This is a genomic window from Polynucleobacter sphagniphilus (genome assembly GCF_029892205.1).
Lineage (GTDB): Bacteria > Pseudomonadota > Gammaproteobacteria > Burkholderiales > Burkholderiaceae > Polynucleobacter > Polynucleobacter sphagniphilus.
Window position 1 is genome coordinate 743098 of the sequence record NZ_JARXVX010000001.1, and the last position, 56845, is coordinate 799942.

At 44.5% G+C, this 56845-nt stretch carries 64 protein-coding genes (2 of these 64 running past the window's edge); 47 read left to right on the top strand and 17 right to left on the bottom strand.

Annotated elements, in window-relative coordinates; genetic code table 11:
* Positions 1–539: the 3' portion of a peroxide stress protein YaaA gene (gene yaaA, locus M2125_RS03915; RefSeq protein WP_280742500.1), read on the top strand. It extends 238 nt beyond the left edge of the window; only the last 539 of its 777 coding nucleotides appear in the window; the start codon falls outside the window, past its left edge; it ends in the stop codon at positions 537–539.
* Between the two features lie 2 nt (positions 540–541).
* Positions 542–1753, top strand: coding sequence for a DUF2863 family protein (locus M2125_RS03920; RefSeq protein ID WP_076023362.1), 1212 nt, complete (start codon positions 542–544; stop codon positions 1751–1753).
* Between the two features lie 67 nt (positions 1754–1820).
* Here M2125_RS03920 and M2125_RS03925 read toward each other — a convergent pair whose 3' ends face one another.
* Complete coding sequence (locus tag M2125_RS03925) at positions 1821–2189, bottom strand: hypothetical protein (protein ID WP_076023363.1); 369 nt, start codon at positions 2187–2189, stop codon at positions 1821–1823.
* Between the two features lie 12 nt (positions 2190–2201).
* On the bottom strand, positions 2202–3191 hold the full coding sequence (locus M2125_RS03930) for a malate dehydrogenase (RefSeq protein WP_076023364.1): 990 nt from the start codon (positions 3189–3191) through the stop codon (positions 2202–2204).
* Between the two features lie 150 nt (positions 3192–3341).
* On the opposite strand from M2125_RS03930, the gene M2125_RS03935 reads away from it, so the two are divergent.
* From M2125_RS03935 to M2125_RS04050, 24 genes are all read left to right on the top strand, one after another.
* A complete protein-coding gene (locus tag M2125_RS03935) occupies positions 3342–4079 on the top strand; it encodes a GntR family transcriptional regulator (RefSeq protein ID WP_076023365.1) in 738 nt (245 codons plus the stop codon).
* 124 nt (positions 4080–4203) lie between these two features.
* Positions 4204–4623, top strand: coding sequence for a succinate dehydrogenase, cytochrome b556 subunit (gene sdhC, locus M2125_RS03940; RefSeq protein ID WP_076023366.1), 420 nt, complete (start codon positions 4204–4206; stop codon positions 4621–4623).
* A 24-nt stretch (positions 4624–4647) separates the two neighbouring features.
* A complete protein-coding gene (gene sdhD, locus M2125_RS03945) occupies positions 4648–5013 on the top strand; it encodes a succinate dehydrogenase, hydrophobic membrane anchor protein (RefSeq protein WP_076023367.1) in 366 nt (121 codons plus the stop codon).
* A gap of 4 nt (positions 5014–5017) precedes the next feature.
* The gene (sdhA, locus tag M2125_RS03950) at positions 5018–6796 is read left to right on the top strand and encodes a succinate dehydrogenase flavoprotein subunit (protein ID WP_280742501.1); all 1779 of its coding nucleotides are present in this window, start codon (positions 5018–5020) and stop codon (positions 6794–6796) included.
* A gap of 16 nt (positions 6797–6812) precedes the next feature.
* Positions 6813–7517 carry a succinate dehydrogenase iron-sulfur subunit gene (locus tag M2125_RS03955; protein ID WP_076023369.1) on the top strand — a complete coding sequence of 235 codons (705 nt, stop codon included), beginning with the start codon at positions 6813–6815 and terminating at the stop codon, positions 7515–7517.
* Positions 7514–7783, top strand: coding sequence for a succinate dehydrogenase assembly factor 2 (locus tag M2125_RS03960; RefSeq protein WP_076023370.1), 270 nt, complete (start codon positions 7514–7516; stop codon positions 7781–7783). Before M2125_RS03955 ends, M2125_RS03960 begins: the two co-directional genes overlap by 4 nt.
* An 82-nt stretch (positions 7784–7865) precedes the next feature.
* Positions 7866–9179, top strand: a complete 1314-nt coding sequence (gltA, locus tag M2125_RS03965) for a citrate synthase (protein WP_076023371.1) — start codon at positions 7866–7868, stop codon at positions 9177–9179.
* 15 nt (positions 9180–9194) lie between these two features.
* The gene (gene leuC, locus M2125_RS03970; protein WP_076023372.1) at positions 9195–10604 is read left to right on the top strand and encodes a 3-isopropylmalate dehydratase large subunit; all 1410 of its coding nucleotides are present in this window, start codon (positions 9195–9197) and stop codon (positions 10602–10604) included.
* A 10-nt stretch (positions 10605–10614) separates the two neighbouring features.
* On the top strand, positions 10615–10824 hold the full coding sequence (locus tag M2125_RS03975) for a hypothetical protein (protein WP_280742502.1): 210 nt from the start codon (positions 10615–10617) through the stop codon (positions 10822–10824).
* A 9-nt stretch (positions 10825–10833) separates the two neighbouring features.
* Positions 10834–11481, top strand: a complete 648-nt coding sequence (gene leuD, locus M2125_RS03980) for a 3-isopropylmalate dehydratase small subunit (RefSeq protein ID WP_076023374.1) — start codon at positions 10834–10836, stop codon at positions 11479–11481.
* A gap of 20 nt (positions 11482–11501) precedes the next feature.
* Positions 11502–12572 (top strand): 3-isopropylmalate dehydrogenase, encoded by a 1071-nt coding sequence (leuB, locus tag M2125_RS03985; protein WP_280742503.1) that lies wholly within the window; start codon positions 11502–11504, stop codon positions 12570–12572.
* Between the two features lie 36 nt (positions 12573–12608).
* The gene (asd, locus tag M2125_RS03990) at positions 12609–13766 is read left to right on the top strand and encodes an aspartate-semialdehyde dehydrogenase (RefSeq protein WP_280741522.1); all 1158 of its coding nucleotides are present in this window, start codon (positions 12609–12611) and stop codon (positions 13764–13766) included.
* Positions 13767–13768: 2 nt separating this feature from the next.
* Positions 13769–15124 (top strand): FimV/HubP family polar landmark protein, encoded by a 1356-nt coding sequence (locus tag M2125_RS03995; RefSeq protein WP_280742504.1) that lies wholly within the window; start codon positions 13769–13771, stop codon positions 15122–15124.
* Between the two features lie 5 nt (positions 15125–15129).
* Positions 15130–15963 carry a tRNA pseudouridine(38-40) synthase TruA gene (truA, locus tag M2125_RS04000; RefSeq protein ID WP_076023378.1) on the top strand — a complete coding sequence of 278 codons (834 nt, stop codon included), beginning with the start codon at positions 15130–15132 and terminating at the stop codon, positions 15961–15963.
* 27 nt (positions 15964–15990) lie between these two features.
* On the top strand, positions 15991–16665 hold the full coding sequence (locus M2125_RS04005; RefSeq protein WP_280742505.1) for a phosphoribosylanthranilate isomerase: 675 nt from the start codon (positions 15991–15993) through the stop codon (positions 16663–16665).
* 33 nt (positions 16666–16698) lie between these two features.
* On the top strand, positions 16699–17892 hold the full coding sequence (gene trpB / locus M2125_RS04010) for a tryptophan synthase subunit beta (RefSeq protein ID WP_076023380.1): 1194 nt from the start codon (positions 16699–16701) through the stop codon (positions 17890–17892).
* Positions 17893–17904: 12 nt separating this feature from the next.
* Positions 17905–18702 (top strand): tryptophan synthase subunit alpha, encoded by a 798-nt coding sequence (gene trpA, locus M2125_RS04015; protein WP_277541047.1) that lies wholly within the window; start codon positions 17905–17907, stop codon positions 18700–18702.
* A 21-nt stretch (positions 18703–18723) separates the two neighbouring features.
* A complete protein-coding gene (accD, locus tag M2125_RS04020; protein WP_076023382.1) occupies positions 18724–19611 on the top strand; it encodes an acetyl-CoA carboxylase, carboxyltransferase subunit beta in 888 nt (295 codons plus the stop codon).
* 6 nt (positions 19612–19617) lie between these two features.
* On the top strand, positions 19618–20943 hold the full coding sequence (folC, locus tag M2125_RS04025; RefSeq protein WP_277541053.1) for a bifunctional tetrahydrofolate synthase/dihydrofolate synthase: 1326 nt from the start codon (positions 19618–19620) through the stop codon (positions 20941–20943).
* A 3-nt stretch (positions 20944–20946) separates the two neighbouring features.
* Positions 20947–21768, top strand: a complete 822-nt coding sequence (locus tag M2125_RS04030; RefSeq protein WP_277541055.1) for an SPOR domain-containing protein — start codon at positions 20947–20949, stop codon at positions 21766–21768.
* The gene (locus tag M2125_RS04035) at positions 21768–22334 is read left to right on the top strand and encodes a CvpA family protein (RefSeq protein ID WP_280742506.1); all 567 of its coding nucleotides are present in this window, start codon (positions 21768–21770) and stop codon (positions 22332–22334) included. The genes M2125_RS04030 and M2125_RS04035 overlap by 1 nt, the downstream gene beginning before the upstream one ends.
* A 4-nt stretch (positions 22335–22338) precedes the next feature.
* Positions 22339–23877: an amidophosphoribosyltransferase gene (purF, locus tag M2125_RS04040; protein ID WP_280742507.1), complete on the top strand. Its 1539-nt coding sequence runs from the start codon at positions 22339–22341 to the stop codon at positions 23875–23877.
* Positions 23878–23936: 59 nt separating this feature from the next.
* Positions 23937–25145: an O-succinylhomoserine sulfhydrylase gene (locus tag M2125_RS04045; RefSeq protein WP_076023386.1), complete on the top strand. Its 1209-nt coding sequence runs from the start codon at positions 23937–23939 to the stop codon at positions 25143–25145.
* Between the two features lie 25 nt (positions 25146–25170).
* Complete coding sequence (locus tag M2125_RS04050) at positions 25171–25794, top strand: class I SAM-dependent methyltransferase (protein ID WP_076023435.1); 624 nt, start codon at positions 25171–25173, stop codon at positions 25792–25794.
* Between the two features lie 14 nt (positions 25795–25808).
* On the opposite strand, the gene M2125_RS04055 is transcribed toward M2125_RS04050, so the two are convergent.
* Positions 25809–26918, bottom strand: a complete 1110-nt coding sequence (locus tag M2125_RS04055; protein ID WP_076023387.1) for an ABC transporter ATP-binding protein — start codon at positions 26916–26918, stop codon at positions 25809–25811.
* Positions 26918–27574, bottom strand: a complete 657-nt coding sequence (gene modB / locus M2125_RS04060; protein WP_280741527.1) for a molybdate ABC transporter permease subunit — start codon at positions 27572–27574, stop codon at positions 26918–26920. The genes M2125_RS04055 and modB overlap by 1 nt, the downstream gene beginning before the upstream one ends.
* A 163-nt stretch (positions 27575–27737) precedes the next feature.
* Here modB and soxY point away from each other — a divergent pair, with 163 nt between their 5' ends.
* From soxY to M2125_RS04130, 14 genes are all read left to right on the top strand, one after another.
* Positions 27738–28193, top strand: coding sequence for a thiosulfate oxidation carrier protein SoxY (gene soxY, locus M2125_RS04065; protein WP_280742508.1), 456 nt, complete (start codon positions 27738–27740; stop codon positions 28191–28193).
* Between the two features lie 44 nt (positions 28194–28237).
* Positions 28238–28546, top strand: a complete 309-nt coding sequence (gene soxZ / locus M2125_RS04070) for a thiosulfate oxidation carrier complex protein SoxZ (protein ID WP_076023389.1) — start codon at positions 28238–28240, stop codon at positions 28544–28546.
* A gap of 63 nt (positions 28547–28609) precedes the next feature.
* Positions 28610–29365 (top strand): sulfur oxidation c-type cytochrome SoxA, encoded by a 756-nt coding sequence (soxA, locus tag M2125_RS04075; RefSeq protein ID WP_233126623.1) that lies wholly within the window; start codon positions 28610–28612, stop codon positions 29363–29365.
* Between the two features lie 10 nt (positions 29366–29375).
* Positions 29376–30008, top strand: coding sequence for a sulfur oxidation c-type cytochrome SoxX (gene soxX / locus M2125_RS04080; RefSeq protein ID WP_280742509.1), 633 nt, complete (start codon positions 29376–29378; stop codon positions 30006–30008).
* Between the two features lie 5 nt (positions 30009–30013).
* Positions 30014–31747: a thiosulfohydrolase SoxB gene (gene soxB, locus M2125_RS04085; RefSeq protein ID WP_277541077.1), complete on the top strand. Its 1734-nt coding sequence runs from the start codon at positions 30014–30016 to the stop codon at positions 31745–31747.
* A gap of 10 nt (positions 31748–31757) precedes the next feature.
* Positions 31758–32195, top strand: coding sequence for a DsrE family protein (locus M2125_RS04090; protein ID WP_420875826.1), 438 nt, complete (start codon positions 31758–31760; stop codon positions 32193–32195).
* 17 nt (positions 32196–32212) lie between these two features.
* Entirely contained in the window at positions 32213–33334 is a 1122-nt protein-coding gene (locus M2125_RS04095; RefSeq protein WP_280742510.1) for a YeeE/YedE family protein, read from the top strand.
* Between the two features lie 25 nt (positions 33335–33359).
* Positions 33360–33797: a YeeE/YedE family protein gene (locus tag M2125_RS04100; RefSeq protein WP_280741533.1), complete on the top strand. Its 438-nt coding sequence runs from the start codon at positions 33360–33362 to the stop codon at positions 33795–33797.
* 1 nt (position 33798) lies between these two features.
* Positions 33799–34230 (top strand): DUF6691 family protein, encoded by a 432-nt coding sequence (locus tag M2125_RS04105; protein ID WP_076023396.1) that lies wholly within the window; start codon positions 33799–33801, stop codon positions 34228–34230.
* A 49-nt stretch (positions 34231–34279) separates the two neighbouring features.
* A complete protein-coding gene (locus M2125_RS04110) occupies positions 34280–34624 on the top strand; it encodes a protein tyrosine phosphatase family protein (RefSeq protein ID WP_076023397.1) in 345 nt (114 codons plus the stop codon).
* Between the two features lie 9 nt (positions 34625–34633).
* Positions 34634–35053: an acyl-CoA thioesterase gene (locus tag M2125_RS04115; RefSeq protein WP_280742511.1), complete on the top strand. Its 420-nt coding sequence runs from the start codon at positions 34634–34636 to the stop codon at positions 35051–35053.
* Between the two features lie 9 nt (positions 35054–35062).
* Entirely contained in the window at positions 35063–36142 is a 1080-nt protein-coding gene (mnmH, locus tag M2125_RS04120) for a tRNA 2-selenouridine(34) synthase MnmH (RefSeq protein WP_280742512.1), read from the top strand.
* Positions 36139–36849: a queuosine precursor transporter gene (locus tag M2125_RS04125; protein ID WP_076023400.1), complete on the top strand. Its 711-nt coding sequence runs from the start codon at positions 36139–36141 to the stop codon at positions 36847–36849. Before mnmH ends, M2125_RS04125 begins: the two co-directional genes overlap by 4 nt.
* A gap of 100 nt (positions 36850–36949) precedes the next feature.
* On the top strand, positions 36950–38557 hold the full coding sequence (locus tag M2125_RS04130) for an ABC-F family ATPase (RefSeq protein ID WP_076023401.1): 1608 nt from the start codon (positions 36950–36952) through the stop codon (positions 38555–38557).
* A gap of 12 nt (positions 38558–38569) precedes the next feature.
* On the opposite strand, the gene M2125_RS04135 is transcribed toward M2125_RS04130, so the two are convergent.
* From M2125_RS04135 to M2125_RS04170, 8 genes are all read right to left on the bottom strand, one after another.
* Positions 38570–38809: a DUF1289 domain-containing protein gene (locus M2125_RS04135; protein ID WP_076023402.1), complete on the bottom strand. Its 240-nt coding sequence runs from the start codon at positions 38807–38809 to the stop codon at positions 38570–38572.
* Positions 38806–39978 carry a GNAT family N-acetyltransferase gene (locus M2125_RS04140; protein WP_280742513.1) on the bottom strand — a complete coding sequence of 391 codons (1173 nt, stop codon included), beginning with the start codon at positions 39976–39978 and terminating at the stop codon, positions 38806–38808. Before M2125_RS04140 ends, M2125_RS04135 begins: the two co-directional genes overlap by 4 nt.
* On the bottom strand, positions 39975–40370 hold the full coding sequence (gene gloA, locus M2125_RS04145) for a lactoylglutathione lyase (protein WP_277541102.1): 396 nt from the start codon (positions 40368–40370) through the stop codon (positions 39975–39977). The genes M2125_RS04140 and gloA overlap by 4 nt, the downstream gene beginning before the upstream one ends.
* Before the next feature lie 89 nt (positions 40371–40459).
* The gene (locus M2125_RS04150) at positions 40460–41254 is read right to left on the bottom strand and encodes a peptidylprolyl isomerase (RefSeq protein WP_083657502.1); all 795 of its coding nucleotides are present in this window, start codon (positions 41252–41254) and stop codon (positions 40460–40462) included.
* 60 nt (positions 41255–41314) lie between these two features.
* Positions 41315–41596 carry a BolA family protein gene (locus tag M2125_RS04155; protein WP_076023405.1) on the bottom strand — a complete coding sequence of 94 codons (282 nt, stop codon included), beginning with the start codon at positions 41594–41596 and terminating at the stop codon, positions 41315–41317.
* On the bottom strand, positions 41586–42140 hold the full coding sequence (locus M2125_RS04160) for a septation protein A (protein ID WP_076023406.1): 555 nt from the start codon (positions 42138–42140) through the stop codon (positions 41586–41588). Before M2125_RS04160 ends, M2125_RS04155 begins: the two co-directional genes overlap by 11 nt.
* Before the next feature lie 25 nt (positions 42141–42165).
* Positions 42166–42579, bottom strand: coding sequence for a peptide-methionine (R)-S-oxide reductase MsrB (msrB, locus tag M2125_RS04165; protein WP_280742514.1), 414 nt, complete (start codon positions 42577–42579; stop codon positions 42166–42168).
* A gap of 31 nt (positions 42580–42610) precedes the next feature.
* Positions 42611–44077, bottom strand: a complete 1467-nt coding sequence (locus tag M2125_RS04170; protein WP_280742515.1) for a protein adenylyltransferase SelO — start codon at positions 44075–44077, stop codon at positions 42611–42613.
* Positions 44078–44131: 54 nt separating this feature from the next.
* Here M2125_RS04170 and M2125_RS04175 point away from each other — a divergent pair, with 54 nt between their 5' ends.
* Positions 44132–44608 (top strand): PaaI family thioesterase, encoded by a 477-nt coding sequence (locus tag M2125_RS04175; RefSeq protein ID WP_076023409.1) that lies wholly within the window; start codon positions 44132–44134, stop codon positions 44606–44608.
* A 12-nt stretch (positions 44609–44620) separates the two neighbouring features.
* On the opposite strand, the gene M2125_RS04180 is transcribed toward M2125_RS04175, so the two are convergent.
* Together M2125_RS04180 and ygfZ are read right to left on the bottom strand one after the other, a co-directional pair.
* Positions 44621–45478 (bottom strand): NRDE family protein, encoded by an 858-nt coding sequence (locus M2125_RS04180; RefSeq protein ID WP_280742516.1) that lies wholly within the window; start codon positions 45476–45478, stop codon positions 44621–44623.
* Positions 45479–45485: 7 nt separating this feature from the next.
* Positions 45486–46496: a CAF17-like 4Fe-4S cluster assembly/insertion protein YgfZ gene (gene ygfZ, locus M2125_RS04185; RefSeq protein WP_280742517.1), complete on the bottom strand. Its 1011-nt coding sequence runs from the start codon at positions 46494–46496 to the stop codon at positions 45486–45488.
* Between the two features lie 20 nt (positions 46497–46516).
* Here ygfZ and mltG point away from each other — a divergent pair, with 20 nt between their 5' ends.
* The 6 genes from mltG (at position 46517) to M2125_RS04215 (ending at position 51474) form a co-directional block, all read left to right on the top strand.
* Complete coding sequence (gene mltG / locus M2125_RS04190) at positions 46517–47590, top strand: endolytic transglycosylase MltG (RefSeq protein ID WP_280742518.1); 1074 nt, start codon at positions 46517–46519, stop codon at positions 47588–47590.
* 11 nt (positions 47591–47601) lie between these two features.
* The gene (tmk, locus tag M2125_RS04195) at positions 47602–48243 is read left to right on the top strand and encodes a dTMP kinase (RefSeq protein WP_277541126.1); all 642 of its coding nucleotides are present in this window, start codon (positions 47602–47604) and stop codon (positions 48241–48243) included.
* Complete coding sequence (locus M2125_RS04200; protein ID WP_280742519.1) at positions 48204–49361, top strand: DNA polymerase III subunit delta'; 1158 nt, start codon at positions 48204–48206, stop codon at positions 49359–49361. Before tmk ends, M2125_RS04200 begins: the two co-directional genes overlap by 40 nt.
* Before the next feature lie 11 nt (positions 49362–49372).
* Entirely contained in the window at positions 49373–50161 is a 789-nt protein-coding gene (locus tag M2125_RS04205) for a TatD family hydrolase (RefSeq protein ID WP_280742520.1), read from the top strand.
* Between the two features lie 20 nt (positions 50162–50181).
* A complete protein-coding gene (locus tag M2125_RS04210; protein ID WP_277541135.1) occupies positions 50182–50856 on the top strand; it encodes an ankyrin repeat domain-containing protein in 675 nt (224 codons plus the stop codon).
* 96 nt (positions 50857–50952) lie between these two features.
* The gene (locus tag M2125_RS04215; RefSeq protein WP_280742521.1) at positions 50953–51474 is read left to right on the top strand and encodes an ion channel; all 522 of its coding nucleotides are present in this window, start codon (positions 50953–50955) and stop codon (positions 51472–51474) included.
* Between the two features lie 48 nt (positions 51475–51522).
* On the opposite strand, the gene lpdA is transcribed toward M2125_RS04215, so the two are convergent.
* The 3 genes in view from lpdA to aceE are tightly spaced (at most 15 nt apart) and all read right to left on the bottom strand, a layout consistent with a single transcriptional unit that may run on beyond the window.
* Positions 51523–53310, bottom strand: coding sequence for a dihydrolipoyl dehydrogenase (gene lpdA, locus M2125_RS04220; protein ID WP_280742522.1), 1788 nt, complete (start codon positions 53308–53310; stop codon positions 51523–51525).
* A 9-nt stretch (positions 53311–53319) separates the two neighbouring features.
* Entirely contained in the window at positions 53320–54633 is a 1314-nt protein-coding gene (aceF, locus tag M2125_RS04225) for a dihydrolipoyllysine-residue acetyltransferase (protein ID WP_280742523.1), read from the bottom strand.
* Between the two features lie 15 nt (positions 54634–54648).
* Positions 54649–56845, bottom strand: the 3' portion of a protein-coding gene (gene aceE, locus M2125_RS04230) for a pyruvate dehydrogenase (acetyl-transferring), homodimeric type (protein WP_280742524.1). It continues 500 nt past the right edge of the window; 2197 of the gene's 2697 nt are visible here — the last part of the coding sequence; the start codon falls outside the window, past its right edge; the stop codon is at positions 54649–54651.

Genomic DNA, 56845 nt, shown 5'->3' on the forward strand with positions numbered 1-56845 from the left:
TCTATGCTTTCAATGGCGATGTTTATGATGGCTTTGACGTGCAATCTTTAATGACAAAGGATCTTGAATTTGCTCAAGAGCACATTCGAATTCTCTCTGGGCTTTATGGTGTTCTGCGTCCACTGGATTTAATGCAGCCTTACAGGCTCGAAATGGGCACTAGCTTTAAAAATATCCGAGGTAAAGATCTATATGCGTTTTGGAGTGATAGCGTAACCAAATCTCTCAATACGATTTTGGCTGCACAAAAAAAACCAGCATTATTGAATTTGGCATCCGAGGAATACTTTAAGGTTGTTAATCTCAAGGGTATAGCCTGTCCTGTAATTTCACCCATTTTTCAAGATGAAAAGGCGGGTAAGTACAAAATTATCTCTTTTTATGCAAAGAAGGCCCGGGGATTAATGGCACGTTTTGTAGTTGAAAATCGTTTGAAGGATGTGGCCGATATCACCCAATTTAATTTAGATGGCTATCGCTATTGCGCAGCGGAATCTAAGGACGGCAAACCGGTCTTTCGCCGCTCTGAGAGAAAATAATCATGGCAGTTCATCGCACTAAATCATCGCAACGTAGCTCGCCAGAGGTCGATAAGATTGTGTCTGACGCAATCTCTTTGGCTGCATCTGGCAGCCAGATTGAAGATCGATTTTGGGAGGCACGCTTGAACACGCGCTTGATGCGCTTACTAAAAAGCCAAAATCAAAATGTGATTGATGCTGCTCTAGATCAAACCTTTCGGATTAATACCGAAGCATTTGAGGTTCTTGCCGATATCGCTGAAACTCTGGCTGAATCATTAACCATGGAGAAGGATGGGCAATCTTGGGATGTTCTTTTGCTTGCTTTACCGGTGGTAGCGCATACTCGCTATCAAATTCCGTCAGGACCCTTACCAGTAAAGGCGGTTGAGGCTATCGCGATGGCTCTCCAAACTTCAATTGCTTCAATCGATACTCGGCTCGCTATCATTCCTTGGTTGTATAGCATTGATCAAATGCCTCATTCTCATTGTCAAACCCGCCTATTGACTGAGTCATTGGCTGCTGCTGCAATATCTGGTGAAGATATTAAGCTTGATTTAAAAGAGATGTCTGAAACAATTGCAGTTTTAGCTGATCCACGTTTCGTCATTGCAGCAATTTCGGCACCCAGTGGATCCCCAATATTTCGCTGGCAATCAGAGCCACCAATTAAGCAAGAGCGTGGAGTGAGCTTAATTAGCTGGCAAACAGCGCTAGCTGAAACGATGTCTTCATTGTTGCCTGGATGTGAGTTCGAATTAATTTTGCCGGAAGCCTATTTCACAAACTGTCGATTAGCTGATAAATATGTTCGTCCTTTAAGTATTCGTGCTGCCGCGAATTTTCTTGAGAGTACTTTGGGCGTTTTACCAGCGGGACTATCTTGTGTCGTTGCGGCTTTCGGTGAGGAGCAGGTAGATGAATATCGCATCTCCTTTAGTCTTAAAGGTTCGCCAGAGATTGTCTACGGCGTTATCTGGCCTTTATATGATCGTGAAAGCGTTGCGAATGATGCATTAAATGACATGTCAGATGATGAGAGTCCAATCAAGCGTATTTGTGATGCCTTGCATGATGCTGGCATTGAAGATGTGTTTCGCCACGCAATGTTATTTGATCCTGAGTTATGTGACGATTGTGGAGCGCCGTTATTTCCAGATCGATTGGGAGAGGCTGTTCATGCTGAATTGCCTGAGGATGCGCCTACACAGCAACCTTTATTTCATTAAATGGGTCTCTTTAGATTGAAAAAAAAGCCGAGGATCCCTCGGCTTTTTTAATTTCAATCAGCTTAACTTACTTAAAAGGTTCTGCATCTGCAAATAAATGCGGTAACTTGCCCGCTTTCATTTCTGCTGTTTGACAGAAATCAGCGAGGCGGGTGCCAGTTTTGATATTGAAGAGCATTGCTTTATTGCCTAAAACTACCAAATCATGTCCTGTACTTGAGTTCTTATAACGCAAACTTCCTGGCAGGGAGGTTTGACGGTCTAAGTCATAGGTACGTGACTCCCAAGTTAACTTAATTGACTCAGCACTTCCTGAGGTTTTAAATTGACGCCCTTCACTACATGTCCAGGTAAAAACTTCATCGCTAGCATTGGCATTGGAAATACCCACAATATTGACTAAGGACAAACCTACGATCAGAAGAATTTTCTTCATAAAATAATTTTCTTAAGCAAGAAGGTGTTTAACACCAGCTTGCTCTTCAAGTAATTCATTCAAAGTATGGTTCATGCGATCGCGTGAGAACTCGTCAATCTCAAGTCCTTCAACCATTTTGTATTCACCGTTTTCACATATCACGGGAAAGCCATAAATCACTTCTGCTGGAATACCGTATTCGCCTTTAGATGGGATGCCCATCGTGACCCATTTACCATTTGTGCCTAGGACCCAGTCATGAATGTGATCAATAGCAGCATTTGCAGCTGATGCTGCAGATGAAAGGCCGCGAGCTTCAATGATCGCTGCGCCACGCTTACCAACAGTAGGAATAAATACATCTTTATTCCATGCGGCATCGTTGATGCTATCTTTTACTGATTTGCCATCGATTGTTGCAAAGCGATAATCTGGATACATAGTGGGGCTATGGTTTCCCCAAACAACTAACTTTTCAATATCAGCAACGGGTTTGTTCAATTTGCCTGCCAACTGAGAGAGTGCGCGATTGTGATCTAAGCGTAACATCGCAGTAAAGTTTTTCGCAGGAATGTCTGGTGCTGATTTCATCGCAATGTACGCATTGGTGTTCGCAGGATTGCCAACTACCAACACTTTTACAGTACGTTTGGCAACCGCATTCAGGGCTTTGCCTTGAGCGGTAAAGATTTGCGCATTGGCAGACAATAAATCTTTGCGCTCCATGCCTGGGCCGCGTGGACGTGCACCAACTAAGAGTGCCACATCGATATCCTTAAACGCGGTCATTGGGTCGGAATGAGCGGTCATACCGGCAAGCAATGGGAATGCACAGTCTTCCAGCTCCATCATCACGCCTGCGAGGGCTTTTTGGGCTTTTTCATCTGGAATTTCTAGTAACTGAAGGATGACGGGCTGATCTTTGCCGAGCAAATCACCGTTGGCGATGCGAAAAAGGAGGGAATAACCGATTTGACCGGCTGCACCGGTTACAGCGACGCGCATTGGGGCTTTTGCCATTACTAAGAACTCCAGAGTGAGGTTAATCAATGAAAACTTTTCTATTATCCATTTATGTGAATGGATTTTCGAATTACACTGTCAATATGTCTTATATAAGACAACTGATCACAGTGAATTTTATCCAATAAAAAGCCCCTTGGAGTGAATTTGTCAAACATAGCGCTACCAGTTGCCTCATTTAGCCCGCTTTATCAGCAAATTAAGTCCATGATATTGGCCAGCCTTCAGGCATCAGAATGGCTTCCTGGGGAAGCCATACCGAGCGAAATTGAGCTGGCGACGCGTTATGCGGTTAGCCAAGGCACCGTTCGCAAGGCAATTGATGAGTTGGCGGCTGAAAATTTATTGGTAAGGCGCCAGGGTAAGGGCACTTTCGTGGCAACCCATCAAGAGGATGATTGGCAATATCGTTTTTTGAGATTGGAGCCTGATTCAGGAGAGAAAATCCACCTCAAAAATCAATTTTTGTCCTGTAAGAGCATCGATGCCTCAGATTTCGTTGCGCGCTTATTAAAGTTAAAGCAGGGTGAATCAGTTTTACAAATCGATCGCATCCAAACTTTTGCAGGTAAACCAGTTGTATTCGAGGAGATTTGGTTGCCGGAATCACGCTTTGCCGGCCTGAACCTAGAAGCCTTAAATACCTGGCCCGGCCCCATGTACGCGTTTTATGAGAGTCAATATGCGACCCATATGGTGCGAGCTGAGGAGAAAATTAAAGCCATTGCTGCCGACTCGATATTGGGCTCGCACCTCCATGTAGCCCAGGGCGCTCCCTTACTTTCTGTTGAGAGGGTGGCTTTTACCTACGGGAATAAACCAGTAGAAATTCGTTATGCTCGGTATGACACTATCGACCAGCACTATGTAAATAAATTGAATTGATCGGCCATTAGTAAAAACCATTAAAGACCCTAAAAAACCCCTGCGAGCTTAATGTTTCCCCAGTAGAATATGTTGCAATACAACAAAGTAACACTGAACCTCCACCTAAATATAGAGATTGCCCATGGTTGATGCACAGAACGAAGTAAAAAACACCAAACCGGTCTACCGGAACATTGGTTTAGCCCAATTAATTCATTACCGCCTGCCTTGGGCTGGAAAAGTGTCGATCCTACACCGCATCAGCGGCGCCGTTTTGTTCCTAATGCTTCCTTTTATCCTGTATCTCTTGGATCAGAGTCTGGCTTCCGAATTGAGTTATCAGAAGTTCCAAGCGATCACTAACCATATTTTGGTAAAGATCATTTGTCTTGGCTTGATCTGGTGTTTCTTACACCATTTCTGCGCTGGTATTCGCTACTTGCTGCTCGACCTAGAAATTGGCGTGGAAAAATCAGAATCAAACCGCTCAGCGATAGTTGTATTCGTATTAGGTGTAGCTTTGACAGCTGCAGTTGGTCTCAAATTATTCGGCTTGTACTAAGCGTTTCTATAACAAGGATTTCTCATGCCAATTTATCAAATCGGACCTAAACGCCTAGTAGTTGGTGCTCACTACGGCCTAAAAGAATGGATCATTCAGCGGATTACTGCTGTAGTGATGGTTGTTTTCACTATTGTTTTGTTAGTTGATTACTGCATTACTGGTAGCGCAACTTATGAGGGTTGGGCCAGTTTATTTAGCAATCAATTCATGAAGTTGTTAACGCTTTTGGCTCTTTTTAGTCTTTTCTATCATGCATGGATTGGTGTGCGTGATATTTGGATGGATTACATCAAGCCTGTGAGCATTCGTTTAACACTTCAAGTGTTAACTGTTCTGTACCTCGTAGCCTGTGCGGCTTATGCCGTTCAAATTTTGTGGAAAGTGTAATTCGATGACCGCTATTAAAAAAGCATTGCCACGTCGCCGTTTTGATGCGGTGATTGTTGGTGCTGGTGGTTCAGGTATGCGCGCCTCTTTGCAGCTAGCAGAAGCCGGCCTGAATGTTGCTGTTCTGACAAAGGTATTCCCAACCCGTTCACATACAGTAGCTGCGCAGGGTGGTATCGGCGCCTCATTGGGGAATATGACCGAAGACAATTGGCACTATCACTTTTATGACACCATCAAGGGTTCAGATTGGCTTGGCGACCAAGACGTGATTGAATTCATGTGTCGCGAGGCTCCAAAAGTAGTTTATGAATTAGAGCATTTTGGTATGCCGTTTGACCGTAACCCTGATGGAACGATTTATCAGCGTCCATTTGGTGGACACACAGCAAATTATGGTGAAAAAGCAGTACAACGTGCTTGCGCTGCGGCAGACCGTACTGGCCATGCGATGTTGCATACCTTGTATCAGCGTAATGTTCGCGCAAAAACCAATTTCTTAGTTGAGTGGTTGGCGCTTGACTTGATCCGTGATGATGAGGGTGATGTGGTTGGGGTAACCGCTCTCGAAATGGAAACAGGTCAAGTTTATATTTTGGAAGCCAAAGTGGTGATGTTGGCTACTGGCGGTGCTGGCCGTATATGGGATGCCTCAACCAATGCGTTTATTAATACTGGCGACGGTATGGGCCTCGCTGCCCGCGCAAATATTCCTTTGGAAGATATGGAGTTTTGGCAGTTCCATCCAACCGGCGTTGCTGGTGCGGGTGTGCTGTTGACTGAAGGCTGCCGTGGAGAAGGTGGTATTTTGCGCAATAAGGATGGCGAGCGCTTCATGGAGCGTTATGCGCCAACCTATAAAGATTTAGCACCGCGCGATTTCGTTTCTCGCTGCATGGATCAAGAAATTAAAGAGGGTCGTGGTTGTGGCCCTAACGGTGACTATGTCGTGCTTGATTTGACGCACATTGGTGCCGAGACGATCATGAAGCGCTTACCTTCTGTTTATGAAATTGGGATTAACTTTGCAAACGTAGACGTGACCAAAGAACCGATTCCAGTAGTGCCAACAATTCACTACCAGATGGGCGGTATTCCTACAAACATTAATGGTCAAGTAGTTGTTCCTGCCAATGGTATTCACAATGAAATCGTCAATGGTTTATATGCAATTGGCGAATGCTCATGTGTTTCTGTACACGGCGCTAACCGCCTAGGCACCAACTCACTGCTCGATCTCTTGGTATTTGGTCGTGCTGCAGGTAATCACATCGTTGGTATGAATCTAAAGAACCGCGAGTTCAAGCCACTACCTGCAAACGCCGGAGAGCAAACTTTGGAGCGTATCGCAAAGTTAGATAACTCCACATCTGGTGAATATGCTCAAGACGTTGCTAACGATATCCGCAAGTGTATGCAGAAATACGCTGGCGTGTTCCGTAACCAAGAGTTGATGGACGAAGGTGTTCGTCAAATGGCGAAGTTGACTGAGCGTGCAAACAATTTGTGGCTTAAAGATAAATCAGAGATTTTTAATACCGCACGTATCGAGGCTCTTGAAGTAGCTAACTTGGTTGAGACTGCAAACGCAACGATGATTTCGGCTGCAGCTCGCAAGGAAAGTCGTGGCGCTCACTCCCATGACGATCACCAAGAGCGTGATGATGAGAATTGGATGAAGCATACCCTTTGGTATAGCGAAGGAAATAGGCTGTCTTATAAGCCAGTGGTGCTCAAGCCTTTAACTGTCGAGTCCTTCCCTCCTAAAGAACGTACTTTCTAAGCAAAAGAGATAGATGATGAGTGATATCCGTATATTTGAAATTTACCGTTACGACCCAGATGTCGATGCCGCACCACGTATGCAGCGGTATGAGCTTGAGTTGACTGGTGAACGCATGTTGTTAGATGCATTGATTTCATTGAAAAAGCAAGATGAAACGATTTCTTATCGTCGTTCCTGTCGTGAAGGTGTATGCGGTTCAGATGCAATGAACATTAACGGTAAAAACGGCTTGGCCTGCTTAACCAATATGTTGACTTTGCCTAAGGTAATTACGCTTCGCCCACTGCCAGGTCTGCCTGTTGTGCGCGACTTAATTGTTGATATGACTTTGTTCTTTAAGCAATATCTTTCGATTAAGCCTTATTTGGTAAACGATAATCCACCTCCTGAAAAGGAGCGTCTCCAGAGTCCTGAAGAGCGTGAAGAGTTAAACGGTTTGTATGAGTGCATCTTGTGCGCATCTTGCTCGACTTCGTGCCCATCTTTCTGGTGGAACCCTGACAAGTTTGTTGGCCCAGCTGGTTTACTTCAAGCTTATCGCTTTATTGCCGATAGCCGCGATGAAGAAACAGCTCAGCGCTTGGATAACTTGGAAGATCCTTATCGCTTGTTCCGCTGCCATACGATTATGAATTGCGTAGATGTATGTCCTAAGCATTTAAATCCAACAAAGGCTATTGGCAAGATCAAGGAGTTAATGGTTCGTCGCGCTGTATGACAATCGGTAATGCTGAGTTATATCGTCTAAAAAGTGATGCCCGCAGAGGTTTGCTTGAAAATGATCTGATTTTGCAGCGTTTTTTTGAACGCTTTGAGCGTCAATTGAGTAGTGAAGATGGAGTTGTTCTTAGTCATTTTTTGGCACTGGATGACAACGACCTGATGGATTTATTAATTGGTAGAAAAGATTCAGTGGCAACACTGGAAAAGGAGCTGCAGTCTGAGCCCTTTAAAAAGATTTTAATCATGCTAAGGCAGAAGTAATTCTGACTTTCGCTGCGTGAGCAGGAAACAAGCGTAATTAAAAGGTTTGTTAATCGTAAATTTGAATGACTAAGGACTAGAAATGATCGAATCAGATATCAAGGCAAAACTGTCGTTTTCGGATGGCACCCCAGATATTGACTTGCCTATCTACAAAGGCACAGTGGGTCCTGATGTGATTGATATTCGTAAGCTTTATGGTCAGACGGGTAAGTTCACTTACGATTCCGGCTTTTTATCTACAGCCTCTTGCAATAGCAAAATCACTTATATCGATGGCGACAAAGGGGAGTTGCTCTATCGTGGTTACCCTATCGAGGATTTGGCTGATAACTGCGACTTCTTAGAGGTTTGCTTTCTTCTGATCCATGGTGAATTACCAAACGCAACTGAGAAAAAAGAGTTTGAAGATCTTGTTATGCATCACACCATGGTGCATGAGCAAATGCAATTTTTCCTGCGCGGCTTCCGCCGTGATGCACACCCCATGGCTGTATTAACTGGTTTAGTCGGTGGCATGGCTGCTTTTTATCATGATCAAATTGACTATAGCGAGCCTATGGCTCGTGAAATTGCTCAAATTCGTTTGATTGCTAAGATGCCAACTCTAGTTGCAATGGCATACAAATACTCTGTGGGACAACCTTTTATCTATCCTGATAATTCTTTGTCTTACACTGCCAATTTCATGCGCATGATGTTCGCAACGCCGTGTGAGGAATACAAAGTAAACCCTGTTTTAGTTCGCGCATTGGATCGCATCTTTACCTTGCATGCAGACCACGAGCAAAATGCCTCAACTTCAACTGTGCGCTTGTGCGGCTCTTCTGGTACCAATCCTTTTGCAGCTATTTCTGCTGGTATTGCCTGTTTGTGGGGTCCTGCTCATGGTGGTGCGAATGAGGCTTGTTTACAAATGCTCAATGACATTGAGGCGAATGGCGGTGTAGAGCGCATTCATGAATTCATTGCGCAAGTAAAGGATAAAAACTCCGGCGTACGTTTGATGGGATTCGGTCACCGTGTTTATAAAAACTTTGACCCCCGCGCAAAATTGATGCGTGAAACCTGTTATGAAGTCCTAACAGAGTTGGGTCTTGAAAACGATCCTCTGTTTAAGCTTGCAATGACCTTGGAAAAGATTGCTTTGGAAGACGAGTATTTTGTTAGCCGTAAGCTGTATCCAAATGTGGATTTTTATTCAGGTATCGTGCAACGTGCTCTTGGTATTCCAACTGAAATGTTTACTTGTATTTTTGCTTTGGCAAGAACGGTTGGTTGGATTGCGCAATGGAAAGAGATGATCACTGATCCCGAGTATAAGATCGGTCGTCCACGTCAACTTTATGTTGGTGAAACATCACGTAAAGTTCCAAACATTACTGTTAGAAAATAAGGCTTTTAAGCACTCATGTTACGTACGCTTTATGACAAATTGTGGGATGACCATGTCGTCTATTCTGAGGATGACGGCACGGCCACAATCTATATCGACCGCCAACTTTTGCATGAGGTAACTAGCCCCCAGGCTTTTGAGGGCTTGAACTTGGCCAATAGACCTGTATGGCGTATCTCTGCTAATTTAGCTGTCTCAGACCATAATGTTCCAACGACTGATCGTGCACAAGGAATCACTGATCCAACTTCCAAGCTGCAAGTCGATACCTTGGACCAGAATTGTGATGCATTTGGAATTACGCAATATAAGATGAATGATGTTCGTCAGGGTATTGTTCATGTGATTGGGCCTGAGCAGGGCGCTACTTTGCCGGGTATGACTGTTGTCTGTGGAGATTCTCATACCAGTACACATGGAGCATTTGGTGCCTTGGCATTTGGCATTGGTACATCTGAAGTTGAGCATGTTCTAGCGACTCAAACTTTACTCATGAAAAAGAGTAAAAATATGCTGGTGAAGGTCGATGGTCGTTTGCAGCCTGGATCAACCGCAAAAGATATTGTTTTAGCTGTCATTGGAAAGATTGGCACAGCCGGCGGAACGGGATACACCATTGAGTTTGCGGGTGAAGCCATTCGCAATCTCTCAATGGAGGGTCGCATGACTATATGTAATATGGCAATTGAAGCGGGCGCACGCGCAGGTTTGGTTGCGGTTGATGAGACAACTATTGAGTATGTTAAAGATCGCCCATACTCACCGAAGGGTGAGGCCATGCGTCATGCTCTCCAATATTGGCGCTCGCTGCATTCTGATCCAGGAGCTCATTTTGATTCAGTGATCGAATTGCGCGCTGAGGAAATTGCCCCGCAGGTTACCTGGGGTACATCACCAGAGATGGTGCTGCCAATTAGTGATCGAGTTCCCGACCCAGAAAAGGAGCGCGACCCTAATAAACGCTCAGCAATGGAGCGTGCCTTGGAATACATGAAGTTAGAGCCGAACATGCCCTTAGAGACCATTTCTGTAGACAAGGTTTTTATTGGTTCTTGTACTAATAGCCGCATTGAAGATATTCGTGCTGCCGCTAAAGTAGTTGATCGTCTAGGTAAGAGAGTGGCCCCTAATGTGAAGTTGGCAATGGTTGTTCCTGGGTCAGGCTTGGTGAAGGCTCAAGCTGAACGTGAAGGTCTAGATCGCGTATTTAAGGCTGCTGGTTTTGAATGGCGTGAACCTGGCTGCTCAATGTGTTTGGCTATGAATGCTGACAGACTAGAACCTGGGGAGCGTTGTGCTTCAACCTCAAATCGCAATTTTGAGGGGCGTCAGGGCAATGGCGGAAGAACTCATTTAGTGAGCCCAGCAATGGCCGCAGCCGCAGCTATTGAAGGGCATTTTGTCGATATTCGCAAGATTTCATAAGGCTTATCTAATGCGATTTGTTTTCTCGTTAACCATGATTAAAAAACTATTGATTGTTGGAGTTCTTGGTCTATTCTTAGGGGCCTGCAGCAATATGATGGAGGGCCTGGGTAAGGATATGCAGAATATCGGCACATCTATGGGAGGCTCTAATTCTTCACAAAATAACAACCAAACCCAAACTAAGGGTAAGGATGTTGTTGTAACCCCAGTTCAATAACGATTTCTCATGGATAAATTTACTGTTTTTAAAGGCTTGGTAGCGCCGCTTAACCGCGAGAATGTGGATACGGATGCAATTATTCCCAAGCAATTTCTTAAATCCATTAAGAAGACGGGTTTTGGACAAAACTTATTTGATGAATGGCGCTACCTTGATCATGGTGAGCCAGGCCAAGATTGCTCAAATCGCCCTATAAATCCAGATTTTGCTCTGAACCAGCCCCGTTATAAGGGTGCGCAAATACTATTGGCTCGTAAGAATTTTGGTTGTGGCAGTTCTCGTGAGCACGCCCCTTGGGCGTTATCCCAATATGGCTTTAGAGTAATAATCGCCCCGAGCTTTGCTGATATTTTCTTCAACAATTGCTTTAAGAATGGCTTACTACCTATTGTTTTAACGGAACAACAGGTTGACCACCTTTTTAATGAAACAATGGCATTTGGTGGCTATCAGCTCACCATTGACTTAGAGCGTCAAGAAGTGATTGCTCCAGATAACCGTACATATAGCTTTGATGTAACCCCTTTTAGAAAGTATTGCCTCATCAATGGCCTCGATGACATTGGCTTAACCCTGCAACATGCAGATAAAATTAAGGCTTATGAAGCCGAGCGCATCTTAAAGATGCCTTGGCTTGCTACCCAATTGCCGTAATTTAGAGTTAAAGGCCTTAAATGAAAATTGCAGTTCTCCCGGGCGATGGAATCGGCCCGGAAATCGTTGCTGAAGCCGTAAAAGTACTTCAGGCTTTAGGTCCTCTGTTTGATTTAGAGTCAGCCCCAGTGGGTGGAGCTGCTTATGATCTTACTGGTCATCCACTACCGCCAGCAACGCTTGAATTGGCTAAAAATGCAGATGCCATTTTATTTGGCGCTGTGGGCGACTGGAAATATGATGCCTTGGCTAGAGAACTGCGACCTGAACAGGCTATTTTGGGTTTGCGTAAACATCTTAAGTTGTTCGCCAATTTCAGACCAGCCATTTGCTATCCAGAGTTGACCGCATCTTCAAGTTTAAAAGCGGAGATTGTGGGCGGTCTTGATATTCTGATCATTCGAGAACTCAATGGTGACATCTATTTTGGTCAGCCCCGCGGAATTCGTACTTCTGAATTGCCACTCTTCAAGGGTACGCGCGAGGGATTCGACACCATGCATTATAGCGAGCCAGAGGTGGAGCGCATTGCACGCGTAGCATTCGAAGCGGCTCGAAAGCGCAACAAAAAGGTCTGTAGCGTTGATAAGGCTAATGTGCTCGAAACATCTCAATTATGGCGTGACGTGATGATTCGTATTGCAAAAGAGTATCCGGATATCGAGTTATCGCATATGTATGTAGATAACGCCGCAATGCAGCTGGTAAAGGCCCCTAAAGCATTTGACGTGGTTGTCACGGGTAATTTATTTGGCGATATTTTGTCGGACGAGGCAGCCATGTTGACTGGCTCGATTGGCATGCTTCCATCTGCCTCTTTAGATAAAAATAACAAGGGCTTATATGAGCCAAGTCACGGTTCTGCGCCTGATATTGCAGGCAAGGGCATAGCCAATCCTTTAGCTACCATCTTGTCCGCAGCCATGATGTTGCGTTATTCCTTAGGTATGCCAGAGCAAGCCGATCGCGTTGAGCGTGCAGTGCAAAAAGTCTTATCCCAGGGTTTGCGCACAGCAGATATTTATACAGAGGGCACGCAAAAAGTAACAACTGTACAAATGGGGGATGCGGTTGTAGCAGCCCTTATCTAATATTTTTAATTCGTCATCATTTAATAGTTGATCTTCATGTCAAATTCAAAAACACCTTTAGTAGGCTTAGTTGGTTGGCGCGGTATGGTTGGTAGCGTTCTCATGGAGAGAATGTTGGCCGAGAAGGATTTCGATCTGATTGAGCCTATATTTTTCAGTACTAGCCAGGCGGGTGGTCAGGTTCCCTTGTTAAATGGTCAAAAGGTAACCAAAGCTGAAAACGCTTTGCAAGATGCAAACGATATTAAGGCTTTGAGTCGTTGCGACATTATTTTGACCTGTCAGGGTGGTGACTACACCAACGACATATACCCTAAGCTCCGTGCGGCTGGTTGGAATGGGCACTGGATTGATGCTGCTAGTGCTTTGCGCATGAAAGATGATGCGGTTCTTATTTTGGATCCCGTCAATCGTCCGGTAATTGATAAAGCCCTTGCTTCGGGTGGCAAGAACTGGATTGGCAGTAATTGCACAGTGAGCCTGATGATGTTAGCCATGGGTGGTTTGGTTAAGGCTGATTTGGTTGAATGGATTAGCGCAATGACCTACCAAGCCGCCTCGGGTGCTGGCGCTCAAAATATGCGTGAACTTCTGTTACAAATGGGCGCACTACGCGATAGCGTTGCTGCAGAATTGGCTGATCCGTCATCATGGATTTTGGATATTGATCGCAAAGTAACTGCTACTTTACGTTCGGATGATTTTCCTAAAAAGAATTTTCGCAATACCGCCTTAGCTGGTAGTTTAATTCCATGGATTGATGTTCCTGTTGAGCATGGCCAGACCAAAGAGGAGTGGAAGGGCGGCGCTGAATTCAATAAGATTCTTGGTCGTCCAGCATTTAGATCACCAGGCAGTATTCCTATTGATGGCTTATGTGTGCGTGTTGGTGCAATGCGCTGCCACTCACAAGGCCTCACCGTCAAACTCAAAAAAGACATTCCTTTGCAAGAAATTGAATCGATTCTTGCAAATGACAATCAGTGGGTTAAGGTAGTGCCGAATGATCGCGAAGCAACTGAACGTGATTTATCTCCAGCCGCCGTCAGTGGCACCTTAACTGTACCAATCGGACGCTTGCATAAACTATCAATGGGCCCTGAATATTTGGGAGTCTTTACAGTTGGCGATCAATTACTTTGGGGTGCAGCTGAACCGCTTCGTCGTATGCTTCGCATCTTGCTTGAAAGCTAAGATTGCAATTATTTGGATTGACTATAAGGCGCTTATTTGTCCTAGCCTGTTTGGGTTGGGTTAATTTAGCTGCTGCAGTGTCATTGGGTGCCCCGCAGTTGCTCTCCCACCCAGGGGAGCCACTGCGTGTTGAAATTCCCATTCTCATTGGCTTAAATGAGGGGGAAGATCTCGATAGCTTGAAGGCAGCAATGCCTGCAAAAGAAGCTTATGAACGTTTAGGCATCTCATCCAAAGTTCTGGATTTCAATGCACAGTCTATGGTGTATCGAAATACTCAAGAAAAATTGCTAGTCTTAATTGAAACTGTCAATCCAATACCTCCTAGTGATGACCCTTTCCTTGATGTTTTGGTAAATCTCAAGTGGTCATCTGGAAGCTTGACTAAAACTTTCACCTTATTGATTGGCGACCCTCAGAAACTGATTGTTCGTCCTGGACAGAGTCTTTCAGAAATAGCAGCCCAGATGGCGCCTCAATATGAGGGGGCTTCATTAGACCAAACCATACTAGCCTTATACAAAGCCAATCCTGATGCTTTTGCAAGCGGCAGTATTAACCAGCTGGCAGCTGGTGCTGAGCTTGTTAAACCTAGTCAAGCTTTATTGCGTTCGATCAGCCCATCTGAAGCCCAGCAATTTGTTGCTCAGGCTAATGTGCAATGGCAAGCATCCCATTCAGTAAGCCCAAATAGTCAAAACAAGACTCGAGACACGCATGAACAAATACCTCAATCAAGCCCAAGAGACAGGCTAAAAATAGGTTCCAGCGCAGAGGGTAATGATCAGCAAAAACGTTATACAGAAGAGCTGGTAGCACAAGAAAAGGAACTGGAGCACACTCGCGCGAAGGTGGCAGAGCTAGAGAAAAATATTGCTGACCTACAAATATTAATTGACAAGAAGAAGGGCGCTAATAGTAAAGCCGCGCATTTTGAGTTGGGTGTTTTTGGCCCAGCTTTATTGGCAATTGGATTGATGGCGCTAACTACTGTTTTGCTGTGGCTGCTAGCGCGCAATGCTCGCCAATCTGAGTTAAAGACTTTTAGCCCACCACCATCTGTAAAAAGTTCTAAATCTGAAGCCACCATCCATCAAGAGGTGCCTCTTAGGACAAAAGCCTTGCTTGCTGGAATTGATCTTGATTTATCTAAGCCGCCGCCCAAGTCAACTATCAATCCTTTAGCCGATACTTTGCGAGTGAAATTAAATCTTGCACGTGCTTACATCACGATTGAAGACTATGAGGCTGCAAAAAAGTCTCTTGGAGAAGTGATTGTTATGGCTCCAACAATTGATCCGGTAATCGCTATCGATGCTCAAGCGCTACTCAATGAATTAACTCAGCGCAATAGCTAGAGCGAATTATGCGAATCGCCCTGGGCTTGCAATACGACGGTAGTTCATATTCTGGGTGGCAATCTCAAGTTCAGAGAAACACGGTTCAAGATGTATTGGAAGATGCAATTTCAGCATTTGTTGGTGAGCAAGCTATTAAGGATCAACCCATTCGAGTAATTACCGCCGGAAGAACTGATGCCGGGGTTCATGCATTAGGGCAAGTGGTTCACTTTGATACCAATGTTCAACGAGAAAATTGGTCCTGGGTGCGTGGTATTAATTCCTTCTTGCCAGATTCTATTGTGGTCAATTGGTCAAAGCCGGTATACGCGGAGTTTAGCGCTCGATTTTCTGCATATGAGCGCACTTATGTTTATGCATTACATGCAGGTCCTTGCCGCTCGCCGATGGCGGCAACTCGCGCTACATACTATATGCTGCCACCCGATCGCTGGTTTGATGTTGATGCAATGCGTGAAGCTGCACAATACATCATTGGCGAACATGATTTCAGTGCATTTAGATCTTCGGAGTGTCAAAGTAAAACTCCCATCAAAACAATTTACGCAATTGAAATCATCTCTAGACAACCATGGCTTTATTTCCGTATTCGCGGAAATGCATTTCTGCATCATATGGTGCGCAACTTGGTGGGCACTTTTTTGATGATTGGCGTAGGTAAGCAAGAGGCCGTTTGGATGCAAGAGCTTCTGCAAGCAAGAGACCGTAGCAAGGCAGCGCCCACATTTGCACCAGATGGCCTTTACTTGTTGAATATTGCATACCCCCCTGAATTTGAGATTCCCACGCCTTACCTTGCTAATTCATGGTTGCCTGGGGATATTCTTCAAGCCTAGGCTTTGCTAAAGCACTATTATTGATAGATGGGCCTACTTACATATTCTCCAAATCGAACACGTGTCAAGATCTGCGGTCTGAAAACGCCTGTAGATATTGATGCAGCCGTTGCCGCCGGGGTGGATGCTGTGGGTTTTGTCTTTTATCCGTCCAGCGTGAGGGCGGTAACACCCAATATAGCTGCTGCTTTAATACCCCGATTGCCTACTGGAGTGGATGCTGTGGGATTGGTCGTAAATGCCTCAAGAGACCAATTTGAGGCTATACGCGCCACTTGCTCGATTACTTTATGGCAGTTTCATGGAGATGAAACCCCAGCGCAGTGTGAAGAATTAGCTGCCGGGGATCCATGGATGAGGGCGGCTCGCGTCGGAAAAGACTTCGCTTTTGATGATTTTTCCCTACAATATGGTCACGCAGATGCCTTTTTGCTTGATGCCCTGGTAGAGGGTTATGGTGGAGGGGGTGTCCCTTTTGATTGGCAAGGAATTCCACAAACATGGGCAAAAGAAAACGCGCCTCGGGTCGTTTTGAGTGGTGGATTGAACGCGCACAACGTGGGCGAGGCGATTTCTCGCCTACATCCTTGCGCAGTTGATGTTTCTAGTGGTGTAGAAATTACCCGCGGTGTTAAAGATCCAGCTCTGATGTCTCAGTTTGTCGAGGCTGTCAGAGCCGCAGATGCAAAAACACCAATCTAATAATTTGTAGCCAACAATTCTTAAGAGGTAGATATGTACGATAAGCCAGATGCAAGAGGGCACTTCGGTCCTTATGGCGGCGTATTCGTTTCAGAAACGCTCATGTATGCATTAAGTGAGCTTAAAGGGGCTTATGCAAAATACGAAAATGATCCAGAGTTTATTGAAGAATTTCATTACGAGCTGAAGCACTTCGTAGGACGCCCATCTCCTGTTTATCACGCTAAGCGTTGGAGCGATATGTTGGGTGGTGCGCAGATTTACCTCAAACGTGAAGATTTAAATCACACTGGTGCACATAAAATCAATAATGTTATTGGGCAGGCAATGCTGGCCAAGCGCATGGGTAAGCCTCGCATTATTGCTGAAACAGGGGCAGGTCAGCACGGAGTTGCAACCGCTACTATTTGTGCTCGCTTTGGTTTGGACTGTACTGTCTACCAGGGTTCAGTGGATGTAGCGCGTCAAGCTCAGAACGTCTATCGCATGAAGCTGTTAGGTGCAAAAGTTGTGCCAGTTGAATCTGGTACAAAAACGCTGAAGGATGCGCTAAACGAAGCAATGCGCGATTGGGTGACTAATGTAGATAATACTTTTTACATTATCGGCACCGTAGCAGGCCCTCATCCATATCCGATGATGGTGCGAGATTTTCAGAGTGTTATTGGTGAAGAGTGCAAGGTACAAATGCCAGAGCTAACAGGTCGTCAGCCAGATTTTGTGCTTGCCTGTGTGGGTGGTGGATCCAACGCAATGGGTATTTTCTATCCCTATATTGATCACTCAGGAGTGAGATTAATCGGCGTTGAAGCCGCCGGCCATGGCCTGAACAGCGGCCTTCATTCTGCAGCACTCTGTGTTGGTAAGCCAGGTGTACTTCATGGAAATCGTACTTACTTACTTCAGGATGAGAATGGCCAGATCTCAGAAACGCATTCAGTCTCAGCTGGAATGGATTACCCAGGAGTTGGGCCTGAACATGCGTGGTTAAAGGATTCGGGTCGCGCAGAATATGTGGCGGTAACGGATGAGGAGGCTCTGAAAGCGTTTCACGACTGTTGCCAAATTGAAGGAATCATCCCAGCACTAGAATCGGCTCATGCAATTGCTTACGCTTGTAAATTGGCGCCTACGCTGAGCAAAGATAAAACCATCCTAGTGAACTTATCTGGACGGGGTGATAAAGATATGCATACTGTTGCTCAAGCGACAGGATCTGAAGGATAAGCAAACACTCTTATGTCAAAAATTTCTACACTTTTTAAAGAGCTCAAGCGTAACGGAAAAAAGGGTTTGATTCCCTTTATTACTGCGGGCGATCCCGATCCCAAACTCACTGTTGAATTAATGCATGCCTTGGTTCGTGGTGGTTCTAACGTCATCGAACTGGGCGTGCCGTTTTCTGATCCAATGGCCGATGGCCCTGTGATTCAAAGATCATCCGAAAGAGCCCTTACACAAGGCGTAACCTTACACCAGTGCCTTGAAATGGTGAAGGAGTTTCGCAAACAAGATCTGGAAACGCCGGTTGTTCTCATGGGTTATGCCAATCCAGTAGAGCAAATGGGCGCAGAACGTTTTGCAACTGAGGCTAAAGCAGCGGGTGTGGACGGAGTTCTAGTGGTTGATTACCCACCAGAGGAGTGCGTTGATTTTGCAGCCAGAATGCGCATGGCTGGTGTAGACCCCATCTTCCTATTGGCGCCCACTTCATCACCAGAACGCATTAAAGAAGCTGCCAAAATTGCTTCGGGTTATATCTACTATGTTTCCATGCGCGGTGTTACAGGGGCTTCCCATCTGAATACCCATGACGTTGCAAGCATCATTCCCACAATTCGCCAGGAAACGGATATTCCAATAGCAGTGGGTTTTGGTATTAACGATGCGCAAAGCGCAAAAGCTGTCTCTAAAACAGCCGATGCGGTAGTCATTGGTAGTCGCATTATTCGACTTTTGGAAGAGGCCCCTCCTGGTCAGGCGGTACAATCACTTGAAGCCTTCATTCGAGAAATTCGTTTTGCTTTAGACAGCTAATGCCCAAAATAGTGAAAACAAATGAGTTGGATAGATAAATTACTGCCGCCGCAAATCCAGCACACCGATCCTGCTAATCGCAAGACGGTCCCGGAGGGTTTGTGGGTAAAGTGCCCAAGCTGCGAAACAGTCCTCTATAGCACTGATATTGAGGCCAACCTATCTGTTTGTCCAAAATGTAGTCATCATATGCGCATTGGCGCCCGCCAACGTTTAGAAAGTCTGCTTGATCCCAAGGGTCGATATGAAATTGGTGCTGACATTTACCCAATTGATCCCTTGAAGTTCCGAGATTCAAAAAAGTACCCCGATCGCATTAAGGAGGCAAATGATGCCTCAGGTGAAACTGAAGCATTGATCGTGATGGGCGGAAAAATTGAGTCGATTCCTGCTGTGGTTGCATGCTTTGAGTTTCAATATATGGGTGGATCGATGGGCTCAGTAGTAGGGGAGCGCTTTGCTCGAGGAGTACAGGCAGCCATCGATAAAAAATGTGCCTTTATATGCGTTACAGCAACGGGCGGCGCTCGCATGCAAGAAAGCCTCTTGTCGCTATTTCAGATGGCGAAAACGAATTCGATGCTAACTTTATTGTCGAAAAAAGGCTTGCCCTACATTAGTGTCCTGACTGATCCTACGATGGGCGGTATTTCAGCCAGCTTTGCGTTCATGGGTGATGTTGTCATTGCTGAGCCCAAGGCCTTGATTGGATTTGCCGGTCCACGCGTCATTGAGCAAACGGTTCGAGAAAAACTTCCTGAAGGTTTTCAGCGGGCTGAATTTTTAATGCAAAAAGGTGGCATCGATATGATTGTCGACCGTCGTCATATGCGTTCTGAAATTGCAAAATTATTAGCCTTACTTCAACAACTGCCTGACCCCGCTTTAGCGGGTGGCGCTGCTGCTTAAAAGCGTTTGAGTACATCCCAATCTGATCCAGTGATTTTCAGTAGCTTAGAAGCTTGGCTTAGCCACCTGGAAATAGCACATCCTGTGGGTATTGATATGGGTCTTGACCGCATCAATCGGGTCAAGTCTGCTCTGGATTTACGTTTTGATTGCCCAGTCATCACCGTTGCTGGAACGAATGGCAAAGGCTCAACGTGTGCTTACATTGAGAGTATTTTGCTTGCATCAGGTTATCGCGTTGGCTGCCACACCTCACCCCATTTATTAAGATTTAATGAGCGTGCCCGTGTCAATGGTGCTGATGCCTCTGATGCACTCTTATTGGAGCATTTTTCTGCGGTTGAGCATGCGCGTGTTAGCTTAGAAAATCCCCCATCGCTAACTTATTTTGAGTTCACAACACTTGCAATCATGCATTTGTTTGCAAAAGAGTGTTTGGATGCGGTTATCTTGGAAGTTGGTATGGGTGGTCGTCTTGATGCGGTCAACATTGTGGATGCAGATTGCTCAATTGTTACAAGTATTGATATTGACCACGCTGAGTTTCTAGGGGATACGCGTGAGTCTATTGGCTTTGAAAAGGCTGGGATTTTTCGTCCAGGCAAGATTGCGGTCTGTGGAGATCCCGTGCCGCCACAATCATTAATTGATTTCGCCATGAAATTAGATTGTGACTTGTGGCTGCTTGGCCGCGATTACAACTTTCAAGGTGATAAGCAGCAATGGGGTTGGGCAGGGCGTACTAAGCGTTTTAGCGGCCTCGGTTACCCAGCCCTTCGTGGCGCTAACCAGCTTTTGAATGCCTCGGCCGTGATAGCCGCCTTAATGGCACTGCACCAGCGACTCCCGGTGAGTGCGCAAGACATTCGTAATGGTTTTGCAATGGTAGAGCTGCCAGGTCGCTTTCAGGTCCTGCCAGGGCAGCCTACGGTTGTTTTGGATGTTGCTCACAACCCCCATGCCGCTGCCACCCTTGGTCAGGGGCTCGATAAAATGGGTTATCACCCTTACACTTACGCTATTTTTGGGGCCATGGCCGATAAAGATATTGAAAATGTCATCAAGCCCCTATTAGGAAGTGTTGATTTTTGGTATTGCACCGACTTACCAACACCCCGTGCCGCAAAAGCAGATGCTTTGAGTCAAAAGCTGATATCACAGGGTGTTGCCATCAAAAATGGTGAGGATGGCGGAATTGAGTGCTTTCCAGGTCCTGCTGCAGCGTATCAAAAAGCCCTTTCAAAAGCAGGCGAGGGTGATAGAATTGTCATCTTCGGATCCTTCTACACCGTGGCCGGCGTAATGGCTTATCGAAACAACCAGGCGCATTGATCCATGATTCGTTTACCTAAGCTTTTTAAGCGAAAAACTCAATCTGATGATCTCGATAGAGACTCATTGGTGTCCAGGCGCACCGCTCGCAAATCGATTCCACGTCACATGCAACGCGTCACTGAAAGCGAAGATCTTGCCCTAACGGAGGATCCAGAACGTCAACGTGCCCGTCATCGTCTCATAGGTGCCACAGTATTGGTTTTTATTGCTGTGATTGGGTTGCCGCGCATTTTAGATAGCAAGCCCAAGGCTGTTAATAATGATATAGCCGTCAATATCGTGACGAGTTTGCCTGCACCAAATGCAATCCCCGCTGTATCCGAAACGAAGTCAGCGCCTCCTGTGATTGCAGTAGAGAAGTCCAAGACCCCTGATGTTCCTGTAGAAGCTCCTAAAGATCCTGCACCTGCGGCTGAGGTGAAACCTGAACTTAAGCAAGCGCAAGGCGCAGTATCCGCTTCAAGCAATGCATCTACTACCAGTGGAACATCTAAAAATTTAGCATTGGGTCTTGCAGCAGGAGAAGAGGTAGTTGCAACCAGCCCTAAACCAAAAGTGGAGACCAAGGCATCTTCGGGATCAGGTAAGTATGTGATTCAAATAGGAGCCTTTGCTTCGGAGGATCGGGCTAAAGGTTGGACTGCCAAAATGAAGGAACAAAAGATTCCTAATTACACAAATTCAAAAACTGGCCCCGATGGCGGAAAACTCTTTTTGCTTCGCGCAGGGCCATTTGCAAGCAAAGAGTCGGCTGAGGCGGCGGAGAAAAAATTAAAATCAATGGGTTTGACTCCACATCTTGTTGAAGTGGGTGCTAATTAATGGAATTGCTCTCCACACTGAAGTTAACAACGGTGGATTACTTCACCCTAGTAGTTTTTTTGGTATCAGCCTTGGTGGGAATTTCTCGGGGTCTTTTTAAGGAAGTTCTTGCCTTAGCATCTTGGTTTGTCGCTGCATGGGTTGCCTATCATTATGCTAACTATCTTTCTGTAGAATGGCTCTCCACTTTTCATCTAGATGAGCTTTTAAGTCTGGGGCTGAGTTTTTTAATTCTTTTTATCCTGACCTTGATTATTTGTGGATTGCTCGGGAATATTGTGCAAAAAATAATCTTGTCAGCAGGCCTTAGCATGACAGACCGCTTCTTAGGTTTGGTGTTCGGCCTGATACGTGGAGGCCTGGTGATTGTGGTGTTGGCAACCTTAGCGGCGTTAACACCCATCCCTCAAAGCATGGCCTGGCAAAAAGCAATTACTCGTCCCGCCATTGATGCGGCGACAAGTTTTATTAAGGGCTGGTTGCCAGTCGACTGGGCAAAACAATTGGGTGATGTAGTTCCTAAAATTACTCCGTCAGTCAAACCAACATTAACAATAGGGATCTAGGTCTATGTGCGGCGTCGTTGGAACAGTTTCCCATTCACCAGTAAATCAATTGCTTTACGATGCACTCTTGTTATTACAGCATCGCGGTCAAGATGCTGCCGGCATTGCTACGATGAATGGTAATTCATTCACGATGCACAAAGCTAATGGCTTGGTGCGGGACGTTTTTAGAACTCGTAATATGCGTAGCCTCTTGGGTAACGCGGGCATTGGTCAGGTGCGCTATCCAACTGCTGGATCTGCCAGCAGTGAAGAAGAAGCTCAACCGTTTTATGTGAGTGCACCTTACGGAATTATTTTGGCTCATAACGGCAATCTGACAAATGCACCAAGTCTTCGCGTGGAAATGGCTTATCGCGATCGTCGTCATATCAACACCAGTTCAGATACAGAGGTGTTGTTAAACGTTCTTGCTGATGAATTGCAAAAGGAAACGAATAGCGCAGCCCTTGATGAGGGTGCAATGTTCAATGCTGTCACTCAAGTTGCTAAAAGGGTTAAGGGTTCATATGCAGTTGTTTCTCTCATTGCGGGCTATGGCTTGCTTGCATTTAGAGATCCATTTGGCATTCGCCCTCTCTGCATCGGCCGTATTGATACACCTCAAGGACCAGAGTGGATGGTTGCCTCTGAATCGGTTGCCTTAGAGGGTCTTGGATTTACATTTGTGCGTGACGTCAATCCGGGTGAAGCTATTTACATTGATCTCGATGGTAATTTCTATTCACGTCAATGCGTAAATGATGCTGTGTTGACGCCATGTATCTTTGAATATGTATACATGGCACGTCCGGATTCAACCATTGATGGTGTAACGGTTTATAACGTTCGCATGCGGATGGGCGACTACCTAGCTGAAAAAATACGCAAAGAAACGAATGTTGGTGAAATCGATGTTGTAATGCCTATTCCTGATTCAAGTCGTCCAGCTGCAATGCAAGTCGCTAAAAAATTAGGCGTTGATTATCGAGAAGGTTTCTTTAAGAATCGTTATATCGGTAGAACATTCATCATGCCTGGTCAGGCAGTTCGTAAAAAATCAGTCCGCCAAAAATTGAACGCCATGCGAATTGAGTTCAAAGACAAAACTGTTTTGATTGTTGATGACTCCATTGTGCGGGGTACAACCTCCTATGAAATTGTTCAGATGGCACGTGAATCCGGTGCAAAGAAAGTAATTTTCGCTTCGGCTGCACCACCAGTTCGATTTCCTAATGTTTATGGCATAGATATGCCAACTCGGAGTGAGTTAGTTGCATATGGCCGTACCGATGAAGAGATCAACAAGATGATTGGCGCCGATCAGTTGATCTATCAAAGTGTAGAAGACATGAAGCAAGCTGTTCGCGATATCAATCCCGATATCCTAAACTTTGAGGCATCCTGCTTTGACGGTAATTACATTACCGGCGATATCAATGAGTCTTATTTAGATGCGCTTGAGGCTGCACGCAATACTTCTGCTGCAAAGGCTGATAGGCAACATGATCCAGCGGATTTTGCGCGTTCTCAGCTACACCTTCACCTGGCAACTGAAGACTAAAAGCCAGACAGAAATGCCTTGAAAAAGGCATTTCCCTCATTCAGTGTCAAAATAGCGTAATGAAGAACTCTAAACGCCAAAAACCTGACTTTTCCAAGCTAGCGCTCGAGACCATTGCAGTGCGTGCTGGAACGAGACGTACCGCGGAATTTCAAGAACATTCTGAAGCGATGTTTCTTACTTCGAGCTTTTGCTTTGATAGTGCCGAATTGGCTGAAGATGGTTTTGCGCATGCTGACCAAGGTTTTATCTATTCCCGTTTCACAAACCCTACTGTGAGTATGTTTCAAGACCGCTTGGCAGCACTAGAGGGTGGTGAAGCTTGCATTGCCACTGCATCTGGCATGGCAGCAATCCTGACTACTGCAATGGCGCATCTACAGGCGGGTGATCATGTCATTTGCTCCCGATCTGTATTTGGTGCGACCATTCAATTATTCTCTTCGATCCTGGGTCGCTTTGGCATCACTACGACATATGTTGATTTAACGGATCTGAAGGCTTGGCAAGCTGCTGTCCAAGCAAATACCAGGCTATTTTATTTGGAAACGCCTTCTAATCCATTAACCGAAATTGCTGATATCAAGGCCATTAGCAAAATCGCCAAAAAAGCAAATGCCTTACTTGCGGTGGACAACTGCTTCTGCACTCCGGCTTTGCAAAAACCATTGGCATTGGGTGCTGATGTTGTCATTCACTCTGCAACAAAATATCTTGACGGCCAAGGCAGGGTCGTTGGTGGAGCAATCGTTGGAAGTAAGGAGTTTGTTACCGGTAAGGTGTTCCCTTTTGTTCGCACTGCAGGACCTACTTTGTCTGCTTTTAATGCTTGGGTTTTCTTAAAAGGTTTAGAGACACTTGAATTGCGTATGAAACAGCAAAGTCAAAATGCTTTGCAACTAGCGCAATGGCTCGAGAAGCAATCCGGAGTAGAGCGCGTTTATCATCCAGGCCTTAAATCTCATCCTCAACATGCATTGGCCAAGCGCCAACAAAAAGCTGGGGGTGCAATTCTTTCCTTCACTCTAAAAGGTGGAAAGAGGGCAGCATTTCGCTTAATTAATCAAACGAAACTTTGCTCAATTACTGCCAATTTGGGTGATACGCGTACTACCATTACCCATCCAGCAAGCACTACACATTGCAGGGTAAGCCCGGAGGCTCGAAAGGCTGCTGGAATTAGCGATGGATTGGTCCGAATAGCGGTTGGCCTAGAAAATGTTACTGACTTAATCAATGATCTACGCGGCGGCTTTAAAAGCCGTTAATCAGCGCACCCAAAAGATTACTCCTATGGCTTTTGAAAATGCAAACCAATTTTGGAATGAGCGATTTGATAAAGAAGAATTTATCTTCGGTAAGCTACCTAATACATACCTTGTTGAAAAGGTCGCCGAATATTTGCATCAACCCCAAAACATTCTCTGTATTGCTGATGGTGAGGGACGTAACGGTGTATGGTTAGCAAAGCAGGGCCATTCAGTAGATGGTTTTGATGTATCCGATATCGCTTTAAAAAAAGCACAAGAATTTGCGGCGGAAAATAAGGTTTCCATCAATTATGAATTAAGCGATGCCGATTCATATCATTGGCAGGCCAACACATATGATGCTGTTGTTGCAATTTTTATCCAGTTTGCTGATCCAGAAATGCGTGCGCGCCTTTTTAAAAATATCGTGACGTCTCTCAAGCCTGGTGGAGTATTAATATTGCAAGGCTACACCCAAAAGCAACTTGAATACAAAACAGGTGGTCCCATCCTGTTAGATCATCTCTATTCGGAACAACTTGTTCGAGACCTGGTTTCTAATCTTGAAATCTTAGAGCTCAAATCTTACGAAGCCAATTTGAATGAAGGTACGAGACATGTGGGGATTTCTGCGCTACTTGGCCTAGTAGCCAAAAAGCTAGATTAGGACCCCCAATCTTTTTATATATTTTGCAATCGCCGAGGATCATTTATCGGTCGCAGTGGCATGATATGGATTTGCTGCGGATCTATCTCTAAATAGACATGTTCTCCCGCCTCTAATCCCAGGCGTTTAAGCTCAGCAGAAGAAGCATCCCAATTGATTGACAACCCGCTATCTCGTATTGCCAACTCCACAGAGGCAATTTGACCTAAGGTACTTACCTGTTTAATAGTTACTGGAAGGGTTGCGTGATTCGCTTGTCGATGAACACTTAAGCCAGACTGTGGCACTACCCATGCAACATCCATTCCCGCGGGAATTTTTCCTTTGTCAATAACATCAAGTATATAGTTTGTTCCTTCCCAAGATAGTTTTCCAGCATTAAATTTGCCCTGAAACGTGTTGCTGATTCCGACCAATTGAGCTACGCGAGTATTTCTGGGCTTTTGAAATAAAGCACTTGGCGTGGCCGTTTGTAGTGCAATACCCTGATCTATTACGGTTATATTGTCCGCCAATAATTCTGCCTCACGCAGGTCATGAGTAACCAATAAAATTGGAATAGAGAGATCTTGGCGAATATCTGCCAATGTCCTGTATAGACTTTGTCGTGTAGGCACATCAATTGCAGAAAAGGGTTCGTCTAACAAAAGGACCTCGGGTTGACGTGCCAAAGCCCTGGCCAATGCCACACGTTGTTGTTGGCCCCCAGAGAGCTGATGAGGTCTTCGATCTGCTAAGTTGTCTATACCCATTTGCTCTAACCACTGCAATGCTAATAATCGTTTACGTTCAAAATCAATGCCAGAATTTTGCAGAGCAATCAACACATTCTGAAGCGCATTGAGGTGCGGGAAGAGTGCGTATTGTTGAAATAAAAACCCACACGATCGCTTAGCAACCGGAACAGACAAAAAATTCTTTCTGTATTCGTCAGCGTTAAACCATACACTTTCAGCGCATTCAATTTTCCCAATTTCAGGATTGCTCAGCCCAGCAATCATTCTTAGAACGGTAGTCTTTCCACTGCCGGATGGACCAACCAGAGCGTGAATCTGACCATCCATACATTCCAAACTAACCTGAATCGGCATCGGAATATGTTGGGAAATTTTGATCTTGAGCATCAAGGCTGCCCTCTCGAAGATTGGCCTGGCATTTTTCCGAATACGCCATATGAAAACGCAATAGCGCAAAGCGATATCACAAGTAGCAATAAAGAAAGTAGGCCTGCACCCGCAGCATCAAAACCCTGCACCTTGTCGTAAATCGAGATCGAAACTGTCTTGGTTTCACCAGGGATAGCGCCTCCTACCATCAATACAACGCCAAATTCCCCTAATGTGTGGGCAAATGTGATGACTGCTGCACTTGTAATCCCTCGCCAAGCAAGGGGAAGTTGAATTAAGCGAAACATTTGCCAGCCGGATAATCCACTTACTTGAGCGGCCTCAAGGATATCTGGATGAATTGCCTCAAAGGCTCTCTGAATTGGTTGAATTGCAAATGGAAGATTAACTATTAGGGATGCTATTAATATTCCCGCAAATGAAAAAACCAGAGGAATGCCGTAAATAGTTTTATCGCTGAACCCCACTAAGAAGAAATAACCGAGCACGGTGGGGGGTAGCACTAAGGGAAGCGCTATTAAACCCTCTATCCAGGGTTTGGATTTATTCAGCTGGATGATCTGATGTGCAAATAAAACGCCAAAAGGCAATAAGATTGCATTGGTCCACAAAGCTAATTTGAAGGACAAAAGAGTGGCTTCTAGATCAAACATGCGGCCCATTAAATTTTAATTTATGCATTTCAAGCATTTTCCATCATGTACCTCAAATAACTATAAAACTTCCAGCCAACTCGGTGCTCAAAAGACAAATTCCCATTAAAGTAGAGGTTTCACAGAATTTAAGTGTTTTATAGCGTCAACTTGAAAGAATGCAATGAATCATCATCGTCGTAACCTGGTTCAATTTACCGCAATTTTTACCTTAATGGCTTCTGCTGGTTTAATTACTGAGGCTCAGGCTGAAGAATGGAATAAAGCTGCTTTTGAGGGAAAATCCTTGGATGAGGTCTTTAAGGCTTTGGGCAGCACTAGCACCCCTGAAAAATCCTCTTTAATTTCAATGAATGCCCCGGATATTGCTGAAAATGGAGCGGTAGTACCCGTTTCCATTGGCAGCAATCTCAAGGCGCAGCAAATTGCTATTTTGGTCGAAAAAAACCCAAGCACTTTAGCTGCGCAATTTTTTATACCTGCAGGTACTGAATCTTTTGTCAGCACTCGCATTAAGATGGCTCAAACATCCACCGTCTTCGGGCTAGTTAAGGTCGATGGTAAGTGGTTGATGACTTCAAAGGAAATTAAAGTCACTCTTGGCGGTTGCGGTGGCTAATTACATTTCACGCAAAAACATATTAGTTAATAAGGGGAATATACATGGGTGATCCGATGCGCATTCGGGCGGCCGAAACCAATGGAGTGGTTGATGTCAAAATCTTGATGAAGCATGATATGGAGTCGGGCCAACGAAAAGATGCTTCTGGAAAGTTAATTCCCGCCTGGTTTATCACTATGGTGAATGTAAAGGCTCAAGGGAAAGATGTTTTCAATGCAGAGTTTGGTTCAGCCGTATCAAAAGATCCTTTTTTGAATTTCAAATACAAGGGCTCAAAAGGCGACAAGCTTCTTGTAAGTTGGATTGATCTTCGCGGTGACAAGAGGTCTGATGAGGCAACGGTTTCTTGATTGCATATGAAAAACTCTAGGGCATTGAAAATTCAATTCATTAGCGCAATTTTTTTGCTGCTTATGACCCCATTTTCTTTTGCTCAGACTACTACGGATGAAATTGCCAAATACCGTGCAATGCTAGCAGATGATAATCCTGCTGAATTGTACGAAGCAGCAGGTGAGGAGTTGTGGAAGAAACCTAGCGGCCCTAAAAAATCGACTTTAGAGCGTTGCAATTTAGGGCTCGGGCCTGGAGTGTTAAAAGGAGCTGCCGCACAACTCCCGCGTTACTTTTCGGATACCAAAAAGGTTCAAGATCTTGAGTCTCGCCTAATGACTTGCATGTATGTATTGCAAGGTGTTCCAGAAAAAGAAATTGTGAATGCACCCATGCAGGAGGGGCTCAAAAAGGATATGGATGCGATTGTGGCTTATGTCGTGGCCCAATCCAAAGGCATGCTGATTCATGTAAGTACAAAGCATCCCAAAGAAATGGAGTCTTATGACTTAGGTAAAAAAGCCTTTTTTTATCGAGCTGGACCGATGGATTTTGCATGTGCGACCTGCCATTCGGCAGATGATAAGCGTATCCGTCTGCAGGACTTACCAAATCTAACAACGCCTACAGGGGCAGCAGCAGGGTGGGGTACTTGGCCAGCATATCGCGTTTCAAGCGGGCAGTTTTGGACCATGGCTATGCGCCTAACTGATTGCTATCGTCAACAACGCTTCCCTTTCCCAATCTATGGCTCTGAAGTATTAACGGCCTTATCCATGTATATGGCCGTTAATGCAAATGGCGGAACTATGGAAACCCCTGGCTTAAAGCGCTAGATCCTGGCAAATGAAAAATAACCTAACCCACTCTCTGGCTCTATTGCTTTTTTTCTATGCTTTGATTTTTAGTCAATGCACTTATGCTCAAGACAAACCAGATGCCCATTTCCAGAAAATGATGGCTAATAGCTTTAGAACTGAAGGTATTGCCAATATAGATCGGATTGCGCAGGATGAAACGCAACGATTTTGCTCAAACCCGCAATCCAGTAATAATGAGCAATATCAAAAAAGGGTCGAGGGAATACAGCAACTCAATATGGCAAATATACCTGCCCCTAAAGATGGTCGATACATCGGCGATTGGCAAAAAGGTGAAGTGATTGCGCAAAACGGCCGCGGATCAACCTGGACCGATAATCAACAGACAGTAAATGGTGGGGGTTGCTATAACTGCCATCAAATTGATCGGAAAGAAATTGCTTACGGAAACCTTGGGCCCAGTCTATGGAATTATGGGAAATTGAGGGGTTACTCACAGGAGATTGTCATTTATACCTGGAAGAAAATTTTTAATCCCAAGGCTTTTAATGCCTGCAGTGCGATGCCACGTTTTGGACATTTCAAATTACTTACTCAAGAACAACTTCAAGACCTGATGGCGCTTTTACTTGATCCTCGTTCGCCAGTAAACCAATAATACGTATGTCACTTGAACGTCGTGATTTTTTAAAGGCGCTAGCAATAGCCTCGGCGGGTGGACTTAGTCTTCATTCTAATTTTGCCTCGGCGCAGCAGACGGCGAATGCTTTCTACGAATTACCGCGCTTTGGTAATGTGCATCTTCTTCACTTTACCGATTGTCATGCACAACTATTGCCCGTGTACTTTCGAGAGCCTAATGTCAATATTGGAGTTGGCTCTCAAAAGGGCAAAACGCCCCACTTAGTAGGTGAGTATTTCTTAAAAGCGAACAATATTCCTGCTGGGACAAAAGATGCGTACGCGTTTACATATTTAAATTTTGATGCTGCTGCCCAGCACTATGGTCGTATGGGGGGCTTTGCTCATTTATCAACCCTGATTCAACAAATCAAGGCCAATAGACCAGGATCCTTGCTTCTGGATGGTGGTGATACATGGCAAGGCTCTGCTACCGCCCTTTGGACTAAGGGTCAGGACATGGTCGACGCCTCTTTACTGCTCGGGGTTGATATTATGACGGCCCATTGGGAGATGACTTTAGGTGAAAACCGAGTTCTTGAGATAGTCGAAAAAGATTTTCAAAACAAGATTTCTTTTCTTGCGCAGAATATTAAAACTACTGATTTTGGGGATGATGTTTTTACACCTTTCGTAATTCGCGAGATGAATGGCGTTCCTGTTGCCATTATTGGTCAAGCTTTTCCGTATACGCCCGTGGCAAATCCTCGCTACTTTACCCCGAACTGGACATTTGGTATTCAAGAGTCTAATTTACAAAAGACGATTGATTTAGCCAGATCCCAGGGTGCTAAAGTCGTTGTTTTACTATCTCATAATGGGATGGACGTAGATCTTAAGTTGGCATCCCGAGTTCGCGGCATAGATGCCATCTTGGGTGGTCATACTCATGATGGCGTACCTATTCCCGTTCAGGTGAGGAACGCTGGCGGCACTACTTTAGTAACCAATGCTGGCTCTAATGGTAAATTTCTTGGGGTATTGGATTTTGACGTGAAGGGTGGGCATGTTGTCGATTTTCAATACAAACTACTTCCCGTTTTTTCTGATCTATTGCCTGCAGATCCTCGCATGTCTAGACTTATCGAGCGGGTTCGCCAGCCCTATGAATCAGTGCTTAGCGAACCACTGGCCGTAACGCAAGAATTACTTTATAGGCGTGGTAACTTTAATGGCAGTTTTGATCAAGTGATCTTGGATGGCTTATTAACGCAAAAGAATGCTGAAATCGCCTTTTCGCCTGGTTTTCGATGGGGTACAACGCTCTTACCAGGACAGGTTGTTACTATGGAAAACCTCATGGATCAAACGGCCATTACTTATCCATACACCACCAATTCATTAATGAGTGGGCAAACCATCAAGACCATACTGGAAGATGTTGCTGACAATTTGTTCAATCCAGATCCCTACTACCAGCAAGGTGGCGATATGGTGCGAGTAGGGGGCCTGAATTACGCAATTGATCCCAATGCATCTATGGGAAATCGTATATCTGATATGCGACTAAATGGAACTCTACTTGATCCTCATAAGTCCTATCGCGTTGCTGGGTGGGCCCCGGTAAGCGAGGATGCTGATATGAGGGGTGGCGAAGCTATTTGGGATTTAATGCGGAGACATTTAAAAGAAGTGAAAGTAATTGAAGAAAGCAAATTAAACGAGCCGCTTATTAAAGGCGTTAAAAATAATCCAGGAATTGAATCCTTGATTTGATATCTACATAATGATGAAAAAGTTAAAGTTAATTGTTACTTTTATAGCGTTGGTATTGGCATCCACACTATGCATTGATGCCGCTAATGCTCAGACTAAAGTGGTTTACCACATTGATGACGCACAATCACAGGGCTTAAAGGGCCTTAGAAATATTCGCAATCACCTTGACACATCACCCGCCACTGTAATTATTGTCGTGACCCATGCTGCTGGGGTTGATATGTTGATTGAGGGTGCTAAAGATAAAAAAAATGGGGTTGAATACGCGCCTCTAGTCGCAGCCCTAAAGTCACGCGGTGTGCAGTTTGAGGTTTGTGAAATTACGATGAAAAATCGCGGCCTGAATAGGAGTCAATTTATTCTCGATGCGGACTTTACGCCTTCTGGTGTTGTTCGAGTTGCTGATTTGCAATTTCAGGAGCATTACGCCTATATCAAGCCATAAGATCGTAAAATAGGCGGATGAATAACCTTGATATGGCTAACCTAAGTCATTATGCTCTTTTGGCGACTTTTTTTGTAACTGTGCTGCTTGGTGCTGTGATGCAGAGAACCAGTTTTTGCACAATGGGTGCCATTTCTGATTTTCTGGTTATGTCCGATTTAACTCGGGTTCGCCAGTGGGCGCTAGCGATTGGCGTCGCAATTATTGGCGTATTTATTCTCTCTTCATTGAGTCTAATTGATACTGGTAAAACAATTTACACCAGCTCCCGCCTCTTATATCTCTCAATTATTGTGGGTAGTATCTGCTTTAGTTTTGGGATGGTTTTGGCTTCAGGCTGTGGAAGTAAAACGCTGATACGAATAGGCGGTGGAAATCTAAAGTCTGTAGTGGTATTTTTTGTGCTCGGCCTAAGCGCATATATGACTTTACGCGGCTTCTTGGCCGTGTTTAGAGCGAACTTCCTAGACAGTGTTTTTATTGTTTTAAATACAAATCAAGATCTACCAAGTATTTTTGCTGCTCAGTTTGGCGTTGATCGTGGGTTGATGCACCTTTTTATTGCCTTGGCGATTGGGGGGTTATGTGTTTTATTTGCACTGCTCAAGAAATCGTTTTGGACCTTCGATAATCTTTTAGCAGGCCTAATGGTTGGTTTCGCTATCTGCTCAATCTGGTGGATCTCTGGCTACATCGCCCATGTAGCAGAAGATCCCAATACACTCGAGGAAGTTTTTTTAGCGACCAATTCTGGCAAGATGGAAAGCCTGTCATTCGTCTCTCCATATGCCTACACCTTAGATTGGCTAATGATGTATAGCGATACATCAAAAGTTTTAACTATTGGAATTGTTGCTGTAGCCGGGATGATTTCTGGTTCAGCTATTTATGCTTTAGCAAGTAATACATTTCGATGGGAGACTTTTGCAAACACAGAAGATACTGCAAATCATCTAGTAGGGGCGGCTTTAATGGGTTTTGGCGGCATCACTGCACTAGGCTGCACCATTGGCCAAGGTCTCAGCGGGATTTCTACCTTGGCATTAGGATCCTTTATTGCTATGCCCGGTTTTGTACTCGGCGCCTATTTAGCCTTAAGATATCTACAGTATCGACTAGCTCCAAATCCTTGCAACTAGCTTCCTATTTTTGAATGGAATAGACATGCAGATTGATTGGTTTAGCTTCACCCCTGGTCCAGCCTTATTAGGAGGTGCCATCCTTGGCCTTGCTGTAGCACTATATGTTTTACTACATGGCCGAATTTTGGGCATTAGCGGCATTGTTTCTGGATTACTTAGGCCGCAAGCGGGTGATTTGACCTGGCGTTTCAGCATTATTTTGGGCTTAATATCAGCTCCTTTTTGGGGTGCATTATTGTTTGATTTGCATCCACTTGCCGTTATTGATGCAGACTGGAAAATGATTATTCTCGCCGGCTTATTAGTTGGATTCGGCTCCCATTATGGGTCGGGCTGCACAAGTGGTCACGGTATTTGCGGTCTTTCCCGCCTTTCTCCCCGCTCTGTCCTTGCAACACTAATATTTATGTTTTCAGGTTTTGTCACTGTTTACATTACACGCCATATATTAGGCATTTAATATGAGAAAACATTTCAACTTATTTAGTCAGTATCTTATTGGTGTTTTATTTGGTTTGGGTTTGATGACTTCAGGAATGACCAATCCAGAAAAAATCATCAATTTTTTGAATATCACTGGGTTATGGGATCCCTCGCTCTTGTTTGTGATGGTAGGGGCGGTATTGGTTGCGATGGCTGGTTTTTATATTCAATCTAAGCGTAGCGAGAGTTTCTTCGGCGGGGCTTTACATATACCAAGGCGGCGTGACATTACCAAACCTTTAGTCATTGGCGCATTTATTTTTGGGCTTGGCTGGGGTCTTGCGGGCTTTTGTCCTGGTCCAGCGATTGTTTCACTTGGAGCCATGCGAATAAAAGCGTTTATTTTTGTTGTTGCGATGTTAGCTGGCATGGAGATTTGTGAGCGTTTTTTCACAAATAACCATTCGTAAGCTTACTTTAGAATAACAGTAATCACCCTATAAAAATTGAGGAAAGTAAATGAGTGTCGCTATTGCAAGTCACAATGATTTATTTGGAACTGCAGGTCAGATATCAGTTGAGCACCTAGCTGAAATTGCTGCACTTGGATATAAGAGCGTGATTAATAATCGACCAGATTATGAGGGTGGCCCAGATCAACCTGCAAGTGATGAACTTCAAGTTCAGGCTGAGGCGCTAGGATTACATTACGCTTATTTGCCAGTGATTAGCGGCTCTCTAGCTCCCAATCAGATTGTTGAAATGGCGCACTTACTTAAAACTATGCCTGCTCCCATTCTGGCCTTTTGCCGCTCAGGAGCGCGTTCAAGTAATCTCTATCAACTTGCATTACAAATTCGTTAAGGTAATTTCATGCGTATAGATATCCCAGAAGAAAAAAGGCTGGTGCATGAAATGCGGATGCCGATACGCTGGGGTGACATGGATGCCTTTGGGCATGTCAACAATACCGTTTTTTTTCGGTATATGGAACAAGCCCGAGTTGAATGGATAGAATCACTAGGCTTTGGTATTCAGATTGATAAAACGGCCATGTTGATGGTTAATGGCTTTTGCAATTTCTATCAACAGCTCAATTACCCCGGTGAGCTGGTATTAAAAACCTATATTGGAGCAATAGGAAAATCCAGTGTTGATATGTACACAACGATGGCCCTTGTTACTAATGAAACGCAATTGGTTGCAGCTGGAGGTGCAACCATGGTTTGTGTTGATTTACAAACCAATAAATCCATTCCGTGGCCAAACGATGTACTCCAAAAAATTGCATAGGATGGCCGTTTGCAGTCTAGTAATCCACACATATTAAATATTGGTCTTTTTTCCAGCGAGCTGGATCGATACGATGCCGTTATCGATGTTCGCTCTCCAGCTGAATTTGCCTTAGATCATATTCCGGGCGCTTTAAATTACCCCGTTTTAAATAATGAAGAGCGCGCACAAATAGGATCTCTCTATAAGCAAGAATCTCCATTTGCCGCAAAAAAACTTGGCGCTGCGCTAGTTGCTCGCAATATAGCAATGCATCTTGAGAATTCTTTACTGGATTTTCCTCGTGAGTGGCGCCCCTTGATTTATTGCTGGCGAGGCGGAGAACGTAGCGGAGCTTTCACACACATTCTGAATCGCATTGGCTGGAAAGCCATGCAACTTGAGGGTGGGTATCAAGGGTTTAGACGCACTGTTATTGATGACTTAGAAAAATCATCTAAGGAATTTTCTTTTCAAGTGATTTGTGGTATGACGGGCAGTGGCAAAACCCGCATCCTGCAAGACCTGAAATCATTGGGGGCTCAGATACTTGATCTGGAGGCTTTGGCCATTCATAGGGGATCTGTGCTGGGTAGCGAACCTAATATCGAGCAACCTACGCAAAAGGGTTTTGAAACCAATCTCTGGAATGCTCTGCGATCTTTAGAATCCTCGAAAATTGTTTTCGTTGAATCAGAAAGCAAAAAAGTAGGTGGTTTACATATCCCTGATTCGCTGATGGAATCAATTCGCAATAGTCAATGTATTGAGTTACGTGCTTCGGTTGCCACGCGAGTTTCGTGGCTCTTGCAGGACTACCATCACTTTCTCTCAGACACTGAAAATTTTAAGCAAAAGCTAGCTCTGTTAACGTCACGCTATGGAAAGATCCAAATTGAAAAGTGGAGCACTGCTATAGACGCCAATCAATTTGATGCCTTAGTTCAGGAATTGTTGGAGGTGCATTATGACCCAGCTTATCAATCCTCAATTAAACGAAATTTTCCGAAGTATGATGAAAACAATTTTGTTGCCTTAGAAAATGACAGCGATAGCGCCTTTATGGATAGCGCGAGGATGTTATTAGAGAAGGCGGGGGATTTCAAATGAGCACGACACGCCGTCATTACCGCTACTACGATCTACTTTTGACTGCTTTTGTAGTCGTTTTACTGTGCTCTAATTTTATTGGTGCAGGAAAAGCTGCAGTTATTGATTTGCCTTATTTTGGAACCTGTGTCTTTGGTGGTGGGATCCTATTTTTTCCTATTGCATATTTCTTTGGCGACGTACTGACTGAGGTATATGGCTATGCCTATGATCGCAGGGCAGTTTGGGCAGGTTTTGCTGCGCTTGCATTTGCTGCAATCATGGCGCAGATTGTCATTTCATTGCCTGCAGCTCCAGGGGCTTATATGGCTAATTATCAACATGGATTGGAAACGGTCTTTGGTAATTCATGGAGAATTGCTCTTGCGTCCATGATCTCCTTCTGGTGTGGTAGCTTCATGAATAGCTTTGTGCTGGCCAAGTTCAAAATATTGACCCATGGTCGTTTTCTTTGGATGAGAACAATCGGCTCTACAGCCATGGGCGAGTTAATTGATTCCTCCCTCTTTTATATGCTTGCTTTTTACGGTATTTGGCCTACCCAAGAAGTCATCCAAGTCGCAGCAGCTCAATATGTGCTCAAAACATCCTGGGAGGTCTTAGCTACCCCTCTAACGTATTTCCTTGTGAACTTCCTAAAGCGCAAAGAAAATGAGGATTATTACGACATTGACACTAATTTCACGCCATTTAGAGTCAAAGTGTAAGTTTGGCCGTAAATAGGCCTTAAAACCGTTAAAATAACGATCTTTGCCAGCCAATTGAAGGCAGGTAAGCTTATTTTTATCAGAAAGTTAGAAACTATCCGTGCTGTCCGCATCTAATATCACTATGCAGTTTGGGGCCAAGCCCTTGTTTGAAAATATCTCCGTGAAGTTTGGCGGCGGAAATCGTTATGGCCTGATTGGGGCAAATGGTTGCGGTAAGTCTACTTTTATGAAAATCCTAGGTGGTGAGCTTGAGCCTACACATGGAAATATTAGTCTTGATCCTGGTATACGTTTAGGTAAATTACGTCAGGATCAGTTTGCTTATGAAGACGTCAGGGTTCTTGATGTAGTCATGATGGGGCATGAGGAGATGTGGAAAGCAGCAGCTGAGCGCGATGCGATCTACGCTAATCCAGAAGCTTCAGATGAAGACTATATGCGCGCCGCTGAGCTTGAGGGCAAGTACGCTGAATACGGTGGTTATACCGCAGAAGCCAAAGCAGGGGAGCTGCTTTTGGGTATTGGTATTCCAATCGAGCAGCACAATGGCCCCATGAGTAATGTTGCGCCCGGATGGAAGTTGCGGGTATTACTTGCTCAAGCACTATTTTCAGACCCTGATGTTCTATTGCTAGATGAGCCAACCAATAACTTGGATATTCACTCTATTCATTGGTTAGAAGATATCTTGAATGAAATTAAGAGCACGATTGTGATTATTTCTCACGATCGCCACTTCTTAAATCAAGTTTGCACACATATGGCTGATATGGACTTCGGCACCTTAAAAGTCTATCCCGGCAATTACGATTCCTATATGCTGGCCTCGGTTCAGGCTAGGGCCCAACAGTTGAGCTCCAATGTCAAGGCTAAAGAGAAAATTGCTGAGCTACAGGCCTTCGTAGCCCGATTCTCTGCAAATGCTTCTAAAGCGCGACAAGCAACATCACGTCAAAAGCAATTAGAGAAGATTGAGATTGCTGAAATTAAGCCCTCTTCACGTCAAAATCCATTTATTCGCTTTGATTCAGAAAAGAAGTTACACAATATGGCAGTAGAGTGCAATGCGCTTACAAAGTCATTTGACCGAACTATCTTCAAAAACTTTAAGTTAGGTGTGCGCGCCGGCGAAAAGATTGCCATTATTGGTCAAAATGGTGCTGGTAAGACTACGTTGTTGAAAACCATATTAAGCAAACGTTTCGAAGGAATTGCTGCCGATAGCGGCGATGTAAAGTGGGCTGAAAACGCTAAAGTGGGCGTCATGCCACAAGACAATACTGATTTGTTTGCCAAAGATGAAACTTTGATGGATTGGATGAACGCTTGGCGCTATAACGGCGACGATGATCAGGTCATTCGGGGCACTCTAGGTCGCTTACTATTTTCTGGTGATGATATTGGTAAATCAGTCAAAGTCCTCTCTGGTGGTGAAAAGGGAAGGATGATTTGGGGCAAATTAATGCTTCAAAAGTACAACGTCTTGGCAATGGATGAGCCAACCAATCACATGGACATGGAGTCCATCGAAAGCCTGCAAATTGCGCTTGAGAAATATGAAGGTACCTTGATATTTGTGTCGCACGATCGGGAGTTTGTATCGGCATTAGCAAACCGAATTCTTGAGGTCAAAATGGATGGAACCGTGACGGATTATTCCGGCACATATGAAGAGTATTTGCGCAGCCAAGCAATTACCGGCTAAAAGGAAATCAAGTTAATCCTTGGACTGTCTTTGGAAGCGCATAGCGGTGCCCTCATCGCGAATGCGTTTCCATACCACTTCTTTCTCCTCTTGACTAAAAAATACCCAGTTGCTCACTTCGTTAAGAGTGCGTCCGCAACCCTGGCAAATATCATCATATAAGGTTGTACACACCCCAATACAAGGTGAGTCTGAGTCATCATCTCCAGTTGACAATGAATGTGAGCCTGAATTTGTGTAATCTGTATTCATGGCAATACTGTAGTCGATTTCATGGGTGAGTGCTCAGCAAGTTCATCTACATATTGAGCTATTCCTGCTTGCTCCCTCTGTAAGAAATTCTCAACAGCAGCCATAAATTGGGGGTCGGATATCCAGTGCGCCGATTGAATGGTTTTAGGAAGAAATCCTCTTGCCATCTTGTGCTCACCTTGCGCACCACCCTCAAAAGTCTGTATTCCCTCTTTAATACAATATTCAATAGCCTGGTAATAGGCCGTTTCGAAATGCAGGTTTGGAATGTACTCCAATGCACCCCAATAACGCCCATGTGCTTTTAAGCTATTTCTATCAAGGACCAATAGAGAGGCGGCTATCGACAATCCTTTTTTTGAAGCAATAATTAAATGGAGATTTTCGGGCATACGCTTTGCAAGAAGCTTGAAAAAATTCTCACTAAGATAAGGTCTTGATTGATGTTCTAAGTACGTATTTTCATAACACTTATAAAAGAATTTCCAATCCTGATCATTCGTGCATTCCCCGTCCAAGTGAAGAAATTCAATCTCATGTAAATTAACTTGAGATCGTTCACGCCGAATATTTTTGCGCCGCTTCATATTTAATGAAGCTAAGTATTCATCAAAACTGGTATATCCGAGATTGTGCCAATGAAATTGCACTGAATCACGTAGTGCAAATCCAGCTTGGGTAAAAAACGGTAACTCATCATCGAGCGGAAATAGGGTGTGTGCTGAAGATAATTGATTCTGGATACACAGTGACTTTAGTCCACTGACGAGCAATTTTTGTCTGGTCGCCTTATCTTCTCCTTCTGGCACTAGCAATCGTGAGCCTTGGACCGGTGTAAAGGGGATGGCACAGAGGGCTTTGGGATAGTATTGTTTACCGCTTTGCTCATAGGCTTGAGCCCAAGACCAGTCAAAAACAAATTCACCGTAAGAGTGTTGCTTTAAATATAAAGGTAGCGCACCCAATAATTTACCCTTGGTATCCTTTAAGAGAATATGGGCTGGTTGCCAACCAGTAACGCCACTAACACATCCGCATTCTTCAAGACTACTTAGAAATTCATATCTTAAAAAGGGTGTACTGGATATATCTAGTAGGGCATTCCATTGCTCGGCAGGAACTTCCGATAGGCTATCAGCTAACTCTAGTTGATATTGATCTGAATTCAAGTCGCTTTACGCTCAATCAATTCAATCTTGTAGCCGTCTGGATCAGTAACAAATGCAATGATCGTATCGCCGCCTAGTACAGGCCCAGCTTCGCGGGTGACATTTCCACCGGCACCTTTTATTTTGGCGCACGCCGCATACGCATCAGAAACTGAAATAGCGATATGTCCATATGCGCTACCAAGATCATAGCTGGTGACACCATGGTTGTAAGTTAACTCAATTTCAGATTGGCCATCTTGATTGCCGTTACCGTAACCAACAAATGCGAGAGAATAGTTTTGATCTGGTCTTTCTGTAGTGCGGAGCAAATTCATACCCAATATATCGGTATAAAAATGGACGGAGCGTTTAAGGTCGCCAACGCGAAGCATGGTGTGTAGGATCATCATTTTTATAAATATAAAGCTAATTTCAATTGAAGGTTTACATTAAAAAACCCAGGCTTGACCTGGGCTTTTGCCTGCTCTAAAGCTCAAAATTACTGAATCTTTGCTTTAGCACGCAGTTTTTGCATCATCTCTGAAAACTTCGCTTTCTGCCAATTTTGATCTGATGCAATCATTTGCTTTAGCTGCTCACGAACTTCATCCATGCTAGGGGTTTTCACATCGCGAATATCGTCAACTTTGATAATGTGCCAACCAAATTGTGATTTCACTGGCTTATCTGTAACTTGTCCCTTTTTAAGCTGCACCATAGCGTTGGAAAACTCAGGAACCAGGGATTTCTCACCAACCCAGCCTAAATTGCCACCAGTGGAAGCTGATCCAGGATCCTTGGATTTTGATTTCGCAAGATCATCGAAATTTGCCCCCGCCTTAATTTGCGCGGTAAGCGCTTTAGCATCTGCCTCTTTTTCAACCAATATATGTTGTACTTGATATTCCTTGCCGTTATATTGGTTTTTCATTGATTCGTAGGCTGCTTTTAGCTCATCCTCGGTGATGCCTTCTTTACGAATGTAATCTTCAAACACAGCAGAAACCAAAATACCCATCTTAGATTGCTCAATCTGCTCCCGCACAGTTTCGCTCTGAGTAAGGCCGCGTTTATCGGCTTCTTGCAAAATCAATTCCCTGGTCACAAGCATTTCACGGGCTTGATCTCGCACTTGTGGGTTATCGGCCTGCCCAGATTTTTTGACCAGGTTATCCAGCTTTGCTTTTGGTATCGGCGTGCCATTCACAATTACCGCATTTTGAGCATGGGCACACACTACCAGGAGATTGGAGCTTAATATTGCAATAGATAGAATTTGACGGATAGTATTCATTTAAATTGACGGTAATTGAATTAATAAAAGTAAAAGAATAAAGCAGATTAAAAAAGCAAATTAAAAAGCATCTTCTGGAGCCTTTGCCACAATAGTAAGGGCATGAATATCGCCCGACATTCTTTGTGAAAGCGCTGCATAAACTGCACGATGACGTGCTAGAGGGTTTAATCCGCTAAATTCAGGCGCAATAATGTAAATTTTAAAATGTCCGCCACCAGATGCAGCGCCGGCATGCCCCGCATGCAAGTGACTCTCATCTTCGATGCTTAAATGAGTCGGCTTGAAGGCCAGTTTGAGGTCTAATTTAAATAATTCGATGCGTTTTTGATTAAGGCTCATTGTGAGTTTGCTCCATGTGACGCCCCAACCAGATGCCCTGTGCGATGACGAAAGCCAGCAGCAAGCCTGTACTACCAAAGAGCTTGAAATTAACCCAATCCGATTCGGAATACTCAAACGCTACATATAGATTTAATGCGCCCATGAAGAAGAAAAAAAGAGCCCATGCAATATTTAATTTGCCCCAAGCGGATACTGAGCTATTGGCCTTTAAGGTAATTTGCTTACCCATTAATACTTGAATCCAATTTTTGTTAAAAAATTGGGAGCTAATGATTAAAGCACCTGAAAAGAGCCAATAAAGCGCGGTTGGTTTTAGCTGTATGAATGTTTTGTTATGTAGAAATATAGTTAGGCTACCAAAAACCAAAATCATGACTAGACTTACCCATTGCATGGCATCAATTTTTCGATGGCGGTAATACACCCACAAAATTTGACCAATGGTTGCTACCATAGCAACAATAGTTGCAGAATATATATCGCCAAATTTAAAGGCGATAAAAAAGAGAATGATGGGGAATAAATCAAATAAAAATTTCATGTGTTGATTATCCTGCTAAACCTATTTAATCGGTTTCGGTGTTCATTTTGGCATTGGAGCTGGGCTCGAAAGCCAGAGATGCCGAATTAATGCAGTAACGCAGTCCAGTGGGTTGGGGGCCGTCTTCAAAGACATGGCCTAAATGTGCATCACAGTTCGCACAGCGAACCTCGGTTCGAATCATTGCGTGGCTTGTATCACGATGCTCCAGGATGGCAGCATTATTTTGAGGTGCGCAATAACTTGGCCAGCCGCAACCTGCATCAAATTTGGTATTGGATAGAAAAAGGGGTGTTCCACAACAAACGCATGAGTATTGACCCTGATCCCAGTGATCCCAGTATTTCCCTGTAAACGGACGCTCAGTTGCAGACTCGCGAGTGACTCGATATTCAATATCACTCAATTGTTTTTTATATTCTTCGTTACTTTTTTTCATAGTGAACTCAATTTATTAAAAAATTAACACATCAAGAGGAACAGCTTACCTCGACAGGATCAAGATCTGAGGGTGGAGGGCTTGCATAAAGATCATATTGATTTTGCTCATCATATGGACTGCTTAGAATTTCCAAAAGTCTTTTTACTTCGGAAAAGTCATCAGACTGCGCCATCGTAATTGCATGTTGGGCGAGGTGATTTCGCAATACATATTTTGGATTAATTTGATTCATCTTTACAGAGCGTTCTGAATCATCTATACCTTCAATATTTAGTCGTTTTAGATAGTCCGAGAACCACAGATCAATTTGTTTGCGATCGATGAATAAATTTCTTAAGGATATATTTTCGATTGAGTCCTGGCATTTTATTTTAGATAAAGAGCGGAAGAAATGAGTGAAGTCAACGCGTGAATCATGCATTGCCTGCAGTAATCTTTCGATCAGAAAAATATCATCATCAAGATTCTTTGTAAGGCCCAATTTTGCCCTAAAAAGACTTTGCCATTTTTGCGCAAACTTTTTAGGAAGCTCACCAAGCGCATTCTGCAAAAGGGCTTGAGACTCTTCGCCGCTATAAGTCAATTCCATTAGAGGCAGAAATGCACTTGCTAGACAAGCCATATTCCAATGCATTATCTGTGGCTGTCGATGATAGGCATATCGCCCAGCTTGATCGCTGTGATTGCAAATATGATCAATCTGAAAGCCATCTAAAAAACCAAAAGGGCCATAGTCAATAGTGAGACCAAGAACACTAATATTGTCGCTATTCAATACGCCATGACAGAAACCAACTGCTTGCCACTGCGCAACTAACTCTGCATTTCGACTACATATTGACTTATAAAGAGCTAAATAAGGGTCGGTCTCATTTGCACAATCTGGATAATGCTCTGATATTAATGCGTTGGCCAATTCTTGTAAGCGTTCAATATCTTGAGCGGAAGCGTAGTGCTCAAAATGGCCCACTCTTAGAAAGCTTGGTGCTAGTCTTGTACATACGGCCGCCGTCTCCATGGTTTCACGCCGAACCAGTTCTTTTGAGCCCACAACCGATAATGCTCGAGTAGTTGGGATTCCCAGCGCATGCATTGCTTCGCTACACAGAAATTCTCTAATCGAAGAGCGCAAAACTGCGCGCCCATCACCCATGCGGGAATAGCGCGTCTTGCCGGCCCCCTTTAGCTGAATCTCCATGTTTGCAATCTGCCCCAAGAGGATTGCCCGACCATCGCCTAATTGACCCGCCCAAACTCCAAATTGGTGACCGCTATAAGCGCTAGCTATCGGCGACGAAAATTGATACTTAGCGGTCTGAAGGGTATTTCCAGCTAATACATCAAGCCAGGAACTATCCATTGGCATTCTGTCTGCATTCAACTCGATACCAATGAGGCTTGCCACAGCAGGTGAAAACGCCACCCAATATGGATCGGGTAGGGGGGTGGGGGCTACGGAGTGACTGACATCGTCACCTTTTAAGGGAAAGGTCATAATCTTATTCTATGAGTAATTCCAATTGAGCACACAAGCCATTAAAATCATTCCATGACCAATCAACTTGAACATAAGGCAGCCACTCAGTTGGCCAACCTAGGCGAAGAGCTCAATGTCCCTTTCTTGAAGCTCTTAGGAGTGCGTCTCTTAACGGCGGAGATGGGCAAGGGGGAGATTTTGTTGGCCTTAAAACCAGAGCATACCAATACTTGGGAAGTTGCGCATGGTGGGGTTTTGCTTACATTGATGGATGTCGCAATGGCTGTTGCTGCCCGCTCAAGCGATCCGGGCGATCGCAGCGTTGTTACGATTGAACTAAAGAATAATTTTATGCAAGCGGCATTGGGGGTTTTAAGAGTGAAGGCTGATACGGTGCGCAGAACTGCAACCATGGCTTTTTGTGAGGCTAAGCTTTATAACGATCAGGGTGAAATTTGCTGCATGGCCACTGGTACATTTCAGTTCATCAAACGCTTAGCCTCTCGTAATACAGAGGGTGAACGAGTTATCAACGAAGATAAGCGATAGATTTGCAGTTCATCAAACTGATAAGTTTGAATCACTCGCTGCATTAATTTGACCGGCGATGACGTCATGCCCAATAACACCATTGGCATCAAAACGCCTTTCGATCATTTCATAATTGCCATCTTTGCGTATCCTCAATATCGTACTCGAGCGCGTACCATATGAAGGGGTTTGAATAAAAGCAGCTGACAGAACCTTTTCCCACTCCTTATTAACGCCGGTATTAGGAAGTTCCTGAGTGCTAGCCTCATGCTGGTCTGCCAATAAGCTCAAATAATGATCGGCATTTTTTAGATCACCGTGATCCATTGCCAATGCTTGAGCAAAAGCAGCTATTCGATGATTCACTTTTGGCCACGGGGTATCAAGCATGGCATTTGAAAGACCATAAACACCAGGATCCAATGGCTGCTTTGGGTAAATTTTTCTAGGGCGAATGCTTTGCCCCATTAGCAAACGATTGCTAACCCAATGCATTTCAGGATTTATGGGATTGCTAAAGTCTGATAGCAGTAAATTGAAGCCATTGTATTGATCGAAGCGTTTTGCATTCTGGGAAATAAATTGGTCTGGTCGATTCTCGCTAGCTAAATACATGAGGGGTAACTCACCCCGAGTTCTTGCGTCAGGCCGTTTTTCGCTAGGAGCTCGAACATTCGTCAACGCGGCAAAACGCCCTTTATTGGAAAGGCCAAGCCAAGTACCAGGACTACCCAATACATCAGCCCGATCTTTGCCTGCCAATATGTGGGGATGATCTTGCCACCAGGAAATTCCCTGAGTATCGCGCTCATAAAATTCATCGCGGTTAGCTGCAACGACTAGCGAGTATTCGGGGTGCGATTGCCAGGCAAAAAGAATGAGGCACATGATTTTCTTAAATTTCAATCAGTGGATAGGGTAGTGCATCGATCTTGAGGGCCGGACCTTCAGGGTTTGCAACCCGTAACTCACCAGCTTCTAGCGCTTCTAACTTACATTCCACTTGCAAATCAATGCGAGCATTGTCAAAAGAGTTTGCCGCTGCGAGAACAATCATTCCGGCTGGCTGTGATGGATCCCCTGAATTAAATACCTCCACTCCCGCCTGAAAAAAGGCTAAGGTTACTGGATCGTTACTACCGTGGGCTAGTTGTAGACGACGCTTAATAACACCCCGATATTGACTGCGAGCTACTATTTCTTGTCCGGGGTAACAACCCTTTTTAAAATCAACACCAGCCACAGACTCAAAATTAATCATTTGTGGAACAAATTGTTCTTGTGTTGCTAAAACAATTCTAGGAATCGCGCTCATGACTTCCAGATAATTCCACATGTTTTGGCACTCAGTTGTGCTCTCTTTAGTAGGTTTGGAGACGCTCGCTGGTTCTGCCACTAGTATCCGGCCATAAGATAAAGTGTTTATCGCCACATCTGGCATACGTAAACCAATGGTGCCTGCTGCTGCATGTAAATCATCTATGGGTTTATTTTCATCATAAATCCCTGAAATGAGCCACTCATCAGACACATCTTTGACTGTTACTTTAGAGCGCAAAACAAACATAGAAAGGCGTTTGGCAAAAGCCGTCGCAATATCTCTAGATATAAATAGTGCAAATCGATCATCAGAAGTATCGTTAACCGGGAATAGACCCAGCCATGCGCTAGCCATCAAACGGCCCTTAGGACTGCAGTACCCCACCAATCTGACTGCACCATTACCTTTGGCAATTTCAGGAGAAAGAGTGCGCTTCAGCCCCAAGACGGAATTACTGAGTTGATTTTGTAGAAAGGTTGCGGCATCTGGACCTTCTACAAATATGAGTCCCCATTGGGGTAATACAGTAAGCCCTTGATGCAATGGATTGGAAAAATGAGGGTTATTTTGGGTTTGTTTTGTCATGACGCTTTTATCATAGCGTGATGAGCAGAAAATTTCAGAAAAGAACCCTTTTGGTACAAAAATCCAAAAACAGTCAATTACGTAGATGGGGTCTTTTGGCGCTTACCTTAGTTGCTGTTTTTTATTGCTTTCTTTTCTTTTGGCCTGTGATACCAAATACCCCAAATAGTAATGAAGCAAATGCGTTTAAGGTCAAGATCAATCCACAATCTAGTCTAGCCTCCATTGGTGGGCAACTTAAGCAGCAGGGAATTCTGGTGAACGCATTCACACTCCCGATTGCAGCTAGATCATTCTTTGTGGGCGCCAAGCTAAAGCCAGGGACATACCTTTTCCCGCTTGGCGGGAGTCTTGGGAAACTTTTATTGCAAATGGCCCGTGGCGATCGTGTGCGCGAAAGTATCGCCATCATTCCAGGCATGACAATTAGGCAATTACAAGCAATTATCGATAGTCATCCAGCGTTGATACATCAAACTAAGGGGTTGAGCTCCAAAGAGCTCTTACAAGCCCTTAACCTATCCTATCTAGGGGATGAGGGCTTATTTTTCCCGGATACCTATATTTTTGATCCTGATGAAGCAGACATTACCATCTACCGTAGAGCTTCTCAGGCGATGCAAAAGCAGTTAAGTTATGCATGGCAGCAACGTGACCCCATGACCCCTTTAAAAACACCATATGAATTATTAATCCTAGCCTCAATTATTGAGAAAGAGACGGGGAAAAACAGTGATCGTGCGATGGTCGCCGCAGTGTTTGTCAATCGCCTTAGCAAAGGGATGATGTTACAAACAGATCCCACTGTAATATATGGCTTAGGCCCTAATTTTGACGGGAATTTACGTAAATCAGACCTGCGTAGAGACAATCCCTACAATACCTATATGCACAAAGGACTACCTCCCACTCCAATTGCAATGCCCAGTCAGGACTCCTTAATGGCGACAGCGCATCCAGCAAATAGTGATGTACTTTATTTTGTTGCTCGCGGGGATGGTACGAGCCATTTTTCCAAGACCTTAAATGAACATGAATTAGCGGTAGATCGTTTTCAGCGAAAGCACACCAGTACAAGTAAGCCTCAACAATAAATAATATTTTTATGACAAATCAATTTCCGGGATATTTCATTAGTTTTGAAGGTATCGATGGGGCAGGGAAGAGTACTCATTTAGATGCTTTCAGGGCGCTTCTACAAGAGCGCTTTCCACACCAAGAAGTAATCTTAACGAGAGAGCCCGGCGGTACTGCTCTGGGTGAGAAATTACGCAGTTTGCTACTCGATTCCCCAATGAATATTGAAACTGAAGCACTACTCATGTTTGCGGCAAGACGCGAACATATCGCGCAGGTAATTGAGCCTGCACTAAGCTCCGGAAAGATTGTGATTTCAGACCGCTTCACAGATGCAAGCTTTGCCTATCAAGGCGGCGGACGCGGATTGAGTTTGAATAAATTAAATGCTTTGGAGTCGTGGGTTCAAACTATGCCCAATGGCCAATTACTGCAACCGAACCTGACTATCCTATTTGATCTACCAGGTTCAATAGCAGAGTCTCGAAGGAGTCAGGTTCGTACACCGGATAAGTTTGAAAAAATGGATTTGTCCTTTTTTGAGAAGGTACGGCAAGAATATCTTCGTAGAGCCCAATTAGACCCCCAGCGCTTTTACCTGATTGATGCCACTCAAACTAAAGAGCATATATGGAATCTCTTGAAGGCAATCGAGATCAACCCTGCATGAGACCTCAAGCGATAGCACCTTGGCTTCACGCTGTCTGGGATAGCCTGGATTTCCATTCCTTTCCTAATGCGATGCTGTTGCATGGTCAATCAGGAATGGGCAAGTTTGAATTCGCTATTTCGCTATCAAAAGCGCTTCTATGCGAATCTCCAGATTCTCAGAATAGGCCCTGCAATCAATGTGAGGCCTGTCATTGGTTTGATTCTGGCAATCACCCTGATTTCATTGCGCTTACCCCAGAAACGCATCGTAAATATTTACCTCAAGGTAATTTTGATATCGATTCTGAGCCTTCCAAAAAAACTAAATCAACCCGCGATGATGATGGTGACGCAACAGAAAAAAAGGAAAAGAAGAATATCTCCATTGAAGAGACTCGTAGCGCCATAGAAAGTTTATCCATTGGTTCTCATCGAGGTGGAAATCGTGTCATCCTAATTTATCCACTAGAAATGCTAAGGCCTGATTCTGCAAACACTTTATTGAAGTCACTAGAAGAGCCTCCCGCAAATACTATTTTTATTTTGCTCGCTGATCGACTTGATCGAGCGCTTCCCACCATTCGTTCACGTTGCAGGTTGGTTGCCGCTCCAAGACCCGAGAGGGCTTTGGGTTTGGCTTGGATACGAGAGCAATTATTGCGTATCTCTCAATTTAGAATGAGTGATTCTGATATTGAATCTATTTACGATGAGCAGGGTGGTGCGCCTTATGCAGTATTGGAGTCCCTCATTGCGCGTCACAATAAAGATGAAAAGGATGAGTTAAGCATTTCAATCCAAGCAGCGCGCTACTTGCTGGAATCATTGTCTCAAGGATATAGAATGAACTGGCTTGATGCTGCTGAAAAAATACAGAAGGCGCGATTCGCGGTCCTGCTTGCAACTATGCAACGCTGGGTATCTGATTTGCAAACAGTCACTCAGCAGGCTCAGCCACGCTACTATCCCAACCATGCGACCACCTTGTCTAAATTGGCTCAACAAGCCAGGCCTCTTAAATTGTTTAAATTCTGGAAATCGCTTATACAAATGCGCAGGAATGAAAACCACCCACTCGCCATTCGCATACAACTTGAATCCTTACTTTCCCAATATCAGCAAGTTTTCGAGGATTAAAATAGTCAGTTATGTTCATTGACTCCCATTGCCACCTTGATTTCCCTGAATACCAATCTCGATTGCCAGAGGTTTTGGCCAATATGGTGACCGCTAAAGTCACTCATGCACTCTGTGTCTCTGTAGATTTACCTGACTTTCCTAATGTGTTGAAATTAGCCCAAGAACATCCTCATCTATATGCCTCTGTGGGCGTGCACCCTGATTACGAAGATACGCCAGAACCAACTGTAGATTTTTTAGTTAGCGCTGCCAAAGACCCCAAAATCATTGCAATCGGGGAAACGGGCTTGGACTACTATCGAATGGGTGACAGAAACTATGAATCCATGGAATGGCAGCGAGATCGCTTCCGCACCCATATACGTGCCGCCTTGGCATCCAAGAAGCCCCTCATCATTCACACGCGTTCGGCTTCCGATGACACGCTCAGAATTCTGAAGGAAGAGGGCGCGGATCAAATAGGCGGGGTCATGCATTGTTTCACCGAGAGCCTAGAGGTAGCTCGTGCAGCTATTGATCTAGGTTTCTACATTTCCTTTTCAGGTATCGTGACCTTTAAAAGCGCCAGAGAACTTCAGGAGACCTGTAAGGCCATCCCCTTAGATCGAATGTTGATTGAGACTGATTCCCCGTATTTAGCCCCAATTCCTTATCGCGGTAAGACAAATGAACCAGCCTGGGTATCTAAAGTAGGTGAATTTATTGCCAATCTAAGGGGGGAGTCTCTTGATCTGGTGGGTACCCAAACTAGTAAGAATTTTTTTGAATGTTTTCAAATAGATAGGTCAATATTGTGAGAACTTACAATAAATATTTAATGGTCTTTTTTACCGCCATCATTTGTCTTAATGGCGCATCTTATGCACAAACAGCGAGCGAGATTGCTGACTTTACTAAAGCTGCAAAATTTGATGACATATCCGAGGTGAAATCACTGGTGGCCAAGGGTATTAGCCCCAACACCCTGGATCCAAAAGGCAATCCAATGCTAATTGTTGCTATTAACGATAAATCATACAAAGTGATTGATTTCCTTCTGAGCAATAATACAATCGATGTCGATTTACAGAATAAAAATGGGGAAACTCCGCTCATGATTGCCTCTATTAATGGCGATCTTGGGGTGGTTAAAACCCTGATTCTTCAGAAAAAGGCGAATATTAACCCAGTCGGCTGGACACCATTACATTACGCTGCAACCAGAGGCAATCTAGCAGTTGCTCAATTTCTAATTGCTAATGGCGCAGTTGTAAATGCACTAAGTCCTAGCCATACAACGCCATTAATGATGGCAGTTCAATCAGGCAATGAAGTCCTTGTTAAGTTGCTTTTGGATAACGGCGCTGATTTAAAGATTCGTAATACAGCCGGATTTTCCGCAATCGACGTTGCTGACTTATTTGATAAAACAGATATCAAGATTGGTTTAATGTCACGCTGGCAAAAGCTCTATAAGGAGCCATATCCAGGCGGCCCAAAATCATCCAAGTGATAAATATACTTTATATATCTGCGTATAATCATTATTATGTCAAATAAGATATTGAATCTATAAAGCTACGAATAAACATCTATGCAATCAAGCTTCATGATACTCAATTTCATAAACATCTTTGCTGACCTCCCCAGCTTTACAACTCTTTTCCGTGAAATAAGTGCTGACATGGGAAGTACCGATATCTGGGGAATCGTCATACTTGCTTGCTTAATGTTGACCCTCCATGGTGTTGCCGTACTGGCAATTGCAGCCGCTTTTCATGAGCTTGATCAACGATTAAAAAATAAACGCGTTTATGGGGCTAATTTTTTATCTTATTTTTTTGCCATTTTGCTGATTATTGGAACGCACCTGCTTGAAATCATAGGATGGTCTTATGTCTGTGTTGCACTTAAGGTATTCCCAACCAACCCACAAACCTTTTATTTTGCTGGTGAAATGTATACAACTGTTGGGTATGGTGATTGGAACCTTGCCGAGAAATGGAAAATTTTACCAATCATTATTTCATTCTCTGGGATCTTTGCGGTATCCATGTCTGGCGCTGCAATGTACTCAATGATGGGCGCATTGATCAACCGACCTTCAAGCAAAAATAATCCATCCGCCTAAAATAAATAAGCCCCGAGATAAATCGGGGCTTATTTGAACTGCATTGCGTTATTTCTTTTTAACTGGCGGCAAATCAGTACAGTGACCATGGGCGGCCTCTGCTGCTAAGCCAACAGACTCGCCTAGCGTTGGATGAGGGTGAATGGTTTTACCAATATCAACCGCATCTGCACCCATTTCAATAGCAAGACAAACCTCGCCTATGAGATCGCCAGCATGTGTACCCACAATGCCGCCGCCAATGATGCGATGTGTATTGGCATCAAAAAGCAGCTTAGTAAACCCTTCATCCCTGCCGTTAGCTATTGCTCTACCGCTAGCAGCCCAGGGAAATAGACCCTTCTCATAGGCAATTCCTTGGGCTTTACACTGTTCTTCTGTTAATCCAGCCCATGCAACTTCGGGATCTGTATAGGCAACGGATGGAATTTGTTTGGCATCGAAATAGGATTTATGCCCTGCTGCTGCTTCTGCCGCTACATGGCCCTCATGAACCGCCTTATGCGCCAGCATTGGCTGACCAACAATATCGCCTATGGCATAAATTGTCTCAACGTTTGTTCGCATTTGCTTATCAACAGGAATAAAGCCGCGATCGTCAACTAGAACACCTGCAGCAGTGGCATCTATCTTCTTCCCATTTGGTGTGCGCCCTACTGCCACCAACACTAAATCATAGGTCTGAGCTTCTGCAGGGGCACTTTCACCTTCAAAACTGACTTGAATTCCATCAGACTTAATCTCTGCTTTGGTTGCGCGAGTCTTAAGCATGATTTTCTCAAAACGACCAGCATTAAATTTTTCCCAGACTCGCTCTAAATCCCGATCAGCTCCGGCCATTAGACCATCCATCATTTCAGCAATATCAATCTTTGACCCTAGGGTGCTGTAGACGGTTGCCATCTCAAGGCCAATGATGCCACCACCAATGACTAGCATCCGCTTTGGGATGCTCTTTAGTAACAATGCACCGGTGCTGTCAACAATACGCGGATCATCGGGAAGAAACGGCAACTTCACAGGCTGACTTCCGGCAGCAATGATTGCTTTCTGAAAACGAATGACTTCTTTCTGATCGGTAAGATCTTGGCCATCGCCCGAGGTAAGGTGAACTTCTACATGGTGCGCATCAAGAAAACGACCCAAGCCACGAACGACCTTCACTTTTCGCGCTTTTGCCATACCGGCCAAGCCACCTGTGAGCTTGGCAATCACAGAATTTTTATATCCGCGTAATTGATCAATATCAATAGTAGGTGCACCAAAAGAAATACCATGCTTTTCCATGGTCTTTACTTCATCCATGACTGAGGTGGTGTGCAATAAGGCTTTGGAAGGAATGCAGCCAACATTCAGGCAAACGCCGCCTAAGGTCGCATAGCGTTCAACCAATATGGTATTCACCCCCAAATCAGCACTGCGAAATGCAGCACTGTAACCCCCGGGGCCGGCACCAAGAACGAGCATCTCGCACTCGTGGTCAACTTTACCTTGGTAACTTCCTGCCACTGGTGAAGGGATAGGGGCAACAATGGTTTGAGTAACTTGGGTAGCAGGGGTAGGTACTGGAGCGGGCTTAGCTTCAGATGCAATCGCGGAGTTCATTTCTAGCTCGGCTATAGCCATTCCTTTGCTAACCTTATCGCCTACCTTGATAGATATGGCGGTAATGGTTCCAGCAGCATCGGCTGGAACCTCCATGGTTGCCTTATCAGACTCCAGAACAAGCAAAGGCTGTTCTTTTTCAATGGTATCGCCAACTTTTACTAAAACTTCAATAACTGGTACATCTGCATAATCACCAATATCTGGCACAAGGATTATCTGCTTAGACATAAATTCTCCTTACAGACTTGCGCGACGGAAGTCGGACAAGAGTTGTGCAATATAGACATTAAAGCGAGTTGCAAGCGCGCCATCAATCACGCGATGATCAGCTGTTAATGAGAGAGGGCAAATCAAGCGTGGGACAAATTGCTTCCCATCCCATATTGGCTTCATCGCTGCTTTACTCACTCCAAGGATAGCCACTTCAGGCGCATTAACAATCGGAGCGAAATAAGTGCCCCCTATTCCGCCTAATGAAGAAATCGTAAAGCTAGCGCCTTGCATTTGATCTGGCTTGAGCTTGCCATCACGAGCCAGTGCCGCAAGTTCAGAGGTTTCTTTTACCAGTTCAAAGATTCCCTTTTTATCTACATCACGAATGACTGGAACCACTAGACCACTCGGTGTATCTGCAGCAAAACCGATGTTGAAATACTTTTTAAGCACCAAATCATCGCCATCTAATGAGCTATTGAATTCAGGATATTTCTTTAGAGCAGCTACCGCAGCTTTCATAATGAAGGCGAGCATCGTAATCTTAATGCCCTGCTTTTCATTTTCTTTATTGGTAAGAACGCGAAAGGTTTCTAAATCAGTGATGTCAGCATCTTCATGATAAGTAACGGCGGGAATCATGACCCAGTTACGACCCAAATTGGCAGCAGTCAGTTTTTTAATGCGATTGAGGGGTAGGCGCTCAACTTCACCAAATTTGGTGAAATCAACTTTAGGCCAGGGAATAAGATTTAATCCCCCTAAGCTTCCGCCAGATGCTGCGCCATTAGTAGCGCCGCCAGAACTCATTGCTGCCTTCACAAATGCTTGAACGTCATCTTGTGTAATGCGATTTTTAGGCCCAGTTCCCTTAACTTGTGAAATAGTTACACCAAGCTCTCTTGCAAATTTACGGACAGATGGGCTGGCATGACTAACACCATCATCAACAGGCGGAGGTGTGTTGGTAACTGGGGGTGGTGGTGGAGCCATTTTGATTGGCGGCTCAGCTGGTGGCGTTTGCTTTGGCTCCGGTGCTGGGGCTGGAGCTGATACGGCAGATTGTTTTGAAGATGGTTCTGCACTAGCGGCAACTTCACCCTGTTCCAATAAAATGACTACAGAGCCTTCCGAAAGAGAGTCCCCTACTTTAACTTTGACTTCTTTTACTTTGCCCGAATGACTTGAAGGTACATCCATTGTTGCCTTATCAGACTCCAACACAACAATAGATTGCTCTTTTTCAACTTGGTCACCCGCCTTAACTAATACCTCGATGACGGGCACGTCCTTATAGTCCCCAATGTCAGGAACTTTGATTTCAATTGTTTGGCTCATTATTAGGCTCTCTTATCAAACCGTCATTGGGTTTGGTTTACTTGTATCAATGCCGTACTTTTTAATGGCATCAGCTAACTTCTGACGATCAATTTGCCCTGAATCTACCAACGATCTCAAAGCGGTCAAAACTATCCAATGACGATCTACCTCAAAGAAGTCACGTAACTTCTCGCGCGTATCAGAACGTCCAAAGCCATCGGTACCCAAGACTTCATAGCGACGTCCGAGATGTTGGATTGCTGGGCGAATCTGTTCTGCAAATAAACGTACGTAATCCGTTGCTGCAATGACAGGGCCTGTAGTAGTTCCCAAACACTTTTCTACATGAGACAAACTTGGCTCAGATGTTGGGTTCAAAAGATTATTGCGATGAACCGCATTCCAGTCTCGACCAAGCTCTGTAAAGCTTGGGCAACCCCATAGATCTGAAGAGACTCCCCAGTCTTTATTTAAAATATCAGCAGCTTCAATAACCTCACGGAAGATCGTGCCAGAACCCAAAAGTTGAACTCGGAGTTTTGAATTCGAATCTCCAACTGAGTTCAACTTATACATACCTTTAATAATGTCGTGCTCAGCACCCTTTGGCATTGCTGGATGTGAGTAGTTTTCATTCATTAAAGTAATGTAGTAATAAACGTCTTCTTGCTCCTGTAGCATGCGTCGCATACCATCTTGAATTACTACAGCAACTTCAAAAGAAAAAGTTGGGTCATAGCTGATGCAATTTGGCACAGCCGAACTCCATACTTGACTGTGTCCGTCTTCGTGTTGAAGTCCTTCACCATTGAGGGTGGTTCTGCCTGCAGTACCGCCTAGCAAAAATCCACGGCTACGCATATCGCCAGCAGCCCAAGCTAAATCACCAATACGTTGGAAACCAAACATTGAATAGAAAATATAAAACGGCAACATAGGAACGCCATGCGTTGAATACGCTGTGGCAGCAGCAATCCAGTCGCACATACCGCCCGCTTCATTAATGCCCTCTTGAAGAATCTGACCGTGCTTATCTTCCTTATAGAACATCAGTTGATCATGATCTTCTGGTGTGTAAAGTTGCCCTAATTGGTTCCATATTCCTAGCTGCCTAAACATACCCTCCATACCAAAGGTACGTGATTCATCGGGCACGATTGGGACCACTCGTTTGCCCAATACTTTGTCACGCACGATAGTGTTGAGCATGCGTACAAAAGCCATCGTTGTGGAAATCTCGCGGCCCTCGGTAGTGGCCTCTAATAGCGGAGCAAACACATCTAATGCAGGAACGGGAAGGCTTTCAGCCTTCATGCGGCGCTGTGGAAGATAACCCCCCAGTTCTTGACGACGGGCTTTCATATACTCAAGTTCAGGACTACCCTCAGCAAAGTTAACCAAGGGCATTTCTTCTAACTGATCATCTTTAACCGGGATTTCAAAGCGGTCACGGAAACGTCTGACATCGTCCGCATTCATTTTTTTAGCCTGGTGAGCAATATTCATTGCCTCTCCAGACCCGCCCATGCCATAACCTTTAATAGTGTGCGCCAGGATGACTGAAGGTTGATTTTTGTGGTGTGTAGCAGCGTGGAAAGCAGCGTAGACCTTGTGCGGATCATGGCCACCACGATTTAGTTGCCAGATTTCGTCATCACTCCAGTCACTGACCAAAGCCTTGAGCTCAGGAGTATTGAATACAAGCTCTCGAACGTAGGCACCATTCTTTGCCTTCATGGTTTGGTATTCGCCGTCGACAATTTCGCCGAGGCGTTGCATCAAAATGCCCTTCTTATCGCGAGCAAATAATGCATCCCACTGGCCGCCCCAAACTACCTTAATAACATTCCATCCAGCCCCGCGAAATTCACTCTCGAGCTCTTGAATAATTTTTCCATTGCCGCGTACCGGGCCATCTAGTCTTTGCAAATTACAGTTGATAACAAAAATAAGGTTATCTAGCTTTTCACGACCCGCCATCCCGATTGCGCCAAGTGATTCAGGCTCATCGGTTTCACCATCACCCAAAAAGGCCCAAACTTTGCGATCGCCGGCATTGATAAACCCACGGTCTTCCATATAGCGCATAAAACGAGCTTGATAAATAGCCATGATCGGCCCAAGGCCCATAGAGACTGTGGGGAACTGCCAAAAATCTGGCATTAGCCAAGGGTGCGGATAGCTTGAAACCCCTTTACCACCAACTTCTTGACGGAAATTATTTAATTGC

Excerpts from the sequence above, each read along its gene's own strand:
- asd (WP_280741522.1), top strand. The coding sequence starts at position 12,609 with ATGTCAAATTCAAAAACACCTTTAGTAGGCTTAGTTGGTTGGCGCGGT.
- M2125_RS04115 (WP_280742511.1), top strand. The coding sequence starts at position 34,634 with ATGCGTATAGATATCCCAGAAGAAAAAAGGCTGGTGCATGAAATGCGG.
- soxA (WP_233126623.1), top strand. The coding sequence starts at position 28,610 with ATGACCCCATTTTCTTTTGCTCAGACTACTACGGATGAAATTGCCAAA.
- trpA (WP_277541047.1), top strand. The coding sequence starts at position 17,905 with ATGTCAAAAATTTCTACACTTTTTAAAGAGCTCAAGCGTAACGGAAAA.
- M2125_RS04050 (WP_076023435.1), top strand. The coding sequence starts at position 25,171 with ATGGCTTTTGAAAATGCAAACCAATTTTGGAATGAGCGATTTGATAAA.
- M2125_RS04100 (WP_280741533.1), top strand. The coding sequence starts at position 33,360 with ATGCAGATTGATTGGTTTAGCTTCACCCCTGGTCCAGCCTTATTAGGA.
- trpB (WP_076023380.1), top strand. The coding sequence starts at position 16,699 with ATGTACGATAAGCCAGATGCAAGAGGGCACTTCGGTCCTTATGGCGGC.
- M2125_RS04035 (WP_280742506.1), top strand. The coding sequence starts at position 21,768 with ATGGAATTGCTCTCCACACTGAAGTTAACAACGGTGGATTACTTCACC.
- sdhC (WP_076023366.1), top strand. The coding sequence starts at position 4,204 with ATGGTTGATGCACAGAACGAAGTAAAAAACACCAAACCGGTCTACCGG.
- M2125_RS04005 (WP_280742505.1), top strand. The coding sequence starts at position 15,991 with ATGGGCCTACTTACATATTCTCCAAATCGAACACGTGTCAAGATCTGC.
- M2125_RS03955 (WP_076023369.1), top strand. The coding sequence starts at position 6,813 with ATGAGTGATATCCGTATATTTGAAATTTACCGTTACGACCCAGATGTC.
- soxX (WP_280742509.1), top strand. The coding sequence starts at position 29,376 with ATGAAAAATAACCTAACCCACTCTCTGGCTCTATTGCTTTTTTTCTAT.
- M2125_RS04090 (WP_420875826.1), top strand. The coding sequence starts at position 31,758 with ATGATGAAAAAGTTAAAGTTAATTGTTACTTTTATAGCGTTGGTATTG.
- M2125_RS04155 (WP_076023405.1), bottom strand. The coding sequence starts at position 41,596 with ATGAGCCTTAATCAAAAACGCATCGAATTATTTAAATTAGACCTCAAA.
- M2125_RS04110 (WP_076023397.1), top strand. The coding sequence starts at position 34,280 with ATGAGTGTCGCTATTGCAAGTCACAATGATTTATTTGGAACTGCAGGT.
- leuB (WP_280742503.1), top strand. The coding sequence starts at position 11,502 with ATGAAAATTGCAGTTCTCCCGGGCGATGGAATCGGCCCGGAAATCGTT.
- modB (WP_280741527.1), bottom strand. The coding sequence starts at position 27,574 with ATGTTTGATCTAGAAGCCACTCTTTTGTCCTTCAAATTAGCTTTGTGG.
- M2125_RS03960 (WP_076023370.1), top strand. The coding sequence starts at position 7,514 with ATGACAATCGGTAATGCTGAGTTATATCGTCTAAAAAGTGATGCCCGC.
- M2125_RS04030 (WP_277541055.1), top strand. The coding sequence starts at position 20,947 with ATGATTCGTTTACCTAAGCTTTTTAAGCGAAAAACTCAATCTGATGAT.
- M2125_RS04150 (WP_083657502.1), bottom strand. The coding sequence starts at position 41,254 with ATGAATACTATCCGTCAAATTCTATCTATTGCAATATTAAGCTCCAAT.
- ygfZ (WP_280742517.1), bottom strand. The coding sequence starts at position 46,496 with ATGACAAAACAAACCCAAAATAACCCTCATTTTTCCAATCCATTGCAT.
- M2125_RS03925 (WP_076023363.1), bottom strand. The coding sequence starts at position 2,189 with ATGAAGAAAATTCTTCTGATCGTAGGTTTGTCCTTAGTCAATATTGTG.
- aceF (WP_280742523.1), bottom strand. The coding sequence starts at position 54,633 with ATGAGCCAAACAATTGAAATCAAAGTTCCTGACATTGGGGACTATAAG.
- M2125_RS04095 (WP_280742510.1), top strand. The coding sequence starts at position 32,213 with ATGAATAACCTTGATATGGCTAACCTAAGTCATTATGCTCTTTTGGCG.
- M2125_RS04105 (WP_076023396.1), top strand. The coding sequence starts at position 33,799 with ATGAGAAAACATTTCAACTTATTTAGTCAGTATCTTATTGGTGTTTTA.
- mltG (WP_280742518.1), top strand. The coding sequence starts at position 46,517 with ATGAGCAGAAAATTTCAGAAAAGAACCCTTTTGGTACAAAAATCCAAA.
- gltA (WP_076023371.1), top strand. The coding sequence starts at position 7,866 with ATGATCGAATCAGATATCAAGGCAAAACTGTCGTTTTCGGATGGCACC.
- soxY (WP_280742508.1), top strand. The coding sequence starts at position 27,738 with ATGAATCATCATCGTCGTAACCTGGTTCAATTTACCGCAATTTTTACC.
- gloA (WP_277541102.1), bottom strand. The coding sequence starts at position 40,370 with ATGATGATCCTACACACCATGCTTCGCGTTGGCGACCTTAAACGCTCC.
- leuD (WP_076023374.1), top strand. The coding sequence starts at position 10,834 with ATGGATAAATTTACTGTTTTTAAAGGCTTGGTAGCGCCGCTTAACCGC.
- soxB (WP_277541077.1), top strand. The coding sequence starts at position 30,014 with ATGTCACTTGAACGTCGTGATTTTTTAAAGGCGCTAGCAATAGCCTCG.
- purF (WP_280742507.1), top strand. The coding sequence starts at position 22,339 with ATGTGCGGCGTCGTTGGAACAGTTTCCCATTCACCAGTAAATCAATTG.
- M2125_RS03930 (WP_076023364.1), bottom strand. The coding sequence starts at position 3,191 with ATGGCAAAAGCCCCAATGCGCGTCGCTGTAACCGGTGCAGCCGGTCAA.
- M2125_RS04175 (WP_076023409.1), top strand. The coding sequence starts at position 44,132 with ATGACCAATCAACTTGAACATAAGGCAGCCACTCAGTTGGCCAACCTA.
- M2125_RS04205 (WP_280742520.1), top strand. The coding sequence starts at position 49,373 with ATGTTCATTGACTCCCATTGCCACCTTGATTTCCCTGAATACCAATCT.
- M2125_RS03920 (WP_076023362.1), top strand. The coding sequence starts at position 542 with ATGGCAGTTCATCGCACTAAATCATCGCAACGTAGCTCGCCAGAGGTC.
- tmk (WP_277541126.1), top strand. The coding sequence starts at position 47,602 with ATGACAAATCAATTTCCGGGATATTTCATTAGTTTTGAAGGTATCGAT.
- lpdA (WP_280742522.1), bottom strand. The coding sequence starts at position 53,310 with ATGTCTAAGCAGATAATCCTTGTGCCAGATATTGGTGATTATGCAGAT.
- sdhA (WP_280742501.1), top strand. The coding sequence starts at position 5,018 with ATGACCGCTATTAAAAAAGCATTGCCACGTCGCCGTTTTGATGCGGTG.
- M2125_RS04045 (WP_076023386.1), top strand. The coding sequence starts at position 23,937 with ATGAAGAACTCTAAACGCCAAAAACCTGACTTTTCCAAGCTAGCGCTC.
- M2125_RS04055 (WP_076023387.1), bottom strand. The coding sequence starts at position 26,918 with ATGCTCAAGATCAAAATTTCCCAACATATTCCGATGCCGATTCAGGTT.
- sdhD (WP_076023367.1), top strand. The coding sequence starts at position 4,648 with ATGCCAATTTATCAAATCGGACCTAAACGCCTAGTAGTTGGTGCTCAC.
- M2125_RS04160 (WP_076023406.1), bottom strand. The coding sequence starts at position 42,140 with ATGAAATTTTTATTTGATTTATTCCCCATCATTCTCTTTTTTATCGCC.
- M2125_RS04200 (WP_280742519.1), top strand. The coding sequence starts at position 48,204 with ATGGAATCTCTTGAAGGCAATCGAGATCAACCCTGCATGAGACCTCAA.
- M2125_RS04170 (WP_280742515.1), bottom strand. The coding sequence starts at position 44,077 with ATGACCTTTCCCTTAAAAGGTGACGATGTCAGTCACTCCGTAGCCCCC.
- M2125_RS04215 (WP_280742521.1), top strand. The coding sequence starts at position 50,953 with ATGATACTCAATTTCATAAACATCTTTGCTGACCTCCCCAGCTTTACA.
- accD (WP_076023382.1), top strand. The coding sequence starts at position 18,724 with ATGAGTTGGATAGATAAATTACTGCCGCCGCAAATCCAGCACACCGAT.
- M2125_RS04210 (WP_277541135.1), top strand. The coding sequence starts at position 50,182 with ATGGTCTTTTTTACCGCCATCATTTGTCTTAATGGCGCATCTTATGCA.
- msrB (WP_280742514.1), bottom strand. The coding sequence starts at position 42,579 with ATGAAAAAAAGTAACGAAGAATATAAAAAACAATTGAGTGATATTGAA.
- M2125_RS03975 (WP_280742502.1), top strand. The coding sequence starts at position 10,615 with ATGCGATTTGTTTTCTCGTTAACCATGATTAAAAAACTATTGATTGTT.
- soxZ (WP_076023389.1), top strand. The coding sequence starts at position 28,238 with ATGGGTGATCCGATGCGCATTCGGGCGGCCGAAACCAATGGAGTGGTT.
- M2125_RS04135 (WP_076023402.1), bottom strand. The coding sequence starts at position 38,809 with ATGAATACAGATTACACAAATTCAGGCTCACATTCATTGTCAACTGGA.
- leuC (WP_076023372.1), top strand. The coding sequence starts at position 9,195 with ATGTTACGTACGCTTTATGACAAATTGTGGGATGACCATGTCGTCTAT.
- M2125_RS04180 (WP_280742516.1), bottom strand. The coding sequence starts at position 45,478 with ATGTGCCTCATTCTTTTTGCCTGGCAATCGCACCCCGAATACTCGCTA.
- M2125_RS04125 (WP_076023400.1), top strand. The coding sequence starts at position 36,139 with ATGAGCACGACACGCCGTCATTACCGCTACTACGATCTACTTTTGACT.